The organism is Moorena sp. SIO3E8, from assembly GCF_010692445.1.
GTDB classification, from domain to species: domain Bacteria; phylum Cyanobacteriota; class Cyanobacteriia; order Cyanobacteriales; family Coleofasciculaceae; genus Moorena; species Moorena bouillonii.
The window spans coordinates 1-44,600 of sequence record NZ_JAAHHM010000055.1 but is presented as its reverse complement, the minus strand read 5'-3'; the positions used below and the strand labels follow the sequence as shown (position 1 = coordinate 44,600).

Here is a 44,600-nt window from a genome sequence, read left to right as displayed (position 1 = left end):
TTTCTGGGCATAGTTACAGGGTCTTTGTCTTAATTGACTTATACCATAGCGCTAGTAAAATGTCTATGTCCGATTTGTACGGTTAAATACTGTATTATCCCTATTTTTAGGGTTCTGATTGCTAGGCTAATCACCCACCCTAGGACTCACTATTATTTTTTCAAGACCAAATACCTTATGTACTGCTATGGCAGAATCACCGTTCTCTGTTGGTATTGGAGACTTTTGAGATTAAGATTGCCTCTGAAGCCGTTCTGCTGAATGGATAAAATCGTTCCAGGCTAAGAATTAAGAGGAGCATCAAAACCTGTACTGGCCAAGGTGCCATAGCAAAACCAAATATTAGACAGACAATGCTACTGCCTACTCCCAATAGGCGAGGGATTTCGTGAGAGACTCTCAACGATATGAAGATGCTCCCTAGGGCAGTTACGAGAAGAATTAGAAAAAGTGGAAGCATATTAATCACCTGTTATAAAAGAAATTCTAGACTCTAAATTCCAGACCTCTAAAAATTATAGAGAGGGCTCCCCTCCATCCAATGATGGTGAAAGCCCCCTTTAGATTTAATTTAGCATCTACCTATACATTTTGTGTGTAAGCTAGATTACAAAACCTAATAAGTTAAAAAATCGTTGCATAACTTCATGCTAAGTTTTGAAAGTTAATAGTATTGGGCAAAGTGTTGGGCAAAGTGTTGGACAAAAAGTTGACTAGCCACTGCTTGAGGTGATATGTAGCGCGGCAGTCATCTTCATTGTAGCGCTGGATAATTTCGAGAATAGAGTGATTGCCTGTTTTTAACCACTGGTCATACAAACACACACATTCGGAGCCAGTCATATCCGGATCGCGCCACTCAAACCCCAACCATCTAGCCAGATTTTTCAGAGAATAACTCTCCACTGGCATGGTCACAGTATCAATAACTATTTGATGAACATCCACGAAACGATCTAGCAGGGGTCTAACTATCTGTCGTGGAGTTTGGTAAAGGGTTGCTAAGCGCTTGACCGTATCAACTTCATACTTTGAAAAATGGAAGATTGGGGCATCTGGATAACGCTCAACTAAGTCTAGAAATTGTAGCCAGATGAATCCTTCTTGCCAAGAATGTTCTGCGAATAGGTTATGGAAGGTCTCAGTTTCAGTGCGTCGATCAATCACCAACACCCCTAGCAAATACTCCAGGGGCAAATCAGGCTGTGCTTCAATATCAAAATAAAGCTCAACAGATGCTGTTGGTAAAGAGTTTTGATTCGGGAGGTCTGCCGAGATTTTGGCATTACCATTCCCTCGCTCTAGTTGTTGGTATTCAAGTATACTAAAGTAGTGTTTGGGATAGAGCAGCACCCGGTTTTGTACCTGAGATTGGGCTTGCTGCACCAGCTGGAAAGCTACTAAGCTACCAAAGCTTGGCTCTAATTCACTAATTGTGGACGTGGCTAAGGATTCGATTGTGGTTACTCCCAAAGCCTTCAAATCCCGATAGCGGCTGGGTGTTACTCCAGGCAATAGGGAAATGTGCTCTACAGATTTAGCGATCGCATAACAACTGTGATACCAACAGCAAAGACTACACCGCTGACGGGAAATGAACACCTCTGGTTCTTGTCGCTGCAATAGAGTCTCAATACATTCCGATAGCAGTTGTTCCATCAGTGGTACCCATCGTTCTATTACCACGGTGTAGGACTTTTGGTTACGCAAAATTAATGAGGCAGTGGTCGGCCACTGTCCTTGTACTGCTGCTAACAGCTGAGCACGAAAAGCAGTAAGGATTTTATACTCTGGCTTGGGCCGTTTGCTGAGCTTAATGGTGGTGGGAACATAGATCCAATCACCAAAATTAGAACGTCCCGGCTGTTTTACCAGCAAATCAGGAAAACATAGCAATGTCACCCCGTCACCAGTTGGCATCAACAGTACCCCTCCAGAAATGTACTCTGTCCCTTGTTGCATTAGTTTCAAGGTGGCCTGTGCAGCAGCGTGCCAATCTGTTCTGGGGTAGCGGGGTGAGTGGTGGGGCACAGTAGCCAGAATCTGTTGTTTATGGTCTCGGCTTTTCTGTTGCAGTTTCAGCCGAAAATCTGAGGGTGGGTCTTGCTCTGTGGGATCTCCATAAATCTCCAAAAACGCCCTACGCCGACAGCGTTTGTAATCTAAAAGTAATGCGTCCGTCAGCAGCATAATTATAGTTTCAGCTAACCCGTCATGGCTGGTAACACTCGCCGCTCCGGTAAGATGTCACCAGCCATGCAGGATGAATCAATCCGGTCAACCCGGATTGATTGATCAATCCAGGGTTTATCCCGCTTTTATTAATTTATGTAAATTTACCGAAACATTGACTGAGCAACCAGGGATTACTTAACAATTATTTACATAAAGGCTTGATTTAATTTTACCGAATCCCACCGCCCAAAAGTCTAGTAATCACGGGCTTTGGCTTTCTAATCAAGGGGAATCAAAGCAAGACTGGCAACGGAATCGACTCTGGCAAAAAAAACTAATTATGACACCGCGCTGGTAAAATCTTTATAAAAGATTAAATCTTTAAGAGATCACTGTAAGAGTCTATCAAAAACAGGAGAACACAAATTGACTTACTCAATCTTGCTTGCTGCTGCATCTGCCGTTCCCAACACCCTGGAATGGAGTCCGACAGTCGGAATCATCATGATTATCTGCAATGTCCTAGCGATTGCCATCGGAAAAGCTACTATGCAGAATCCTAGCGAAGGCCCCGCGTTGCCTATGCCTGAGTTCTTCGGTGGCATGGGTTTTCCCGCATTACTAGCAACCACTAGCCTCGGTCACATCATAGGACTAGGCACTATCTTAGGATTGGCTAACATGGGGATTATCTAGAGCTTAGGAGCTCTAGGGTATAGGGCGAACTGGGATAGTGATGATGGTTAGGTTGATCCAGGGCTGATAATTCACAGCAGATTCTCACCCAGTCACTCGGTCATGCAGTAATCCTAGACACGATTACCCTATACCCGATCTTCTAACAGGTATCCCTGCTTGGCCAATAGTGCTGTACCATAAGCAGCCGCTGTGTGAAGAGATTTCAACATCGGTACCATGAGCTGACGCTCTCGAATCCTTGTCCAGGTAGGATTTTTGGCACCACCACCAGCTGTATAGACACAGGTTTTGGGACTTGCTCCGAGCTGTTGTAACAAACGATACCCCCTAGCTTCAATTCGGGCTATGCTTTCAAGGATTCCTTGGAGAAATTCCACGGAATTATCGGGTTTCGGTTCCAATCTTGGGGGGAGATCCGGGTCATTAATGGGAAAGCGATCGCCTGGTCTAAGTAAGGGATAATAATCCAGGGGACTTTCTTGCTCGGGGTCGATTTGAGAGCTGAGACTTTCTAATTCTCTGTCACTGAAAAAGTGTCGTAGTACTGCTCCACCGGTGTTGGATGCGCCACCGGTAAGCCATAAATTTCCCAATCGATGACTGTAAATGCCAAATTTGGCCTCTTCTACACGAGTGGTACTCAATAGTTTAAGTACCAAGGTAGACCCAAGGGAGGTTACCGCTTCACCTGGTTGTTTGGCACCACTAGCGATAAATGCGGCAATACTATCGGTGGTACCTGTACAAACTAGACAATCTGGTGATAATCCCAAGCAGTGAGCTACCTCAGGGGTTACAACTCCAACTGGTGTACCGGGAGCCAAGACTTTGGGTAGCATGGGTGACACCGGTAGCTGTTTCATCCAGTCAGGATAGCACAAGTTTTCAGGATTATAACCGAGCTTTAAAGCATTGTGATAATCACTTATGCCTAGTTTTCCATGCAATAGAAAGGCTAACCAGTCCGCTTGATGGAGAAAGTATAAGGGATTAGTTTCAGCACAGATGTTGCTGATCAGATCTGTACAGTCATACCACCAGAGAAGTTTGGCAAGGCTGGAGGTAGCACTTAAAACGACATGGTTGGGAGGAGCAATGGTTCTAAGTTGTTCCATCACAGCTACTCCTCGTGGATCGTTGTAAAGGATGGGTGCATCTACTGGTTGACCGATGCGATCGCATAACAAAACTGTTGCGGAGGTGCCATTAATTGCGATCGCATTAATTTCACCCTTGATTGACTGGGGAATTTGCTCAATCAGGGAAAATAATACCTTCTGCCACTGTGTTGCGGTATCAATGGTGATGGCTTGGAGTGGAAACGGATATTGAGTCTCGGCAAAGATAGTACCAACAGAGTCTATCACTACTGCCCGTGCGCCAGAGGTTCCGAAATCGATGCCTAGATAGACAGTCATTAGAATTTAGAATTTAGAATTTAGAATTTAGAATTTAGGATTTAGGATTTATAATTTATAATTTAGGATTTATAATTTGACTTCATTCTACATTCTTCATTCTACATTCTTCATTCTTAATTTTTTTATTCTACATTCTGCATTCCACCCTTAGCCTACTGCAAAACCTGTATATTGTCTTACTTGAGGATGGCGGAAACCAAGTACAATATCGTTTGCGGGAATACCTGCTTCCAGTAAATCGGTAGCAATCCCCTCTTCCGTATCATCGTATTGAATCCAAATTGTGTCACCAATTAAATCTAGGTGAATTGGTGTAGCGTGTAGGTAATAGTCATCATTCCAACCGATGTCTAATACTAAATAGTGTCCTCGCTGATCATCGAAAAGCACTTTAGAGTCATAGCTGTCAGGTAGGGAAGCACGATACTCAGCGTGTTCCATTAATACTTTTTTGATGATGTCTTGGTAGTTTAATCTGGTATCCATTGAATCAGCGTTTCACTATCGTGATCAAAAACAATTAATTTGATAATTTGGTTCTTTAGCAATACCTTTCCCAATTCTATGGTAAACACGTTTTTAAAGGTTAGTCTAGAAACGGCAAGATAAAGACGGCGCTCTACACCCATTTCATCCATTACTTGACGATACAGGATATACTGCCCTAAAGCCTGCTCTAAATCTTTTACATCAGACTTTCCTACAAAACTCTTAACTTCAACAACAATTTTTTGTACTCCTTTTTCAGCACTAATTAGACGTTCCGCACCAAGATCAGCAGATAAGCGTTTGTTGCCTATCTGTAGGGGAAATGGATCATGGGTAATTGTCCAGCCATCCTTTTGTAAGGCACGCTTAACCGTATTGTGGTAGATGTCTCGCCTTGCCATGTCAATCTCTTCCCTCTAGCATCATCCTCAACTAGGATGGAAACTCAAATAGCGATCGCATCAAAAAAGCCATTCCTGAAACATGCCCTATAACTGACCCACTTAACACTAAGCACTAAGCACTAAGCACTCAGCAGTCCTTCCTGTCGGGGGTACTCCTGGAGAACCTCCTTCAAATACTTCCCCGTATAGGACTTAGGATTTTCTGCTACCTCCTCCGGTGTTCCTGAGGCAATTACTTCTCCCCCTTTATCCCCACCTTCTGGTCCTAAGTCTATTACCCAATCAGCACAGCGAATCACATCTAAATTGTGTTCAATCACCAAAACAGAATTTCCTTTATCTACCAACCGCTGCAATACATTTAATAAGTGATGAACATCATAAAATGACAATCCTGTTGTCGGTTCATCGATTAAATACAATGTCTTTCCCGTTGCCCGACGTGACAATTCTGTTGCCAACTTCACCCGTTGTGCTTCTCCACCAGATAATGTTGGTGCTGGTTGCCCTAAGTGGATATATCCTAACCCTACATCTACTAAAGTTTGTAACCGAGATGCTGCTCTTGGAATATTCTTAAATACCTCCAATGCTTCTGCCACTGGCATATTTAAAATATCAGCAATGGAATATCCTTTATACTTCACTTGCAACGTTTCTCGATTATATCGCGCTCCCTTACAAACGTCACATTGTACATAGACATCGGGCAAAAAATTCATCTCAATGATATTCACACCCTGTCCCGAACAAGCTTCGCAACGTCCTCCTTTTACATTAAACGAAAATTGCCCTGGCTTGTAACCTCTGGCTTTAGCTTCAATAGTTTTAGAAAATACCTCTCGAATTGCATCAAACACTCCTGTATACGTAGCAGGATTAGACCGGGGAGTGCGACCAATGGGAGATTGATCGATTACGATTGCTTTATTAATAGCATTGAGTCCCTCAACTTGATCCAATTCTTTGGGAAAGGGGACTTTACGAGTCATATGATGTTGTAATGCCGGGTAAAGTAATTCATTGACTAAGGTAGATTTACCAGATCCAGAGACACCTGTAATGGTGACTAACTCACCTAGTGGTATCTCTACCTCTATGTGTTTGAGATTGTTACGATGAGCATTTTTAATCACAAAAGAACGACCATTACCCTCTCGACGTTTACTAGGGGTTTCAATTACTTGCCGTTTTGATAAATACGCTCCCGTCAGGGAATTATCACTTTTAATTACAGTTTCTAAATCCCCTTGAGCAACAATTTTCCCCCCATGAATTCCAGCTTTCGGACCAATATCGACAATATGATCGGCAGTACGAATGGTTTCTTCATCATGTTCTACAACAATCAAGGTATTGCCCAAATCCCGCAATTTGATTAGGGTAGTCAGTAACCGTCCATTATCTCTTTGGTGCAATCCAATACTTGGTTCATCTAATACATACAGAACTCCAGTTAAGCCTGCTCCAATCTGAGTCGCTAGGCGAATCCGCTGAGCTTCTCCACCGGAAAGGGTCATGGCTGGACGATCAAGGGTAAGATAATCTAATCCTACATCAATCAGAAATTGTAATCGGGCTTTAATTTCTTTGAGGGCAAGGTCACCAATTTGAGCTTGGCGGGGGGAAAGTTGTAAGTTATCAATCCGTTGACGACATTGGCGAATTGAGACACTAGTTAAATCATCAATATGATATTGTCCTAACCGCACGGAGAGTGCTTCTGGTTTAAGCCGTTTACCATGACACTCTGGGCAAGGTTGATAAATTAAATACTGCTCTAGTTTGTGTTTTGAGGCTTCCGAATTAGTGTCTTTATACTGTTTTTCTAGAATCGGGATAATGCCAGGATAGCGCTTGTAGTACCCTTTTTCTTTGCCATAAGCAGAATCATTTTGAATGTAGATTTTTTCGTCGGTGCCGTAGAGCAGAATGTCTTGTTGTTCAGAGGTTAGCTGATTCCAGGGAGTTTTGATTTCAAAACCATAGGCTTCTCCTACGCTATAGAGTAGGGAAATGTAGTAGGTGTTGTCTTTTTCTGACCACGGGGCAATAGCACTATATAAGGGTTGAGTAGGGTCAGGTACTACTAGTTCTGGAGAAAAGGTTTGTAAATTACCGATACCGTGACAAACTGGACAAGCACCATAGGGGGAATTAAAGGAAAATAATCGGGGAGATAATTCTTCCATTACTGCCCCATGTTCTGGGCAAGCAAAGTTTTCTGAAAATACGATTTCTTGAGGAATGTCTTGGTCAGATGAACTGCCATTTTTTGGAGGAGTACGTCTATAATTATGATCAGATTTGACTTCTGCTGACTGTGCTGATGTATTATCTAAAACTTGGATAACTGCAATTCCAGTAGAACGTTTTAGGCAAGTAGCAAGGGAATCGGTAATCCGTTCTTGAATACTAGGCTTTTTGATGAGACGGTCAACCACCACTTCAATGTTGTGGGTATAATTTTTATCCAGTTCGATGGTATCGGAGAGGTCAAAGGTTTCACCATCGACTCTGACCCGCACAAATCCTTCGGTGGCTAAGCTGGATAATAGTTTCTTGTGAGTGCCCTTTTTGCCTCGGATAACCGGAGCCAGGATATGGAAGCGAGTCCGGTCAGGGAGTTCCATAATGCGATCGCACATCTGGTCGATGGTCTGGGGCGCAATATTGCGATCGCATTTGGGACAATAGGGTTCACCAGCCCGTCCAAACAGTAATCGCAGGTAATCGTAAATCTCCGTAACTGTACCAACAGTGGAACGGGGGTTATGGGATGTAGATTTCTGGTCAATGGAGATAGCGGGGCTTAAGCCTTCGATGGCATCCACATCCGGTTTATCCAGTTGTCCGAGGAATTGACGAGCATAGGCACTAAGGGATTCTACATAACGGCGTTGTCCTTCCGCAAAGATAGTGTCGAATGCCAGGGAGGATTTGCCGGAACCGGAAACACCAGTAAAGACAATAATGCGATCGCGTGGCAGTTCCAGATCAATATTTTTCAGGTTATGCTGTCTAGCCCCCCGAATCCGAATGGTGTTTTGAGCAGAGTTAGGGGTGTGGTCCCGGGTGTGGTTGAGGTTAGAGGATTTTGGCATGACCGACAGCGGCTTTAAACTCCTTAACAATAGTAGCGCTATCCGTTCCCATAGTAATGTTTTACCTAAGCATTCAGCTGTTTGCCGGACACCCTCTAGCTTTCAGCTTGAGCGATCCCAGACTTCAATTATATAGTTTTTGTATAGTTTTCAGTAAGCTCGAGCACACTCCAAAGCCCACTTCCGAGCTCCTGAGCCCCCCTGCCGATTCAATCTATAAATTATAGAGAATAGATACAGCGTTTTTCATAACTATGAGCTACACAGGTTTTTTGCCCTGTTCCGAAGTCCCTGTTCCCTGTTCCGAAGTCCCTGCTCCCTGCTCCGAAGTCCCTGCTCCCTAAAATCTATAACGAAAGTACCTCACCCAATTCAAAACCGCTGTATTATAGTCAGGGTAAGCGCAAGAAAAAATTGCCCATAATGTGCATTGGCTGGATCTCGGTTGCTCGTGGCTCGAAACCCCTATAATCTCGTCGAACTGTACTCGCAATAGAGTTACTTTGTTGAGAATGACGTGGGTTTTTTCTCAATAAGCTACGGCTTATTGATTCTTGCGCTTACCCTGGTATTATAGTTACTTAAACCGACATGAACTGACCATTACGTCTAACTCAAATGATATTACTATGGAATCGAAAATTCTGGAATTTTTTGCGCAGTGAAAAGCTTGATAAAGTACTGGTTATTATTTTGATAATCATTACTATTAACACTATCACTATATCATGGCTGGAACCAGATATCTCAAAAGCAGATGCTTTCTGGTGGAGCATCGTCACCCTCACAACTGTTGGCTATGGTGATATCACCCCTGTCACAGTTGGTGGTCGCGTTATTGCTATTCTCGATATGTTTGTGGGGATTGGATTCTTAGCCATCTTCACCGCTAGCCTCGCTGGTATTTTTGTCGATCAAAAACTCAAAAATGATCTAGGTATGGGATCTTATAATTTTAACAATCACTTGATTATTTGCGAATGGAATTCTAGAGCAAGATTTATCATCAATGAGTTGCGAAGGTTTCCTAAAACTCAAGATGAGAAAATTATTTTAATTGCTAATATAGACCGGAAGCCTATCGAAGACAATAATTTGTTTTTTCTTAAAGGTAATGTAAGTGATGAAACCTTGATTCGAGCCAACTTGATCCAGGCTAGAACTGTTATAATTTTAGGGGATGACAGTATAGATGACACAGCTCGCGACGCAAAAGTTATACTATCTACCCTGACAGTAGAAAGTATTAATCCCAAGGCTTACACAGTTGTGGAGCTGGTAGATGAAACTCATGTTAAATCCTGTCAGCGGGCTAAGGTTGACGAAATAATCGTTAGTAGTGAGTTAAGTAGTATGCTCATTTCCCAAGCTGCTCTTAACCATGGAATTACCAAAGTTGTCTCGGAAATATTAAGTACTCAAACTGGGAACAAGCTTTATAAAATTGCGATTCCTGACTCTCGGGTTGGTAGTTCCTTTATGGAAGTATTTACGTATATGAAGCAAGCCTATCAAAGTATTGTCTTAGCGGTACAAAAAGGAATTGAAGGAGACGTTATCTCCAATCCACCGACAGATTATAAACTTGAGAATGGTGACTATTTAATTGTCGTTTCTCAACACGAACCACGACTGCTAAAGAAATCTTAAACGAGAAATCTTAAACGTAAGTGTGACCTGTGACCTGTGACCTGTGATGTGTTAATTAACAATTTTAAATTTTAAATTTTAAATTTTAAATTGACGAATACCCTTCCAGGATAAGTAGTCAACCGCAACTAATATCACGTCGTCATTCCAGGCTGATAGAGGCTGGAAATTATCAGTAAATTATCAGCAAATTTTCAGCCTCTGTTCAGCAACAACTAAACCAAGAAACCAATAATTCTAGTCAAGCTACTAACCTAGGATTATCCACTTGATGGGGTGCCAGCAAAATCAGTTTTGAACACTTAGTTTTGAACACTTAGTTTTGAACACTTAGCTGATTAACTCTACGGATAATGATGTAGCTACATAGATAGTTGAGCAACACACTCATTGACAAATCTACCATATTGATATCTTTGATCAGGATCACCATGAAGCATTCAATTATTAAATCACTCAAAATCATCACCATGGTTACGGTAACCTCTACACTAGCCATGGCATCTAGCGCAACAGCAGGTACCCTCAAGGTGACAATTGAAAGCCTGGCACCGGACAACGGCACGTTATTGACTCCAGTCTGGGTAGGTTTTCATAATGGTCTTTTTGATATTTATGATCGGGGTGAGGCAGCTTCACCAGGACTGGAGCGCATTGCTGAGGATGGCAATGCAGCAGTGCTTAGTCAAGAGTTTTTTGCTAGTGGTGCGGGTTCAGTTGATGGGGTAATTCCTGGTCCAAATGGTCCAGTTGCTTCTGGGGATATTGCCCAAGCCACATTTACTGTAGATTCTACTAGCCGTTACTTCAGCTACGCGGCCATGATTCTCCCCAGTAATGATGCTTTCATTGCTAATGGCAACCCCTTGGCTATTGAGATTTTTGATGAAGATGGTAATTTCACTGGAGCTGACTTTACCGTTCTCGGTTCTCAAGTTCTGGATGCAGGTACTGAAGTTAACGACGAGCAGGAGACGACTACTGCTTTCTTCGGTCAAACTATTCCTGATACCGGTACACCAGAAAACGGAGTTGTTACCCTGCATCCAGGTTTTATCCCAGGTGGACCAATTTTATCAACTGAGACATTTGCTCAAGGTGACTTCACAGTGGATGGCTACCAGATAGCACGTATCAAAGTCGAGAAAGTGCCAGAATCGTCTACTACTGGAGCATTACTTGCTATCGGTGGGTTGTTATGGCTGGGTAGCCGCTGGCGTCAGAGTCTTAACAGATGTGCGTAAATCCCTTTGGCAATTGATCATTGACAATTTTCAATTTTCCCTTCTTGATTAACAACACTAGATAAGTACTCAACATAAGTAGTCAACAGTCAACATAAGTAGTCAACTAGACTCAAGATAAACGCGATCGCGCTATTTGTCAGGTTTGACTTGGCATAGTGCGTTCGCGAAGCGGAGGCCGAAGGCCACGCTACGCGAACGGCTTTGCCGAATCGCTTTTTTTAGACCAGTCTAGCGAAACTCAACACTGTCACGGCATCAATATTTCCCGCTTTTGACGACACCCGACACCCGACTCCCGACTCCCGACTCCCGACACCCGACTCCCGACTCCCGACACCCGACTCCCGACTCCCGACTCCCGACTCCCTACCCCTTGACCAACCGCAAAGTTCAAGAGATAATTTTCTTGTAATTATTTAACAAATCTTAAAATACTAACCTTGCAGTACGAGCCAAGAACCATATCTGACTACTACCGCCAGCGTTCTCGGCTAGTCTGGGGACGCAGGATGGCTTTGGTAGGGGCATTGATTACCTTTAGCATCAGGCTAGGGTGGGATTTCGTCACTGGTAGCCTTGCCCAAAATCAACCTCAACGAGCCTGGGAATTTCGTGAAAAGCTGACTCAACTTGGTCCAACCTTCATTAAATTGGGACAAATCCTTTCCTGTCGTCCTGATATTGTTCCTCCTATTTATTTAGAGGAACTCACTAAATTACAAGACCAATTACCTCCTTTCTCTAATCACATTGCCTATCAGTTAATTGAAGAAGAATTAGGCGATAACTATAACAACATCTATGGCTCACTGAGCGACAAACCCGTAGCTGCTGCTTCCCTAGGACAAGTGTACAAAGGGACACTCAAAACTGGTGAAATCGTAGCAGTAAAAGTGCAACGCCCTGGTCTGGTGGAGTGTATTTCCCTAGATATCTATATCTTGCGGAAAATAGCAGCATGGGCGCAAGAATCAATCTCCTTTGTTCACAGCGACCTAGTAGCACTTATCGACGAACTAGCTATTCGCTTGTTTGAAGAAATGGACTATACCCAGGAAGGTCGCAATGCGGAACGATTTGCCCAACTTTACGGTGACATTAACAATATCGCTGTACCACGTATATATTGGCAATACTCGGGGCGGCGGGTGTTAACCATGGAGTGGATCACTGGGACTAAATTGACGGAACTAGAAACCATTAAAGCCCAGGGATTAGACCCGAATACCCTGATTGATGTAGGATTTCAGTGTTGCTTGCGGCAACTTTTAGAAGAAGGTTACTTCCATGCTGACCCTCACCCTGGCAATTTATTGGCTACCCCTGATGGGAAATTGGCTTATCTTGACTTTGGCATGATGAGTTCAGTAGAACCGTCTTATCGGTATCGCTTACTGGAATCGGTTGTCCATATTGTTATTGGTGATTTTGAAGGTCTAGCACAAGACTATGTGAAGCTGGACTTTTTGCCACCGGAGACAGATGTGACCTCGCTGATTCCTGAACTAACTGATATTTTTGGCGGGGTGATGGAAGCTACTGTGTCAACATTCGGCTTTAATCGTATTATTCGGAAGCTATCCCCCTTGCTTTATAAATATCCATTTAAATTACCCACTTACTACCTCCTGATTTTCCGCAGTGCCGCTACTTTAGAAGGGATAGCGATTAAGCTCAATCCCAATTTTCAGCCCTTCAATGAAACTTATCCCTATGTTGCCCAACGGCTGTTGACGGATTCATCCCCCCAATTAAGGACTTGTTTACAGGAAATTGTGTATCAAGATGGTGGAATTCAATGGCATGTTTTGGAGGAGTTATTAGGTCAGGTGCGCACAAGTAGGAAGTTTGATATTAGTGCGCTCCTACACCAGGGGTTAGAATTTCTCTACTCCGAGCAAGGGAGTATATTGCGTAATGCTCTGGTTGAAGAGATGGTTACCAGTTTAGAGAATCTCTCATACAGGACTCTTGGGCAGATAACTGCATCGGTGGGCTTGGCGGTTAATGTAACTGGAAAATTAGAGTCTCCTAACCTGGAGCGGATGCAAAAGATTGGGGCTATGATTATTGAATCCTCTAGGTTTGACCTAGAATCGGTACCGAAGATGCTGGAACTTTTGTTAAAGCAGGAAACTCAACGCCTAGGTCAACAAATTGCTTCCGAAATTGCCAAGCGGATGTTTCGGTAACAGAAAAGTTATAGCCCTGCGCCCAGGGAATAGGGAACAGGGAATAGGGAACAGGGAATGATGCGCGCTTGTGACATAGCGCTGCATCGCTTCGTCACTTGAATTTATCAACACCATTGCTTGCATTGCTATATCTGATTGTTAACGGATGCCGTAACAGATGTCAAGGATGGGGAGATTGATTGAGATTGGTCAGTATTCAGATATGAAGTGAATGCTGATAGCTGAATACTGATACCTGAATGATTACCTTTGCGATTGGCCTACGGCCACGCTACGCGAACGCATCTTAATTCTCAATTCTTAATTCTTAATTCTCAATTCTTAATTCTTAATTCTCAATTCTTAATTCTCAATTCTTAATTCTTAATTCTTAATTCTTAATTCTTAATTCTTAATTCTTAATTCTTAATTCTTAATTCTTAATTCTTAATTCTTAATTCTTAATTCTTAATTCTTAATTCTTAATTCTTAATTCTTAATTCTTAATTCTTAATTCTTAATTCTTAATTCTCAATTCTCAATTCTTAATTCTCAATTCTCAATTCTTAATGCTCAATTCTTAATTCTTAATTCTCAATTCCCTAAAACCTAATACGGTAACCTAACGGTAAATGTAGTACCCTCTCCCAACTGACTCTTGACAGAAATCTCACCACCATGAGCTTCCAAACACTGTTTAACAATAGCTAGCCCTAAGCCACTACCAGGAATTGTGCCAACATTGCTAGCACGATGGAAAGGCTCAAACAGTTGCGGTTGCTCTTCTGGGGGAATGCCCATCCCCTGGTCTTGAATGCGAAACATAACACATTCTGTTTGAGCAATCAGTTCAAACTGAACTGTTCCCCCTGTGGGTGAGTACTTAATAGCGTTAGTGAGCAAATTGCTAAAAATGTGTCGCAGCAATCGTTCATCCCATAGGGCTTCCTTCAATTCCCCTTGACTGGTAAAAACTAGCTGATGGTTCTTGTTGGTACTGATTTGTAACTCTTCTACTAATTGGTGACAAAACCGTTTCAAATCCAACCGAGTAGGTTGACACAGGAGTTTGCCGGAATCAGCTTTACTGATTAATGAAACCTCATCCAATAACTCGGCCATGTTTTTGATGGCCGAGCGAATTAGCCGCAAATGAACCAGTTTTTTCTCTTTAGGTAATTGTTCCTCTTTGTCTTGGAGCAATCCAGAACAAAGGAGAATTGTATTTAAGGGATTACGAAAGTCGTGAGAGAGCATGGAAACAAATTCGGCTTTGCGCTGATTGACTTCTTTGGCTCTAACCAACTCAGCGGTTTGTTCCTGAACCTGACTTTCTAGGGCTTGATTTTCTTGTCGTAATGCAACTGCTGCCTGCTTACGTTCAATAGCATAGCGCAAGGAACGAACCAGCATTTTTCCCTTGACTTGCCGCTTGACTAGATAATCTTGTGCTCCTTGACGAACTGCCTCAATGGCTAATTCATCATCATTGGTATTGGTTAGCACTACAATCGGTAAACTAGGCGCTTGCTTGATCAAGGGTCCGAGGGATGCTAGTCCGTGGCTGTCCGGTAGAGTCAGATCTAACAAGATCACATCGTAGGGACTTGAGATGGCTCTAGCCTGAGCAATTTCCTGGAGTCCATCTCGCAACCGCTTGACATGAACTAGACTAAACTGCCTGAACTGAGCTTCTTTCAAAAACTCTTGTAACAATCTGGCTTCTGCCAGGTTGTCCTCAATTAACAAGATTTTTACTGAGCCTTCAGGCATTACCTTTGAGTATTTCTTCTTTGGGCTTATTGGTCTGGATTTCTCCTTTGATAGAGAATCCTCATTGGTTTCCTGATTTTGTGTTAGTCAACCCTGATGTCTAATCCTTAGTGTCTCATAGTTTATGGCTAATCCCTAATCCCTAATCCCTTTATTGTGATGGCAGGGTGACAGTCGAGAGCCAAAAGTCTTCAATTCCTTTGACGATTTTGAATAATTCGCTAAGATTGCGGGATTTGGTGATATAGCAATTCACATGCAAGTCGTAACTCTGGAAAATGTCATCCTGATTTCTTGAGGTAGTTAATACCACCACAGGAATCCGTTTGAGATTAGGGTCAGCCTTAATCTCTGCGAGCACCTCTCGACCATCCTTTTTTGGCAAGTTTAAATCTAGCACGATCAGGTCTGGACGGACGGCATCAGCATACTCTCCTTCTTGGTGTAAGTAAGCCATAGCGTCCATGCCATTTCTGACCGTTACTACCTGGTGGGGTACCGAGCTATTTTTTAACGCTTCTTGGATTAAGCGAATATCGGCTTTATTGTCTTCAACCAAAAATATGATTTTGTGTCTTTCGTCCGTTTCTACGCTCACGCTCGCGTCCCCTTACTGGAATTGTAAAATAGAAGGTGGCACCGTGACCTAGTTCTGACTCTACCCAAATTTTGCCCCGGTGGCACTCCAGAATCTTTTTACAGATAGCCAAACCCATACCTGTGCCAGGATACTCATCCCGGGTGTGCAGACGTTGGAAGATCACGAAAATGCGATCGCTAAACTGCGGTTCAATCCCAATGCCATTATCCTGCACTGAAAATAGCCATGCATCCTCCAGTCGTTTTGCCCCCACATGGATTTCCGGCGGCTGTTCACTGCGGAACTTGATCGCATTACCAATTAAATTCTGGAACAGTTGCATCAACTGAGTGCTATCAGCCATGACTGTTGGGAAGGGGTCATGGGTAATCACTGCCCCAGTTTCACGGATGCGTCCCCGCAAATTCGCCAGAGCATGGTCTAAGGCCGTCTCCACTTCCGTCAGTTTAAACTCAATGCCCTGCAAATCGACTTTCGAGTAAGCCAACACATCATCAATCAGGGTTTGCATGAGGCTGACTCCCTCAACCGCAAAGGTAATAAACTCGCTGGCATCTTCGTCAAGCTTATCATTATAGCGCATTTCTAAAAGCTGCACATAATTGGCCACTTGATTGAGGGGTTCTTGTAGGTCATGGGATGCCACATAAGCAAACTTTTTCAGTTCAGCATTGGAACGTTCTAGATCCTGAGCCAATTGAGCCAATTCATCAGCTTGACGCAGGACAATATTAATCAGTGCTTTCCTCAGTTCCAGTGCTGTCTTAATTTCCACCTGTTTCCAGGGTAAAGAGGTTAAGCGAACGGTTTCTTTCCACAGTTCAAAGGATTTACGGGGCGACAGTTGCAAAGTCCCCTCTGTGTGGGTTGTTTCAAAGGCTTTATTGGGGTCACCCCCCCAATTAACAGTTTGAATCACCTCTGGTCGGAACCACAGCACATAGTTTCTCTTGGAAATTGGGATGGCTAGCAAGCCACTACCAATATCTTTAAACCGTTGTGCATCAGGATAAAGGCGAGGCAGGGAATCAGTATAGAAAACCTCTTCATTAACATTCTGTTTCAGCCATTGCACCAAAAACTTCAGGTCTTCTTCACTAGGGGTTTCACCAATAACCGTAAAATTATCCCCAAAACAAATTGCTGCACCTTGAGCATTAGTCAAGTCCAGTAAATTAGGGTCATGCTTAACTAAGCCATCAATAAAGTTTTCTTCTTGGGACATATACTCAATCAATATTGATTGAGTATAGGACAACTTCATCTGATAGTCATAGTCTTCCGTCTCTTCTCGGGCTGAAATTTCTGAGAATATCACTCGTCCTAAAAATTCGCAAGCTTTGCGCAACTCATAGGATACATACTTAGGGGTTTGATGATGACAAGCAATAAGTCCCCAGAGTTTTTTATCTTTAATTAGTGAAATCGTCAAAGACGCCCCAACTCCCATATTGTGGAGGTACTTGATATGACAGGGAGAAGCACTTCTGAGAATCGATAATGTTAAATCAAGGGGGCGATTTGTGATGGGATTATCGGTAGGAAAAATTTCAACAGGTTGGGAATTTGCATCTGGAATTAAGCGGATCCAATTGGAACAGAATAATCGTCTGGCTGGTTTAGGAATATCCGATTCTGGATAGTGTAAGCCTAGGTAAGATTCCAGACTGTCTAGTTTTTCTTCCGCAATAACGGCTCCATGGTCATCATCTTCAAATTTATATAGCATCACCCGGTCAAACCCAGTGACCTTTCGCACCTCTTTGACGATGATTTGACAAAAATCCCGAAGATTTGAAGTTTGTTGGAGCTGGTTAATGGAGGCTCTTGCTAGATGATAAAAGCTTAAAAATGGGATAGTCTCCCGGGAAACTGCTGGTTCTAATTCCAGAATCAGACATCCATCTGAGTTACGATGAAATACACCATCAAATACTGCATAATCATCGCCCTTTTTCCTCGCCCAAATTTTAGTAGGATTGATCAGGTCTAGATTTTCCTCAGATAACCCAGCTTTAATTCTCTCCACTTGGAATGGGTCAAGTACATCTTCTAGGGTTTTTTCTAGCATGGCTTCGGCAGGGATTCCCAAAACCCTAGAGGTATTGTTGCTAACTTGTAAGATTTTCAGCTCAGGCTCTTCCAGTACCAAGAGTCCCCCATGAGGCTGTATTTGACCAATCACATGAATCGGTTCATGATCCAATTTGGTTTGTTGTGCTGGTAAATCTATTCCTACCATAATTCTCCGACCTTAATCCAGGATTATCAACAGTTATACGACCTCTGTAAGGAAGTCTCTTTGATTACCAATATCATTCCAAATACTATTTCTAATACTATTTAGTTTTTCCCTTGTGAATCTTTAACGGAACTTACCTATGACTACCTAGTATTTCCTAGTATATCCCAGTAAGTCAAGGATTAGGTCTAGAGTAATTTTTAAAAAAACATTAAATTTTTTGGTACTGCCTTTAGATCTTCTGCTGTTTATGGGATTCCTGTTGCCATCAAGGGGAATGTTAGGCTTGCTTCTAAAAAAATATTAATAATAATACGTAAAAACTCAATACTTAATAATTTAACTTAACAAAAAACGTGTAAGCTATCAGCTATCAGCTATCAGCTATCAGCCAATGGCTTTGGCCAAAGGCCACGCTACGCAAATGGCCACACTACTTGAGGAGCAAACGTTTTGAATAAAAGAGGTAAGGATTTGTTTAATCTCTTTTACGTCAGAGGCTAGAAGCCTGTGCCACAAAGCTGTCAGCCGTCAGCTAATCAACAGTCGGTAGTAAACAAGCTTACGGGCTAGTACGGCTGGTTGAAAATTCCTGCTCCTTTTACTAATCTGACCCCGTGCAGTTAAAGCCCCTGATAGCTGATAGCTGTTCGCGTAGCGTGCGCGTAGCGCATAAGCTGATAGCTTACCTACAGCCGCAGATGCAATGTGTCGCAAAGCTGATCAAAATAGGATTGAAAGTCTTTTGTCGTTGATACCTCAGAGGGGAAGATTGCTTGATGGATTGCTTCTCCAACTGCTTTGGCTAACCGTGGTGGTACAGCATTACCAACTTGTCTGTATCGTGATGTTTTAGAACCTTTGAATACAAAATGATCAGGAAAGGATTGGAGTCTAGCTGATTCCCGTACCGTCAGCCGTCTTACCCCTTCAATTGTTCCTGATCTCGGCTTTCCCCCATTCATTAAATGACGATGATACACCAGTAAAACACCTTCAGGGTCAATAATGTGGGTTCGGTAACCTCCCATAGTAGCGGTAATGGTAGGACTTGGTGCATCGAAATTGATGGGTTTTCCCCCACCCTTGACTAGGGTTCCTGTCCAAGGGGTAGGACGAATAACGGGTTTATTGGCATAGGAAACGTTAGTGCTATTCGGCTCATAGTCTGGAACATCAGTTAAGGCTGAACCTGATGAAATATAGGAATTAGATGTCCCTAAACCATGGGTTTTCAGGGGAAACGTAAAATCGGTTTTTGTGGCTAAACCGACCAAAAATAGACGTTCACGATACTGGGGAATTCCATAGGATGCTGCTTCTAAAAGGTCTACATAAACTGAATAATCCAGGGCTTTAAACTGCTGAATAATCCATTGATAATAGTGAAAATTTTTAGAGCTTTGCAACCCACGCATAGTTTCCATTAAAAATGCCTTGGGTCGAATCTCCCTAACTGCTCGGATAAATTCTGGAACTAAATCTTTATTTTTGGCTTCGGATAACTGTTTACTTGGGTGTTTGTTTCGGACAGAAAAAGGTTGACAAGGCGGTGACCCTACTACAAGGTCAATCCCTTGAAATTGAGTAAAGTCTATAGCTCGAATATCCGAGTGAATAACATTAGCGCTAGGAAAGTTTTCTCGATAAGTGGAAACAGCAGATTTATCAATTTCTATTGCTGTGGTGATCTGCCACCCAGCCATATGGAAACCCAGAGAAAGGCCACCTGCCCCTGCAAATATATCGATGGCGTTTTTGGAATCATTCATGAGTTAGTGATCAGTTTTTCGCTATCAGCTATCAGCTCGGTAGAGTAGGTTGAGGGAGCAGGGAGTAGGGAGTAGGGAGTAGGGGTAAGAAAATTTACTGTACCTCATAACTATGATCAGGGCTATATTTAGACTAATTGTAGTTTAAGGGTATCAGCTGATTTTGTTATGCCAAATTGGTACATATACCAAAGGGAACAGGGAACAGGGAACAGGGAACAGGGAACAGGGAGTAGGGAGTAGGGAGTAGCGATGCAGCGCGGTCTTGGGGGTTTCCCCCACTCGCTATTGCATCAAGACGGGAGTAGGGAAAAGAGAACAAAAATTCTCACAATTCATTTAGGATTGGTATATTTGATTATTTAAGGTTAGTAAGATTTAAGGTTTAAGGTTTAAGGTTTAAGGTTGCAGGTTTAAGGTTTAAGGTTTAAGGTTTAAGGTTGCAGGTTGAACGCGCACGCGTGTCTAAAGGCCAAGGTTTAAGGTATAAGGTTGTTCGCGTGGGTGCATCTCATATTTGTAAAAAAGTGCGGTAGGCTGCGTTAGGGGCGAGCTCACCAAAAAAAATGGCGTTGCTGAATCAAGGAATGAATGCATGATCATCTGGTTGTGGTCAAGCCCCCTAAATCCCCCAACTTTGGGGGACTTTGAAAGTCTTTTTCCCCCCAAAATTGGGGGGCTAGGGGGGCAAAACCATACCCAGAATCAGCAACGCCAAAAAAATAGCCGTAGAAATACTATCCACGGCTATTTAAATGACTTATGTCACTGAGTTCCCAAACCGAAACTGATGTGATCTTATTTGATTGACCTTGGTCTTTCGGCCACCCTACGGGACCAGACCGGAGCCAAGGCTCTGGGGGGAAGCCCCCCCAGAAATTTAGCGATGCAGCGCGGTCTTGGGGGTTTCCCCCACTCGCTATTGCATCAAGACAAGGTGTTATGGCAACAGCCAATACTTCATCATGGTTGTCCTCACTTCCCCTGGAGTTTCAGTAGGTTCCAAAGGGCTCCAGTCGGCAATCTCCCCATAGCCTAGGGAATAAAACCTTTGCATACTATGGATTACGGCTTGACGAGGACCTTTTAGAGTGTGCTCAACAGGTTGTTTCTTGAGGTTTTGGTTAGAGTATTTTGACATAAGTCAGAACTTAAACTCATTGTGGTTTGGCAATTATTATTATAATGATTATAATTTAATTTGTCAAGGGTTTTTATAATTTTTTATTGGGAGGGGTTAGAGATAGTAAAAAAAAATGATTGGAGCAGGTAAACTATGTAATAATGATTGAAGTTATAGCGTTTATAGGACTCATGAGGTACACAGAATTGTTTTACTATTGGCTGTTCCCTGTTCCGAAGTTCCCTATTCCCTGCTCCCTGCTCCCTGCTCCCTGCTCCCTGCTCCCTGTTCCCTATTCCCTGTTCCCTGTTCCCATCAATCTTATATTTACATCTCAAATGAAAATGCTATAGTTATGCTAAATCAGCAAGACTATGACAGATTTTAGCCAGGGTAAGAAAACTAAAAAACTAACTATTGCCGCTTCTTCACAAGGTATTGAAACAGCTAAAAAAGCTTTGGATAAGCTAGGGTTTGAGTTAAAAAGTAACTTCCCTAAGTCACAAGGGATAAGTCGCTATACAGTTACCAAGTTTTTTAAATCAGAGCCAATTCAGCTTGATTTATTTAAACGGATATGTGAGGGATTGACCCTAGACTGGAAAGAAATTGCGGGAATAGCAGAAGAACAAGCATCAGAACAGCTAAACAAAAATGATGGCAGTAGCTCAGAGCTGGTGAAGGGTGTGGAGCCAAGTCAATCCCTGAGCCAAAAAGAGACTGTAATCGAGAGACACAGTGAAACAATCAAAGCTGTTCTTGTATTAGAAGGAGATATAAATTCAGTTCAACCTTCAAAACTGATTGAATCTATTTTACAAGAATCTTCAGGATACACGATCAACATTATTAATATTAAACCAAGCAGCTTAATCCTACAGGGGTCTCAAGAAGCTATCGAACGGCTTGAAGCTCGGATAAAATCAGAAGACCTAAAAGAATTAAGCGGTTTTCCTATTAAAGAGATTCAAATTTTGAACGAAAGGTCAGATGATGAAGACAATAGCAAGCTTGATCATAAATGGTGTCTAGTGCAAGAGATTGCCAGCAGTGGAGCTGTGGGTCGAGACTTGAGGGGTGCGGACCTCAGTGATACGGACCTCAGTAATACGAAGCTCAGTGGTGCTAATCTGATTCGTGCCGACCTGAGTGGTGCCGACTTGAGTGGTGCGGACTTGATTCGTCCTAAGCTGAGTGATGCGGACCTCAGTGGTGCTAACTTGATTCGTGCTAACCTGATTGCTGCCAATCTTAGTGGTGCTAACCTCAGTGGTGCAAACTTGATCGGTGCTAACCTCAGTGGTGCAAACTTGATTGGTGCTAACCTCAGTGGTGCAAACTTGATTGGTGCCAACCTGATTGGTGCCAACCTGATTGGTGCCAACCTTAGGGGTGCTGAGCTCAGTGCTACCAACCTTAGTGATTCCAATCTCAGTGGTGTTAACCTTAGTGGTGCCTTCCTGAATCCGATGAGGGTGTCTGGTGCCAACCTCAGTGGTACTAACCTCAGTGGTGCTAACCTCAGTGGTGCTAACCTTAATGGTGCCGACCTCAGTGGTGCCAACCTCAGTGGTGCTGAATTGAAAAATGCCCGATTCACATATATTGTAGGAATTGATGAATCCCTCAAGCTTGAGCTAATTCAAAGAGGAGCAATTTTTTATAATTTTGCAGGTGAACCATCAGAAATTAGTTCTTGAAACATTACCATTTCTGTGTATTAAAAAAAAGCGATCGCATAATCTACATAACTGGTAATTCGACGGATAATTTATCTGTATTAAAAAAGAGCGATCGCATAATATAGACATCCGTGGAGGAATTGTGATCATTTTTGCTGCCTACTCCCTACTCCCTGCTCCTTTTGCTATACTGCTCATACTAACCGTTATTGCTAAATTTTGCTTCTCACCCAACTCCGAAAAGCTTTCACCAATTCTAAATAGTCCATGGTTTCAGCTTGTTCTAAAAATTGGGCAATTTCAGAAAGTGGTAAATTCGTAAAGTATATACTCTGATTTACAACAACGTATTCTTGATTTTGTAGCTGCTTAATGGTGAAATATTTACCATCATAAATCCAGACTTCAGGTACACCTAGATTTGAATAGATATCAAAGCGGTCATCTGAAGGTCTGGTAATATCAATTTCAACAACTAAATCTGGCCCTGGGTCTTCTGGGCCAAGCCTTTTTTTCCCTTTAACACCATCTATGTTGTTAATGTAGAAACATTCATCAGGTTCGGCTCCACTAATTTCTGGACGTTTAAAGGTAGTTGAACCTAAAGGATAAATCCTAATTTTCAATTCTTCAGCTAGGGTTTCAACAAAGCGACCCATCACTTTTTTATAAAGTTCATGTTCAGGGGAAGGAGCCATAATTTCTAGGTTGCCACGATTGTAGGTAAGGCGTAAGCCGCGATGGTTTTCCAATTCATTAAGTAATGTTTCATAGGTTTGCCAACTGATACCAGAGAGTTGGATTCGTTCTGCTGGTGGGGTTATGGGAGTGATGGTCATAGGGAGAGTGCTTTGGAATTATAGTTATTTTAGCAGTACAATTTAAGTAGAAGGAGACTAGTTATGAATCAAACAATGACACTAATCAGGAGTAACGATTATGAAAGATTACAAGAACAACGATGTAGTCAACTCTTATGAAATGCTGAAACGAGAGGAAGGGTATACTGACAACCGTAATACAGAAGAAGTGTTGTTTGCAGACCTGACTGGAATAGAAGACCCTGACCGGATTTTTGAGGGTGTGGTTGACCGTGACACTGGGATGGGACGCACCTTGGAGAAGTTGAGAACTAGCAAACTATCCGGCGGCAATGTCACCGGTGGCGATATTTATGATAATTGGTATCAGGCTGCAGTGGTGGGTGAAGAAGCAGTTGGAGGAGAAACGCCCACTCCTGACCAAAATGTAACTGAAGACTTGCTGGAGTCCATGGGAATTTCTTCAGTTGATGGTGAAGCTGTCCAAACTCGGGACAAGTTAGAGGTTCGCGATCACCTCCGCTGGGAGTTGAACCCTGAATCTTCTGAAGATTACTCCCAACACTTGAAATAAGGTGTTGTTGGCAAGGGATGGCTTAACGGATGTGAGGGATAGGGAGAGGGATTGATGGTTTTTTTGGAATCTATTAGTTTGGGAATTGATTAGTTTGGGAATATCGGGACTTAACCAATAAAAAACCTCTAAAAGAGGGGATATTTGCTGGCAACTTTAGTTTTCCCCTCTAGTTAAATCCCGATAAATCAGACAACTACCACAAATTAAACAAGGAAACAATGATTATTTATAAAAATAAATATGTAATTTTATTACGGATTAGGTGGTAGTTATATACTACACATGAAGTATATAAATGGGTTGATAAATTGGACAAATTCACGTAAAGTCTTGAAAGTAATCTCAATCATAGAATAGTGAAAAAAAATTTACTGAGAAGCTTTCAATCTTTTTTGATGACAGTTATCCTAGTTAAAGCCTAGGCAATTCCCGGTAATTCCTGGAAATTGCCAGCTAGGATGCAGACTTAGTTTTCTACGTTGGTTTGGTTATGACACCCAAGAGTGAACTCCAGCTCTTGGCTCTGTCGCTAATCATTAAGGTGAAGGCGAAATGTGTGATTAGCCCAACAAGCCATTCCAACTTTGTCGTTCGCGTAGCGGGACGAAGTCCGGAACACTTTACCGAATTGAGACGCACTAATCATGCAGAATTACGTATTTGTCATTGACGCAAATAAACAACCATTGAATCCCATTCACCCAAGGAAAGCTCGCCGACTATTAGATAAAGGTAAAGCTGCCGTTTTTAGAATGTATCCATTTACAATCATCTTGAAAACGGCGATTAGCAATCCAACTATCTCGCCAGGTCAGATCAAGATAGATCCCGGCAGCAAGGTAACTGGATTTGCTTTAGTTCAAAACAACCAAGTCATTTGGGGAATGGAGTTAGAACACAGAGGAGGGTTTATAAAGAAAAAATTAGAGTCTAGAAAGGCGGTAAGACGTGGCCGACGTAATCGTCACACCCGTTACAGAAAGCCACGATTTCTTAATCGCAAACGTTCAGAGGGTTGGCTTCCACCCAGCTTAGAACACAGGGTTTCGACGATTGAAACGTGGGTAAAGCGATTAACCAAGTTTTGCCCGATTAATGAAATTTGGGTTGAAAGAGTTAAGTTTGACACTCAAAAAATGCAGAAACCTGAAATCAGTGGTGTTGAGTACCAGCAAGGAGAGCTAGCTGGTTATGAAGTTAGAGAGTACTTGCTAGAGAAATGGAGAAGGGAATGCACTTACTGCGGCAAACAATCCGTTCCACTGCAAATCGAACACATTCAACCAAAGTCATTGGGCGGAAGTAATCGAGTCAGTAATCTTTGCTTAGCTTGCGAAAAATGCAATCAACGGAAAGGAAACAAGCCCATAGAGGAATTCCTAAAAAATAAGCCAAGTTTACTCCAAAAAATCAAAACTAAAGCCAAGCAACCATTATTGGATGCAGCAGCGGTAAATACAACTCGTAACAAGTTAGTTAAAGTACTCCAGAATATCTTGCTTGTAGTTACTGGAACAGGAGCGCAGACCAAGTATAACCGGATTAAACTAGGTCTTCCTAAGCAACACTGGATTGATGCTGCTTGTGTTGGGGATATTGAGACCTTGGTCTTGAAAACCTATCAGCCACTGTTGGTTACTTGCAAGGGACAGGGAGGGAGACAGAAAGCAGCACTTAACAAATACGGTTACCCGATCAGACACAACCCATTGAAACCAATCAAAGGCTGGGTCACTGGGGACATAGCCAAGCATCAAAAACTAGGAATAGGCAAAGTCACCCCTAGAAGCAAAGGAAGCTTTGGATTTACCCCGTTAGGAACCAAGGGCTACAAAAGTTGCAAGCGTCAAGATATATCGGCAATACACCGAAAAGATGGATACACTTATCGCTTTTGCTAGTATAGCACTACCCATTAAGATTAGGACATTACTAAACTCCGAAACTTAATCATAGCTTACTTCTGACTTCTGACTTCTGACTTCTCACTTGCGCGTAGCGCTATATCTGCCGAAATTTACCAGGGAATACTTGTCCTGGAAGTTACTGCAACAACCGCCCTACCCTCAGGAGTTAAGGAAACTTCGCACAATCCTGCCAAATTCAAAAATCTGAGCTTTAATCAAAAATGGAAGCTCCAAGAGGAAAATCTAGGCACGCCATGGGTAGGGTAATTAAAACAGCCATAGGGTTATTACTGGGATTATCTCTCATCCTAGGAATAATAAGCTGTGATAGCGCTAAACTAACGTCAGGGTTTCAACCCTTACCAGCAGTTGCTCCCCTACCGATGCCTCAAATCCCAGAGTGGATTGAGCAAATTAGTCCCATCGGCATGGCTGAGCCCCTTTCCCAAATTCGGATTCGCTTCAAAGACCCCCTGATTCCCGTTGAACGCTTGGGAAGTCCGAATCAGCGGGAAATCTTACAGAAATTTGAAATCATACCCCCTATCCCTGGGAAATTTCGTTTCTTAACCCCACGGATGGTAGGATTCCAAGCTGACCAAGCTCTGCCTCTAGCCGCTCGTGTCCAAGTTACCATCAAAGCTGGATTAGCTGACCTCAACAATCATAGTCTAGAACAAGACTTAGCCTGGACATTCAATACTGCCCCGATCCAGTTAACCAATTTGCCAGCAACTCAGAGGAATCCAGAAGCGGAACCAGAACCAATTGCTCTGGAGCCTAAGTTAGAGTTTACCTCCAATACTCAATTGGATCTGGCTTCAGTAAAGGAGCATTTGACCATGACACCGAAAGGTCAGACTCAGAGTGTCAAGCTAGATGTCGCTCTTAAAGAACAAGAGGATGTTTCCTCAGAGTATAGGCAACCCGCTCAGGAATTTAACCCCTCCTTGCGGCAATGGATTTATACGATCACCCCTAAGCAACCCCTCACTAAAGCTACCGATTACAACTTAGCCTTTGCCCCTGGTGTGGGTCCCGCTCGCGGCAATATCCCTACCGAAACCGCTTTCGTTAGTCAAGTCAAAACCTTTGACCCCTTGACCTATAAGAAAATCACCTTTTACGGACAGCCAGAGGCGGGAGGCGCTTATGGACGGTTTGTGAAAGGGGCAGCTCAGTTGGAATTTAATAATCCTTTGCTGGCCTCTTCCGCCATGGAGAATATTACGGTTGAGCCTGCTCCCAAGGAAGCTCCCAAATTGGTGCAAGCTTATGATGGCAATCGATTCGTTAACCTTAATCCTTGGGCATTAGAACCAGAAATTACCTATACCGTTACTCTGGGTGCTAATCTCACTGACCAATTTGGGCAAACCTTGGGTGAACCTGTAACCTTTAAATACCAAACAGGGGATTTAGCAGGGGATATCTGGGCTCCCTCGGATTTGCATATCTTTCCGTCTACCCTAAAACGCAATTCCGAGTCCCTACAGTTGAATATTTCTACGGTCAATTTACCGCAACCAGAGTATAAAGCGGCTTATCGCATCGTTCAACCTACTGACTTGGTCTATAAAGATTCTGCTTATCCGAGTGGCAAGGGCAATGATTTATTACCGAACCCAAGTCAATGGGAGCGTTTCCGGGTAGCGGGAAAGAAAAATAAAACCACTAATATCGCGGTTTCCCTGAGGAAACGACTAGGAGGTCCAACGGGAATGTTGGCCTATGGGGTGCAAGGGAAAGCCAATCGCTATCAGGATGGGAATGGAAACGAAAAGTGGTGGGAACCAACCTTTTATGGCATGGTGCAGCTGACCAATTTGGGAGTGTTTGCGCAATGGTTTCCTGATTCCGGTTTAGTGCAAGTGAATCATCTGTCCGATGGTTCACCAGCAGCAGCAACGGTAGAGATATATAAGTCTGAGCTGAATGCTTCCTATCGAGGCACACCAAAACCCTGTGCGATCGCAAAAACTGACAGAACTGGCACCATCGCCCTAAACAGCCAGGCTCTACGGCAATGTATGAATGGGGCAACGCGCTTCACTAAAGGCCCGAAATTACTGGTAATAGCTAAAGAAGGCAAAGACTGGGCATTTACTCGAACCAATGAATATAGTGGGTATTATGGCTACGGGATTTATTCAGACTGGGACAATGGCAAACCCAAATCCCGAGGGACTATTTTCTCAGACAGACAGCTTTACCAACCAGGAGAAAAGGCTTGGTTCACCGCAGCAGCGTATTATCTCGAAAAAGATAACCTCACCCAAGACAAAAATGCATCTTATCAGGTCACGCTGGTAGAACCCAATGGTAAAAAGACAGACTTAGGCACTAAGAAAACCAATGAATTTGGTACCTTCTCCCTAGAATTACCCCTGAAAGAGAATCAACCCCTAGGTTTCTATACCGTTCAGGCCAGGGGAAGCAATGGGAAAGAAATTTCAGGTGGTTTCCGAGTAGCTGAGTTTAATCCTCCTAATTTTAAAGTTGACCTTACCCTTGCTCAAAAATTTGCTAACATGGGCGAGAAGGTGGACGCTAATGTCCAAGGAAATTATTGGTTTGGTTCAAATGTAGATGGGGGTAAGGTTGCCTATTATGTCACTCGCACCCCCGTCTACTTTACTCCAGAAGGATGGGAAGAGTTTTCCTTTGGTCAGCAGTGGTTTTGGCCACAGGAAAGACCGCAAGTTACCAGTGATGTCCTGCAAACTAATCAAACTTTAAGTGAGTCTGGGGAAAGTAGTCTAACTATTCCGGTGACGAAAGACCTGCCCTATCCCATGACTTACCGGGTAGATTCCCAAGTTACCGATGTCTCGAATCTGTCGGTATCCGATTCTAAAACATTTACAGCTTTACCTAGCGATAAACTAATTGGATTAAAAGGGGATTGGGTGGCGGATGCCGGAAAACCATTCCCTGTAGACGTGATTGTTACTGACCCCACTGGTAAAGTGGTCAAAGGACAATCAGTACGCCTGGAACTGCAAGAGATGAAATACAGCAGTGTCACCCAGGTCTTGGCAGGGAGTCAGCGAGAAAAGAATCAGGTGGAATACAAAACCGTGAAAGAGGTAACTGTCCGTTCCGGTAGTAGTCCGAAATCCATTAAGCTCACTCCTCCCTCATCCGGTTCTTATCGAATTCGCGCTAATTTTGCTAAGGCTAAAAATCACTTAGCAGCAACAGACTTACAAATTTGGGCAACCGGTGGAAACTCAGTGTACTGGGGGTCTCGCTATGATAACTCTCGCCTGGATATCAAACTAGACAAGGATAGCTATAAACCGGGGGAAACAGCTACAGCCTTGATTCAATCTCCCTATGCCCAAGGGGAATTGTATTTCGCAGTAGTTCGGAACAATACCCTCTATCGCAAAGTAGTCAAAATTAAAGGGGGTGCCCCAGAGATTAAGTTCAAAGTCACTCCGGAGATGGTACCTAATGCAGCAGTAGAAGCAGTAGTAGTGCGCCAAGGCAAACCCCTATCCCAAGTTGAGCCAGGGAGTGTAGAAAATCTGGTGCGGATTGGTTTTGCTCCCTTTAATACCAGCTTGGATGATAACTATCTCAAGGTAACAGAGACATTGCAGTCTAAGTCCATTGAACCTGGTGCTAAGCAAACCGTGGAATTAGCATTGCAAGATTCTAAGGGTAAACCAGTAAAGGGACAGTTTACCGTGATGGTTGTCAATGAAGCTATCTTGCAACTGAGTGGCTACCAAATACCGGATTTAGTAGAGACCGTGTATGCTCAGCAAGATATTTCCACTCGCTTCAGCGATAACCGTCCTAAGGTGGTGCTAGAAAGCCTAGCGACGCGAATGATGGAAAAAGGCTGGGGCTATGGTGGAGGAAAGTCTTCTGGCGCAGCTAGTACTCGGATTCGCACGGAATTCAAACCCTTAGCCTACTACAATGGTTCACTGGTAACAGATGCCAATGGTAAAGCAAGGGTAACCTTTAAACTACCAGATAACTTAACCACTTGGCGGGTGATGGCAGTAGCAACGGATGGAAACCTACACTTTGGGAATGGCCAGGCTACCTTTATCACCACCAAGCGGCTGATGGCTAATCCAGTATTACCTCAATTTGCTCGTCCAGGCGATCGCTTTAAAGCTGGTATATCGCTAATTAATAATACTGGGCAAACGGGAGATTTACAGATTAATGGACAACTGACCGGTGCCGTTCAGTTTGATGATGGTAAAGGGCCTACGCTGAATCAAAAAACCTCAGCCAAGACCGGAACCAGTGGTTATCGTTTTCCGATGGTAGCCAATAACTTGGATAAAGCTAAAGTCAAGTTTACGACTAAGCTCAATGGTAATCAGGATGGGTTTGAAGTACCTTTAGCTGTTAAACCGGTTGACATTACTGAGCAAGTGGTGGAATCGGGAGTAACCAGGACTCAAGTAAAAATCCCAGTGAATATAGCTAGTAACGTGGTACCTGACAGCGGAGGGTTAGAGATTTCCCTGGCTAGCACTCTGATTCCTGAGATTACTGCTCCGGCTAAGCAAGTCTTGGATAACGAAGACTTACCCTTCTTAGAACCGGTAGCAAGTAAATTAGCGATCGCATCCAATTTGGAAATACTCGGCAAACAATATGGTCAGACCTTTGCTGAGTTTAACCCTAGCCAACAAGGCACTGAGGCTATCAAACAGTTACAGAAACTCCAGCGACCAGATGGTGGCTTTGCCAGATGGCCCGGACAAAAATCCTCAGACCCCTTCGTCTCTCCCTATGCTGCTACTGCTCTAGCTCGGGCGAAAGCAGCAGGATTATCAGTAGATGCTGGGATGGTGAGCCGTCTCCAGAACTACTTGCAGAAAATATTGGCAAATCCTGGTCAGTATGATTATTGCAAGAGCGTAGTGTGTAAGAGTAAGGTGCGATTAGAAGCACTGATGGGGTTAGCAGAACTCGGTCAGACCCGCAGTGACTTCCTAGGATACCTTTATGAACAGAGCAGTAACTTCGACCGGGTCACTCAGATTAAATTAGCGCGTTACTTATTACAGTTTCCTCAGTGGCGGAGCCAAGCCCAAACTCTAGTCAATCAGTTTCAGGAAAGCATCTATCAAACTGGGCGTTCAGCTCGGATAAACTTACCACAAAGCTGGCGTTGGCTGGATTCTTCTACTACTGCACAAGCTCAAGCCTTGCGTTTATTTATTGCCCAAAACAGCTCAGCCGAGGTTCGCAGTAAACTATTACAAGGGTTATTAGAGTTACGGCGAGACGGCACTTGGCAAACTAGCTACGATAATGCCCAAGCCTTGAGTGCCTTAGTAGACTATAGTCGATTACAGCCTACACCCCCCAGCTTTGGAGCAACGGTACAACTAGCCGGGAAAAAACTTGGCTCAGCCCAATTCCAGGGGTATCAGAAACCTAGTCAATCGATTCAGGTTACTATGGATAAGTTACCCCGAGGTCGCCATGACCTAATTGTCAAAAAATCTGGTGCAGGGACTCTACACTACTTAACCAGCTATCGTTATCGCTTACAAGGCAATCAAGCTGGTCGGTTTAATGGATTACGAGTAAACAAGACCATACGTCCGGCTAATCAAGAAAAGGTGTTGCGAAAGATTGGACTGTATGCTCTCAAAGAGCCATTAACAGTACCAGCGGGACAAGTGTTTGATATTGGTGTTGAGGTGATTAGCGATCATCCAGTGGATCATGTGGTGATCGAAGATCTCTTACCAGCTGGGTTGGAAGCAGTTGATACTAGTTTCCAAACTGCTACCCCTTACTTCCAAGCTCAACAGGATAGCTGGCAAATCGATTATCAGAAAATTCATCGCGATCGCATTGTCGCTTATGCCGATCGATTGGAAGCTGGTGTCTATAATTTACATTATCTGGTGCGGTCAGTGACACCAGGAACCTATTTATGGCCCCCTGCTCAAGCACACCTCAACTATGCCCCAGAAGAATTTGGTAGGTCGGCTTCCTCTACGTTAGTGATTAGTGATTAGTTATGATTCAATTGTCCATTGTTAATTATTAATTGTTAATTACTAATTACTAATTACCATTATGCCTTTGCCTGAAATTGACAAATTAATACTTATTGAATACCCTTTTAAAGTTGATGGTGCTAAATCCATATCCGAATCAAAAACCGAATCCTCATAAAAAAACGAATGTCCGCCCCTTGGAGGTCAAGCTAATGTTAGAGTTCAATAAATCTTCAGCTATCGACATCGATAAAGAAAATTCGACAAAAACTCATAATCATGAAACCATTGAAACCGTTGTCAAAACCGAAAATAACGAAACTAACAAAATAGGCTTAACTGAGCCAAAATTTTGGTCGAAGCCACTGATTGGACATATCGCCATAACGTCTGTATTGGTTTTACTGATTACTGTAGGAGTCATCTTTCTGTATTCCTTAGGTAACTATCAAACTCAAAAGTGGTTGTTACCTCCAACAGAAACAGTTGCGTATACTGAAACCATCCCTGATGCTGCTCCCCTTGAACAAGAAAGAATTGGTGACCAAATCCAAGAAATCCAAGCGCGAGACCAAAGGCATTTTAAAATGATGACATTCTTCTACAACAATTACTATATGTCTAAGTTAATGACCTATGGTACAGCAATTGTAGCAGGAATTTGTTTACTCTTTATTATTCGTTCAGGTTGGAATAGTACTCACCCTTATGTGATTAATATCTTCGTAGTGGTTTCAGCATCAGCTATTCTGTTTGGAAATATTCCGGGATTATTCCGGTATGAGGACAGTATTGTCAATAACAAACAGTTATACCTGAACTATGCATCTCTACAGAATGAGGTAACTAGCTACTTGGTGACAGGCCAAGATATCGATGGGAATCCTAGAGAAATGAAATACTTTATTAATCACATTGATAAGGAATTAAGTCGATTAAATCGACTGCCAATTGGGTTTGAGAGAACTCCACTATTAAATTATCCCACTTTATATAGCAGCTCTCAATTGGATCAGGGACTTTAGTCCTGGGTTATAGGGAGTCGGGAGTCGGGAGTCGGGAGTCGGGAGTCGGGAGTCGGGAGTCGGGAGTCGGGATACAGAAAGGTAGCGCTATAAGACCATCGAACCTTGGCCAATAGGCCACGCTACGCCAACAACCGACGAACCTTGGCCTATTGGCCACGCTACGCGAACAACCTTCAACCGGTTAACCTTCAACCGGTTAACCTACCCTTCGGGAACGCCAAAGGCGAACAACATAACAACTGACGTTACCACTCATCTTTAAGCCTCTTTCGGCTTTAACCCCATCACCTCTGCCACAGCAGCAGTTGTGGGCTCAATCCCTTCTGTCAATGGGTTTTTGCTGTGCGCGATTGCAGTATCTGGATCTTTAAGACCATTACCTGTCAGTACACAAACCACGGTTGCTCCTGTGGGTACCTCGTCTTTTACTTTCAACAAACCAGCGACTGATGTAGCGCTAGCTGGTTCACAAAAAATTCCTTCTTGGGATGCCAATAACCGATAGGCATCTAAAATTTCTTGATCGGTAACGCTATTAAATGCCCCTTTACTAGCTTCTTGGGCTGCGATCGCTTTTTCCCAGCTAGCCGGGTTGCCCACCCGAATTGCCGTTGCAATGGTTTCGGGATGCTCTAGGACTTTGCCAGCGACAATCGGAGATGCTCCAGATGCTTGAAATCCCATCATTTGGGGTAAGCGATCGCATTTCCCCTGCTGATGGTACTCGCAAAATCCCATCCAGTAGGCACAAATATTGCCAGCATTGCCCACTGGTATGCACAGCCAATCAGGAGCATCACCTAAGTTGTCCACTATCTCAAACGCAGCTGTCTTTTGACCTTCTAAGCGATAAGGATTGAGGGAATTGACCAAGGTCACCGGATACTTTGATGCCATTTCCTGGACAATTTTCAAGCAGTCATCAAAATTTCCCTTAATCGCTATTACTGTTGCTCCATATACCAACGCTTGGGCTAATTTCCCCAGAGCCACATAACCATCAGGAACAATCACAAATGCCCGCATTCCCCCCCGACGAGCGTAGGCTGCTGCTGATGCCGAGGTATTTCCGGTACTAGCACAGATTACCGCCTGGTCTCCTGCTTCCTTAGCTTTTGAAATCGCCATGGTCATTCCCCGGTCTTTAAAACTACCGGTAGGATTGAGACCGTCATATTTCACCAGTACCTTTACTCCTCTGCCAATAATTTTGGCAATAGTGGGCACAGGAATTAGGGGAGTGTTACCTTCGAGTAAGGTTACCACTGGTGTGGAGTCAGTGACTGGCAAATAAGGACGGTAAGCCTCAACTAAGCCAGGCCAGTTGAGTGAAGTAGAAACAGACAGACTTAAAGCCACGTTTGGTTAGGGAAGTATTCAGGGTGAAGTATCAAGTGTGAAGTGTGAAGTATGAAGCATGAAGTATGAAGCATGAAGGTTATGATTTGTCAACCCTCCCATTGATTATTGTTGCTTACTCAGCAACTGGTATATTTTGCTACTTCATCCAATACGCCTTCATCCTTTACACTTCATCTTTGTCTATCTTATCTTGACTGATTCTGAATCACAGGCTTTCTGGGTTTTTCTGACCGATGGCGTTTGTCTGTGTTAAGCCGCAGTTTGGGACGTTCCACCATTCGTTCTTCGATATCGTCACTAATGGGGGGTTGAGTTTTGTCATAGAACAACTGCAATGCTGCCGCTGCGATCGCATGAGCATCATATTCTTCTTCCAACTCCCGTACAACTGGCAAGAAAGAAGCCATCCGTTCCCCTGATAAAGCTTCCCGTAACTCTGCCTGCAGTCTTTCTAAGCGCCGGGCCTCAATTTGTGAGCGGGTCGGAATCCGGGTAACTTCCAACCGTTGCCGCACCTTGCGCTCAATCTGGTAGAGTTTACGGCGTTCAAAAGGTTGAATCAGGGTAATTGCTGTTCCTGTCTTACCAGCACGACCGGTACGACCAATGCGGTGAATATAGCTTTCTACTTGATCCGGCAGGTCAAAATTGATCACATGGGTCAGATGATCCACATCTAGACCACGGGCAGCAATATCGGTTGCTACTACCCAACGCACTTGATTTTTCCGGAACCGATACAATAACCGCTCCCGCTGACTCTGACTCAAATCACCGTGGTACTCATCCACACTGTGACCAGCCGCTTGTAATTGGTTGGTTAGTTCAGCAGCAGCTTTTCGTGTTCGCACAAAAATGATTGAAGCTTCTGGGTCTTCCAGTTCCAGAATCGGATGGAGAGCCCTGATTTTTGAGCAGCCACGGGGTACCATGTAAACTCGCTGTTCAATGCGCGCTGGTGCTGCTTTCGATTGCTGAACTTTAACGGTGACGGGGGATTTCAGGAACTTGCTGACTAGGTCCTGAATTGGCCGGGGCATAGTTGCTGAGAAGCAAGTAGTCTGACGCTCTTCGGGAGTCTGTTGCAGGATTTTCTTAACATCATCGATAAAGCCCATGCTTAACATTTCATCAGCTTCATCGAGTACCACCCAGCTCAGGTTTTCCAGCTTCAGGTCTCCCCGGTCTAGCAAGTCAATCACCCGTCCGGGAGTTCCTACCACAATCTGAGCGCCTTTGTACAGCATCCGAATTTGCCGCTCAATGGACTGACCACCGCAGACGGTTAGTATATGCAATCGACGGTCCTCACTGAAGTCCCGAATCGCTTGGTTAACTTGCTGCGCTAACTCTCGGGTTGGGGTTAGAATTAAGGCTTGTACGGTTCGCTTGTCCAAGTCAATGCGATCTAGCATTGGTAGGGAAAACGCTGCTGTTTTGCCAGTACCGGTTTGAGACATACCGAGTACATCATGGCCATTGAGCAGTTCAGGAATAGCTTGGGCTTGGATAGTAGTAGGTGTAGTGAAGCCGATTTTTTCGAGTTGGCTTACACAAGCTTCAGACAATCCCAGGCTTTGGAAAGAAACGGTCATAAGTTATTTTTCGATTTTTCGTTGGTTAGTTGTGGTTTTTTTCTGGTAAGTCAGAAAGTTAGTAGTTGAACGTGTGAGGAAACACTGTCATGGCTATAAAGACAGTGAGCCTTCAGGTTTTACTCACCATGGTTTTTGCCTTGACAAACCTATGATGAGATTAGATGAGTAGAAAGCGGTTTAGTTTCCACCCATTTGGTTAGGTGCGCTTTCCGTTGGCGAATTAAATTCGCCACGGGTCGCACCTGTTGATAGGCATCAACTCCTAAGTTGCACCTTGTCCCATAGGCAGTCGCGCTTTGGCTTAAACCCCCTCAGGTCGGGGCTGCATCGCGCTTCACCATCAGCTGGGGTCTGTTGCGACCTATTTAGTGTGTCTAAAAGCTTGAGATTAGGTTCATCCCACTAGAACACGTCTTACAGACGCAATGGTTAATGCCCTAGACACAGTTGTCAGGTTGAGGGTGGCTCCTTAGCTAGGTATTGCCCGTTGGATTGGGGTGGGTTAAATCATCCCAAATTTGACCCTCAAAGCTGAATTGATGCACCGCTCAGCTAGTTTTTACCCCCTAAGCAGGTCTTTTAAGTGTGCCGTTTACGCTGCCGTTTAGTGTGCGCTTTAGTGTGCCATTACTATGGGCGACAGACACCTGCTTTTGATAAGGCTAGAGGCCTTGTGAAAAGCTCCATAATCTAAAAGACCAAGGATTATGTCTGGTTCAGGATTGACCAGATTACTTCCCCTAGTGGTGGAGTTTTTAATTCCAGCCCCTAGTTAAAGCCTGTGGCTTGTTTACGGAGGTAGTACTACAGAACCATACAAGTCGTAGACATCAGAATCAGTAATTTCTACTGTTACTATGGTTCCTAAAGAGGCATCACCTTGAACGTAGACCAATCCATCCACCTCAGGGGCAAATCTGGCACTGCGACCAATAAATTCACCCGTTAAGGGATTTTCTTGTTCTATGAGAACATCAACTATCTTGCCCAGACAGTTTTGATTTTTTTTCAAGGAAATCGGTTGTTGAACTGCCATCAGGGCATCCCGTCTGGCATCCATCACCCCTTGGGGCAACTGATTAGGCAATTTGTATGCTGCTGTTCCCTCCTCCGCAGAAAAGGTAAACACTCCAACATGGTCAAATTCATGATGCTGGACAAATTCCAGCAAGTGTTCAAAGTGCTGCTCTGTCTCGCCGGGAAACCCGACAATAAAGGTGGTTCGCAACACTGCATCAGGAAGTGCAGTTTTTAGTTGCGTGATTATAGCGTCATTTACTCGTCCCTGCCAAGGACGGTTCATGGAGCGGAGGATTTCTGGATGGGAGTGCTGTAGAGGCAAATCGAGATAAGGAAGAACATTATGAGTTTCGTGAATGGCTTTAATCACGGATGGGGTTAAACCCGTGGGATAGGCGTAGTGGATCCGAATCCAGGGGATGTCTACTTCACCTAATGCTCTCAGCAGTTCTGCTAGTTTGGGTTTGCCGTATATGTCTAAACCATAGTTGGTGGTAATTTGGGAAATTAAAATCAGCTCTTGAACCCCTTGAGATGCCAACTGCTCAGCTTCCGCAACAATAGATTCTATGGTACGCGATCGCTGCTTTCCCCGGAGGTGCGGAATGATACAGAATGAACAGCGGTAATCACAGCCTTCTGCCACCCGCAGGTAAGCCACCCCTTCAGAAGTTGTTCGGTAGCGTGGCGTTGTTTCGTCAGCAATGTAGGTTGGTTCAGTAGAAACCTCTTGAACGCGATCGCCTGTTTCTACTCTTTGGATTACATCTACTATTTTATGGTAGTCCCCGGTGCCCACCACTGCCACTGCCTCTGGCAACTCTTCCAATAATTGGCTTTGGAAGTGTTGAGCCATACAGCCGGTGATCACAATTTTTTGATCAGCTTCCGCCAGTTCTACCAGCGTGCGGACTGATTCTCGCCGCGCTTCTTCTATAAAACTACAGGTATTTACAATAACATAGTCAGCTAATTCGTCATTGGCATCAACCTGGTATCCTGCCTGAACCAGCAGACCCAGCATATGTTCGGTATCAATGCGATTTTTCTCGCAGCCCAAGTGAGATATTGCTACAGTTGGCTTTTTGCCCATTCATTAATCATCTTATTATATTTACTACCGCTTAGTCACATCACCTACTGCCCTTTAGCAGAACCTTACACCATTGATTAAGCTTGGTGTGATTGAGCTTGGTGTGATTGAGCTTGGTGTGATTGAGCTTAGTGTGTAAGTGATGTGCTCAACTTCTATATCTGCTCTCCTAATCTACTAGTACTGATGTTCCATGTTGATTTCACTATGAAAACCTATACACTCATTCTAAATTAAATTTTATTAAAATATTCAAAAAAATATGAGGAAATCTAAAAATATCCCTCACAGAAAATCATGGGTTTCTTGATGCAGTCGGTCTTGGGGGTTTCCCCCATGACCGCGCTGCATCCCTCACGTAGTGTCTCCAAAGGAGAATCGCGGAGATCATGACTCCAACTGACCCGGGTTGGTCACCTCGGTCTATGGGGGAGCGGGGGGCTGAGCTCCTACAGGGATTAAATTGAGTAGTGCTGATCTCGGCTGTTCACGAATTCCGGTCAGAAAGCTGAAAGTTGACAGGACAAAGGTACAATCTACTGGTACTATATATAATCCTACTTTACCCTTGAGCCAAAATCAGTAGGCATCAAAAACAGATGTAGTCGTTTTAGGGCTAACCTCTGTTAACCTACCACCAATCTCTTGGTGCGCGTTGGGTGTGGGCGTTGAACCTCGGGCCTTGTCAGCCATGCAAAGCGCGAGTGGGGGAAACCCCCTATTCCCTTGCTGCATCGCTGTCCCACCGCTAGAAATGGTCTTCAGGAATTAAGGTGCTTGCTTTGGGGATAGCACTGACCGATACAATTGGTTTGAGCGACTGGTTTTAGCAACCGGTCGAACTAAATCCCAGGTTTAATCAAAAAGGTAAGCACCATAGCTTTACCATTAATGCCAGTGGTAGACCGATGCCAGAAAGCGATGCAGCGCGGTCTTGGGGGTTTCCCCCATGAGCGACTGCATCAAGACAAGGCATCCGACCCTACTCTCAATTCCCAAGTTTTCTACAGGGGGCGCTGAGGCGCTCTATCTGTAGCTTTTCCTCCCCGCTCCCTGATGAGATGGGGCTTCCAAACATCCCAGGATTGTGAACTTAGAGCAAATTTTCCAGACACCGAATCCGATCATAGGAGTTGTGCATTTGCTGCCACTCCCTACTTCCCCGCGCTGGGGGGGTAGCCTGCAAGCTGTCATTGACCGAGCCGAGCAAGAGGTCACCGCCTTAGGCTCTGGTGGAGTGGATGGGGTGATTGTTGAGAATTTTTTCGACGCCCCATTTACCAAAAACCAGGTCGATCCAGCAGTAGTAAGTACCATGACGATCATAGTCGAGCGACTTATGAACCTGGTTCCTATACCAATAGGGATCAATATTTTGCGCAATGATGCTCATAGTGCTTTGGCAATTGCTACTTGTGTAGGGGCTAAATTTATCCGCGTTAATGTTCTGACTGGGATTATGGCAACAGACCAGGGGTTAATTGAGGGACAGGCTCATACACTCTTGCGCTACCGTCGGGCACTGGGTAGTGATGTTAAGATTCTTGCTGATGTTCTAGTCAAACATGGACAACCTTTGGAGTCACCGAATATCACCATAGCTGTACAAGAAACCATAGAGCGGGGGTTAGCTGATGGTGTGATTCTCTCTGGCTGGGGAACCGGTACTCCTACTAATCCCCAAGACCTGGTGTTAGCATCGGCGGCGGCTAAGGGCAAACCAGTGTTTATTGGCAGTGGGGCTAATTGGGAAAATATCTCCACCCTGATGCAATATGCTGATGGGGTAATTGTCTCTAGTTCCCTCAAGCGTCGTGGACAAATTGATCAACCTATTGATCCGATTCGGGTCAGTCAATTTGTCGAAGCAGTACGCAGTAGTGTGTCTGCTAAACAAGAAGAAAAACCAATTGTTTGAAAGTTGGTCAGTTGAAGGTTGAAGGTTGGCCGGTTGTTCGCGTAGCGTGGCCAATAGGCCAAGGTTATCAGGTTGTTCGCGTAGCGTGGCCTATTGGCCAAGGTTGAAGGTTGACTTTCAACAGTATGTCACCTTGGTTTCTGTCTATTGGTTGTTTGACTTGATAACGTAATAGTTAGAACTTTCAAGCAACCCCTATTCCTCATTAATCTAGATTATGAGTGTGAGTCGTCGGCGTTCTGCCCCCTGGATTTATCGTTGGTCCCGTCAGCTGATTGCTGCGATCGCTGTCGTGGGTGCCCTGTTAACTGCTTATCTGACTGTGGTTAAACTGACAGGTGGTACTGCAGTTTGCAGCGCGGGTGCAGCTAATGCTTCCAGCTGTAATGATGTTCTTTCCAGCCCTTATGCTAGTATATTTGGTCTGCCACTAACCTTGTTTGGTTTCTTGGCATACACCAGTATGGCTACATTTGCCTTGGCTCCCTTGTTAGTAAAGGGAGACCCAAAGAAAGGACTTCGCTCAAAACTAGAAAATTGGACTTGGTTACTGCTGTTGGCAGGTGCAGCAGCTATGACAGTGTTCAGTAGCTACTTGATGTACTTGCTGGCATTTGAGATCCAAGCACTCTGTATATACTGCATCACTTCAGCATTATTTGCCATTAGCCTGCTAGTCCTAACCCTTGTGGGTCGCAGTTGGGAAGATATTGGTCAAATTTTCTTTATCGGTCTGATCGTGGGCATGATCACCTTGGTAGGTACCTTAGGCGTTTATGCTAATGTTGGGGAATCCGTGGCTACATCAGCAGACAATGGTGGTCCAATTCCCACAGCCTCTGGTGCGCCAAACGCAGCGATTGGTGGCTGGAAAGTTAACACAACCTCTGGTCAATCGGAAATTGATCTGGCGCGTCATTTGACTGAGGTTGGTGCTAAGAAATACGGAGCTTACTGGTGTCCCCACTGCTATGAGCAGAAGCAACTGTTTGGAAAACAGGCATTCTCTCAAATAAATTATATAGAGTGTGCTCGTGATGGCAAAAATGCTCAGACAGAAGCTTGTATCGCTGCTGGAATTAAATCCTATCCTACTTGGCAAATTAATGGCGAATTGCTCCCTGGTGTCCAAACTCTAGAAGAATTGGCTAATGTCACTGACTATAAAGGCTCAAGGGACTTTAAGTACTATTTGCCAGGACGATCCTAATTGGGAAGTGTGGGAAGTGTGGGAAGTGTGGGGAGATGGGGAGATCGGGAGATGGGGAGATCGGGAGATGGGGAGATGGGGAGATGGGGAGATTTTTATTAAGGGTAATTATCGGTTCTCATATTAATAAGGTAAACAAGATTTTTTCCCTGTTCCCGATTCCCGATTCCCGATTCCCGATTCCCGATTCCCGATTCCCGATTCCCAATTCCCGATTCCCTTGGATAATTCACAAAATCTCAATGTCGTAGTCATTGGTGGTGGAGCCGCTGGTTTTTTTGGGGCAATTACCTGTGCAACTACTCATCCCCATACCAATGTCACTCTGCTAGAAGCCTCACGCCATCCATTATCGAAGGTGCGCATCTCTGGTGGTGGACGGTGTAATGTTACTCATTCTTGTTTTGATCCAGCCCAATTGGTCCAAGCTTACCCGAGGGGAAGCAAAGCATTGCGAGGGGCTTACACCCGCTTTCAACCGAAGGATACCATTGCTTGGTTTGGGGCTCACGGTGTTGAGCTGAAAACTGAAGCGGATGGCAGGATGTTTCCCATTACAGATAGTTCGGAAACTATTGTTGATTGTCTCTTACAAGTGGCTAAGAGGGCAGGGGTGAAGATTCGCACCAGTAATCCGGTTAAGTGGATCTCTCGGCAATCTTCCCAACACCCGACTCCTGACACCCCACACCAGACCCCAGGAGGATTTGAAATTGGGTTGAGGAATGGTGAGACTATAAAATGCGATCGCGTTTTGATTGCTACTGGTAGCAATCCCCTAGGCTACCGTTGGGCAAAAGCCTTAGGTCATACCATCGAAACCCCCGTTCCCTCTCTATTCACCTTTAATATCCCAGACTCCCGTTTACAGGATTTAGCTGGGGTGAGTGTTAAACAGGTCTGCCTCAAATTACCCGATGCTGGTAAAACCTTGAAAGAACAAACGGGACCATTGCTAATTACCCACTGGGGTTTAAGTGGTCCAGCAGTACTCAAGCTTTCTGCTTGGGGGGCGAGAGTGTTGCATGAACACCATTATCAAATGCCCTTGTTGGTGAATTGGCTTCCTGATTACAATCCAGACCGATTGCGTAAATTACTCCTGGATGTTAAATCCCAGTTACCTCGACGCTTCATTACTACTAGTTGTCCCATTCCTATCCCAAAGCGCCTTTGGGTGAGCTTAGTCACTAGTGTGGGAGTAGGAGCACAAAACCGTTGGGCTGAGTTATCGAAAAAAACCGTACATCAGTTAGTTCAAGAACTGACTCAAGGACGCTATTTGATTCAAGGTAAAGGGGTTTTTAAGGAAGAGTTTGTTACTTGTGGTGGTGTTAGTCTCAAAGAGGTGAATTTTAAGACTATGGAAAGCCGCCAATGTCCAGGTCTTTACTTTGCTGGGGAAATTCTCGATATTGATGGAATTACCGGGGGATTTAATTTTCAGAGTGCTTGGACAACGGGTTGGTTGGGAGGTCAAGGGATTGGTAATAGTTAGTAACGAAAAGTTTGTACAACAGTTAATTGATTTGCGGTATCAGCAAATCTAGAAAGCGTAAAAAAAACACCACTAATGTTTCGTAATGTGACAGTTAACCTTAATCAGCGTTCTGCCAAATTCTGAACTTCTGTATTTCTATGTTATTATTACCATGGATAAATATAACATAGCAGTCAAAATATATCCATTCCTTCTCCCATAACTCAACAACTGAGGTGGTTGTTGGTGCGATCGCTAATTATTTTGACTATACTGAATAGATTACCTTGGATCGAAGAATGGCTGACTTTGAGACGGAGTTGGCGATGCTAGAAGCCCAAGAGACAAGATAAGTGAGTCTTGGAATAATATGAATTTATCTGGTCAGCAGCGAAAACAACTACAAGAAGCTTTAATTAAGGCTTTTCCTGATAAATCATCCCTAGAGCAAATGCTATCGTTTGAATTAAATAAAAATTTAAACGCAATTTCTGGAGGAGCTAATTTAAAAGAGGTTGTTTTTGAATTAATAAAAATAGCAGAAGCTGAGAATTGGATCAAAGACTTAATTTATGGTGCACGAGAGCTGGGGGGGCGACGATATGGCTTGAAACAATTGATACGTCAGGAGTGTAACGATCTGTGATAGAAAAAGATAGGTCTTTTATTGTCAATAAGACCTATCTGTTGCAAATGTTACCCTTATTCTATCAAAAGCCTCTAAAAATTCAACTAAAGTATCGTAATTTTATTTTATTAAATAGTTTAGTGATGCTTGTACAATCAATCAAAAGAGAAAGCAATTGAAAAGTTAGCAAATGCTTTACCTCTTGGAATAAAGTTTGAAAGTAGAAGAAAAAGAATCCAGCGTTTTTTGTCTTGATCAACTCTAAGATTTGAAACTATTTGGTTTCCTCTAATCGCTAGTTTACTAGAAACATACTTTGAAACAGATGAACTAGTTTATATAGCAATTGACCGTACGAATTGGGGGAAAATAAATCTTTTAGTAACTCGCCTGATTTGGGATAAAAGCGATGCAGCGCGGTCTTGGGGGTTCCCCCCATGAGCGACTGCATCAAGACAGAGCATTGCCAATATACTTGACTTTGATGCCAAAATTAGGCAGCAGTAATAGTAAAGAGCAGAGCAGTCATCTATCAACAATAATTCCCCTTTTTAAAGATTATAAAATTTGCCGATTGGGAGATAGAGACTTTTGTTCTGTTAAGCTAGCGAAATGGTTGTCAGGAAAGTCTGTATACTTTTGTTTACGTCTCAAAAAAAATGAGTTTATTGAAGTCAAAAATAAAATTTGGATTGAGTTATCAGAGCTTGGGTTAGTGCCAGGAACGTCAGTCTTTCTTCAAGGAGTAAAAATAACTAAAACCAAGGGATTTAGCCCTTTTAACGTTGCCTGTAAATGGAAGCGTAGTATTTCCGGATTTATCTCCAAAGAAGGATGGTTTATTATGACAAATTTAAATTCCTTAGACTTGGCGATTGCTGCTTATAAGAAACGATTTGGCATTGAAGAAGCGATGCAGCGCGGTCTTGGGGAGGCAGCGCGGTCTTGGGGGTCTCCCCCATGAGCGACTGCCGTGGTTTCCCCCACTCGCTATTGCATCAAGACAATGTTTAGAGATTTTAAAAGCGATGCAGCGCGGTCTTGGGGAGGCAGCGCGGTCTTGGGGGTCTCCCCCATGAGCGACTGCCGTGGTTTCCCCCACTCGCTATTGCATCAAGAACAGGAGGCGATAACGCGCGAAGACACTAATGTCTATGGTGATCGGTTGATTTCGCTAATTTTATTGATATCAATAGCCTAGACTTCGGCTACTATTCAAGGACAGCAAATTAAAGCGATGCAGCGCGGTCTTGGGGAGGCAGCGCGGTCTTGGGGGTTCCCCCCATGAGCGACTGCCGTGGTTTCCCCCACTCGCTATTGCATCAAGACACGAAAAGGAATTCAAAAATATATCGGTAGAGTAAAAGAAGATGGCCGTTCACAACGACGACACAGTAGTTTTTCTATAG

At 43.8% G+C, this 44,600-nt stretch carries 36 protein-coding genes and 1 pseudogene; 19 read left to right on the top strand and 18 right to left on the bottom strand.

Annotated features, from left to right (window positions below):
- Positions 1–196: 196 nt before the first annotated feature.
- On the bottom strand, positions 197–403 hold the full coding sequence (locus tag F6K46_RS21865) for a hypothetical protein (protein WP_293061012.1): 207 nt from the start codon (positions 401–403) through the stop codon (positions 197–199).
- 242 nt (positions 404–645) lie between these two features.
- Entirely contained in the window at positions 646–2,190 is a 1,545-nt protein-coding gene (locus tag F6K46_RS21860) for a TM0106 family RecB-like putative nuclease (protein ID WP_293061010.1), read from the bottom strand.
- A 411-nt stretch (positions 2,191–2,601) separates the two neighbouring features.
- Here F6K46_RS21860 and psaK point away from each other — a divergent pair, with 411 nt between their 5' ends.
- Positions 2,602–2,871 carry a photosystem I reaction center subunit PsaK gene (gene psaK / locus F6K46_RS21855; RefSeq protein WP_293036778.1) on the top strand — a complete coding sequence of 90 codons (270 nt, stop codon included), beginning with the start codon at positions 2,602–2,604 and terminating at the stop codon, positions 2,869–2,871.
- Positions 2,872–2,999: 128 nt separating this feature from the next.
- On the opposite strand, the gene F6K46_RS21850 is transcribed toward psaK, so the two are convergent.
- The 4 genes from F6K46_RS21850 to uvrA form a co-directional block, all read right to left on the bottom strand.
- The gene (locus F6K46_RS21850; RefSeq protein WP_293061008.1) at positions 3,000–4,292 is read right to left on the bottom strand and encodes an FGGY-family carbohydrate kinase; all 1,293 of its coding nucleotides are present in this window, start codon (positions 4,290–4,292) and stop codon (positions 3,000–3,002) included.
- 150 nt (positions 4,293–4,442) lie between these two features.
- Entirely contained in the window at positions 4,443–4,781 is a 339-nt protein-coding gene (locus F6K46_RS21845) for a XisI protein (RefSeq protein WP_293061006.1), read from the bottom strand.
- Positions 4,766–5,185: an element excision factor XisH family protein gene (locus tag F6K46_RS21840; RefSeq protein ID WP_293061004.1), complete on the bottom strand. Its 420-nt coding sequence runs from the start codon at positions 5,183–5,185 to the stop codon at positions 4,766–4,768. Before F6K46_RS21840 ends, F6K46_RS21845 begins: the two co-directional genes overlap by 16 nt.
- 122 nt (positions 5,186–5,307) lie before the next feature.
- Positions 5,308–8,292 carry an excinuclease ABC subunit UvrA gene (gene uvrA, locus F6K46_RS21835; RefSeq protein ID WP_293061002.1) on the bottom strand — a complete coding sequence of 995 codons (2,985 nt, stop codon included), beginning with the start codon at positions 8,290–8,292 and terminating at the stop codon, positions 5,308–5,310.
- A 618-nt stretch (positions 8,293–8,910) separates the two neighbouring features.
- Between uvrA and F6K46_RS21830 the strand changes: the two genes are divergently transcribed.
- Positions 8,911–9,942 (top strand): TrkA family potassium uptake protein, encoded by a 1,032-nt coding sequence (locus F6K46_RS21830; protein WP_293061000.1) that lies wholly within the window; start codon positions 8,911–8,913, stop codon positions 9,940–9,942.
- A 316-nt stretch (positions 9,943–10,258) separates the two neighbouring features.
- Here the strand turns inward: F6K46_RS21830 and F6K46_RS21825 are convergent, their stop codons facing one another.
- Positions 10,259–10,441, bottom strand: a complete 183-nt coding sequence (locus F6K46_RS21825) for a hypothetical protein (RefSeq protein ID WP_293117343.1) — start codon at positions 10,439–10,441, stop codon at positions 10,259–10,261.
- On the opposite strand from F6K46_RS21825, the gene F6K46_RS21820 reads away from it, so the two are divergent.
- The 3 genes from F6K46_RS21820 to F6K46_RS21810 all read left to right on the top strand — a co-directional run bounded on the left by F6K46_RS21820 (position 10,440) and on the right by F6K46_RS21810 (position 13,381).
- Positions 10,440–11,186 (top strand): spondin domain-containing protein, encoded by a 747-nt coding sequence (locus F6K46_RS21820; RefSeq protein WP_293117340.1) that lies wholly within the window; start codon positions 10,440–10,442, stop codon positions 11,184–11,186. The two genes, F6K46_RS21825 and F6K46_RS21820, sit on opposite strands and share 2 nt — an antisense overlap.
- A gap of 274 nt (positions 11,187–11,460) precedes the next feature.
- Entirely contained in the window at positions 11,461–11,601 is a 141-nt protein-coding gene (locus F6K46_RS21815; RefSeq protein ID WP_293060996.1) for a hypothetical protein, read from the top strand.
- Between the two features lie 28 nt (positions 11,602–11,629).
- A complete protein-coding gene (locus F6K46_RS21810) occupies positions 11,630–13,381 on the top strand; it encodes an AarF/ABC1/UbiB kinase family protein (protein WP_075899873.1) in 1,752 nt (583 codons plus the stop codon).
- 591 nt (positions 13,382–13,972) lie between these two features.
- On the opposite strand, the gene F6K46_RS21805 is transcribed toward F6K46_RS21810, so the two are convergent.
- The 7 genes from F6K46_RS21805 to F6K46_RS21775 form a co-directional block, all read right to left on the bottom strand.
- Positions 13,973–15,136, bottom strand: a complete 1,164-nt coding sequence (locus F6K46_RS21805) for a hybrid sensor histidine kinase/response regulator (protein ID WP_293060993.1) — start codon at positions 15,134–15,136, stop codon at positions 13,973–13,975.
- Between the two features lie 151 nt (positions 15,137–15,287).
- Positions 15,288–15,695 (bottom strand): response regulator, encoded by a 408-nt coding sequence (locus tag F6K46_RS21800; RefSeq protein WP_229424392.1) that lies wholly within the window; start codon positions 15,693–15,695, stop codon positions 15,288–15,290.
- Positions 15,688–17,979 (bottom strand): ATP-binding protein, encoded by a 2,292-nt coding sequence (locus F6K46_RS21795; protein WP_293060989.1) that lies wholly within the window; start codon positions 17,977–17,979, stop codon positions 15,688–15,690. Before F6K46_RS21795 ends, F6K46_RS21800 begins: the two co-directional genes overlap by 8 nt.
- A 531-nt stretch (positions 17,980–18,510) precedes the next feature.
- Positions 18,511–18,696, bottom strand: coding sequence for a hypothetical protein (locus tag F6K46_RS21790; protein ID WP_293060987.1), 186 nt, complete (start codon positions 18,694–18,696; stop codon positions 18,511–18,513).
- The gene (locus F6K46_RS21785) at positions 18,669–19,751 is read right to left on the bottom strand and encodes a DNA cytosine methyltransferase (RefSeq protein WP_293060985.1); all 1,083 of its coding nucleotides are present in this window, start codon (positions 19,749–19,751) and stop codon (positions 18,669–18,671) included. The genes F6K46_RS21790 and F6K46_RS21785 overlap by 28 nt, the downstream gene beginning before the upstream one ends.
- A 166-nt stretch (positions 19,752–19,917) precedes the next feature.
- A complete protein-coding gene (locus F6K46_RS21780; protein ID WP_293060983.1) occupies positions 19,918–20,073 on the bottom strand; it encodes a hypothetical protein in 156 nt (51 codons plus the stop codon).
- Between the two features lie 618 nt (positions 20,074–20,691).
- Positions 20,692–20,892: a hypothetical protein gene (locus F6K46_RS21775; RefSeq protein WP_293031374.1), complete on the bottom strand. Its 201-nt coding sequence runs from the start codon at positions 20,890–20,892 to the stop codon at positions 20,692–20,694.
- Positions 20,893–21,065: 173 nt separating this feature from the next.
- Here F6K46_RS21775 and F6K46_RS21770 point away from each other — a divergent pair, with 173 nt between their 5' ends.
- On the top strand, positions 21,066–21,227 hold the full coding sequence (locus tag F6K46_RS21770; protein ID WP_293060981.1) for a hypothetical protein: 162 nt from the start codon (positions 21,066–21,068) through the stop codon (positions 21,225–21,227).
- A gap of 21 nt (positions 21,228–21,248) precedes the next feature.
- Positions 21,249–22,574 (top strand): pentapeptide repeat-containing protein, encoded by a 1,326-nt coding sequence (locus F6K46_RS21765; protein WP_293060979.1) that lies wholly within the window; start codon positions 21,249–21,251, stop codon positions 22,572–22,574.
- 194 nt (positions 22,575–22,768) lie between these two features.
- On the opposite strand, the gene F6K46_RS21760 is transcribed toward F6K46_RS21765, so the two are convergent.
- Complete coding sequence (locus F6K46_RS21760) at positions 22,769–23,395, bottom strand: Uma2 family endonuclease (RefSeq protein WP_293060977.1); 627 nt, start codon at positions 23,393–23,395, stop codon at positions 22,769–22,771.
- A gap of 100 nt (positions 23,396–23,495) precedes the next feature.
- Here F6K46_RS21760 and F6K46_RS21755 point away from each other — a divergent pair, with 100 nt between their 5' ends.
- From F6K46_RS21755 to F6K46_RS21735, 5 genes are all read left to right on the top strand, one after another.
- A complete protein-coding gene (locus tag F6K46_RS21755; protein ID WP_293060975.1) occupies positions 23,496–23,951 on the top strand; it encodes a DUF6335 family protein in 456 nt (151 codons plus the stop codon).
- Between the two features lie 647 nt (positions 23,952–24,598).
- Complete coding sequence (gene iscB, locus F6K46_RS21750; RefSeq protein ID WP_293060973.1) at positions 24,599–25,855, top strand: RNA-guided endonuclease IscB; 1,257 nt, start codon at positions 24,599–24,601, stop codon at positions 25,853–25,855.
- A gap of 227 nt (positions 25,856–26,082) precedes the next feature.
- Positions 26,083–31,872: an alpha-2-macroglobulin gene (locus F6K46_RS21745; RefSeq protein ID WP_366510742.1), complete on the top strand. Its 5,790-nt coding sequence runs from the start codon at positions 26,083–26,085 to the stop codon at positions 31,870–31,872.
- A 194-nt stretch (positions 31,873–32,066) separates the two neighbouring features.
- Entirely contained in the window at positions 32,067–32,879 is an 813-nt protein-coding gene (locus F6K46_RS21740) for a hypothetical protein (RefSeq protein WP_293060969.1), read from the top strand.
- 105 nt (positions 32,880–32,984) lie between these two features.
- Positions 32,985–33,125, top strand: coding sequence for a hypothetical protein (locus F6K46_RS21735; protein ID WP_293060967.1), 141 nt, complete (start codon positions 32,985–32,987; stop codon positions 33,123–33,125).
- A 15-nt stretch (positions 33,126–33,140) separates the two neighbouring features.
- Here the strand turns inward: F6K46_RS21735 and thrC are convergent, their stop codons facing one another.
- The 3 genes from thrC to rimO form a co-directional block, all read right to left on the bottom strand.
- Positions 33,141–34,241, bottom strand: a complete 1,101-nt coding sequence (thrC, locus tag F6K46_RS21730) for a threonine synthase (protein WP_293060965.1) — start codon at positions 34,239–34,241, stop codon at positions 33,141–33,143.
- A gap of 188 nt (positions 34,242–34,429) precedes the next feature.
- On the bottom strand, positions 34,430–35,839 hold the full coding sequence (locus F6K46_RS21725) for a DEAD/DEAH box helicase (RefSeq protein WP_293046746.1): 1,410 nt from the start codon (positions 35,837–35,839) through the stop codon (positions 34,430–34,432).
- 793 nt (positions 35,840–36,632) lie between these two features.
- Positions 36,633–37,955 carry a 30S ribosomal protein S12 methylthiotransferase RimO gene (gene rimO, locus F6K46_RS21720; protein WP_075900003.1) on the bottom strand — a complete coding sequence of 441 codons (1,323 nt, stop codon included), beginning with the start codon at positions 37,953–37,955 and terminating at the stop codon, positions 36,633–36,635.
- 1,087 nt (positions 37,956–39,042) lie between these two features.
- Here rimO and btpA point away from each other — a divergent pair.
- From btpA to F6K46_RS21685, 7 genes and pseudogenes are all read left to right on the top strand, one after another.
- Positions 39,043–39,873 (top strand): photosystem I biogenesis protein BtpA, encoded by an 831-nt coding sequence (gene btpA, locus F6K46_RS21715; protein ID WP_293060962.1) that lies wholly within the window; start codon positions 39,043–39,045, stop codon positions 39,871–39,873.
- Between the two features lie 217 nt (positions 39,874–40,090).
- Positions 40,091–41,083 carry a vitamin K epoxide reductase family protein gene (locus F6K46_RS21710; protein WP_075900001.1) on the top strand — a complete coding sequence of 331 codons (993 nt, stop codon included), beginning with the start codon at positions 40,091–40,093 and terminating at the stop codon, positions 41,081–41,083.
- 35 nt (positions 41,084–41,118) lie between these two features.
- A complete protein-coding gene (locus tag F6K46_RS21705; protein WP_293060959.1) occupies positions 41,119–41,334 on the top strand; it encodes a hypothetical protein in 216 nt (71 codons plus the stop codon).
- Positions 41,304–42,581: an NAD(P)/FAD-dependent oxidoreductase gene (locus tag F6K46_RS21700; protein ID WP_293060957.1), complete on the top strand. Its 1,278-nt coding sequence runs from the start codon at positions 41,304–41,306 to the stop codon at positions 42,579–42,581. The genes F6K46_RS21705 and F6K46_RS21700 overlap by 31 nt, the downstream gene beginning before the upstream one ends.
- A 352-nt stretch (positions 42,582–42,933) precedes the next feature.
- Entirely contained in the window at positions 42,934–43,209 is a 276-nt protein-coding gene (locus F6K46_RS21695; protein WP_293060955.1) for an effector-associated domain EAD1-containing protein, read from the top strand.
- Positions 43,210–43,600: 391 nt separating this feature from the next.
- Positions 43,601–44,155, top strand: coding sequence for a hypothetical protein (locus F6K46_RS21690; protein ID WP_293117337.1), 555 nt, complete (start codon positions 43,601–43,603; stop codon positions 44,153–44,155).
- 174 nt (positions 44,156–44,329) lie between these two features.
- A pseudogene (locus F6K46_RS21685) lies at positions 44,330–44,600 on the top strand (hypothetical protein); the annotation flags it as partial.

Excerpts from the sequence above, each read along its gene's own strand:
- F6K46_RS21755 (WP_293060975.1), top strand. The coding sequence starts at position 23,496 with ATGAAAGATTACAAGAACAACGATGTAGTCAACTCTTATGAAATGCTG.
- F6K46_RS21690 (WP_293117337.1), top strand. The coding sequence starts at position 43,601 with ATGCAGCGCGGTCTTGGGGGTTCCCCCCATGAGCGACTGCATCAAGAC.
- F6K46_RS21745 (WP_366510742.1), top strand. The coding sequence starts at position 26,083 with ATGGAAGCTCCAAGAGGAAAATCTAGGCACGCCATGGGTAGGGTAATT.
- F6K46_RS21775 (WP_293031374.1), bottom strand. The coding sequence starts at position 20,892 with ATGTCAAAATACTCTAACCAAAACCTCAAGAAACAACCTGTTGAGCAC.
- uvrA (WP_293061002.1), bottom strand. The coding sequence starts at position 8,292 with ATGCCAAAATCCTCTAACCTCAACCACACCCGGGACCACACCCCTAAC.
- F6K46_RS21850 (WP_293061008.1), bottom strand. The coding sequence starts at position 4,292 with ATGACTGTCTATCTAGGCATCGATTTCGGAACCTCTGGCGCACGGGCA.
- rimO (WP_075900003.1), bottom strand. The coding sequence starts at position 37,955 with ATGGGCAAAAAGCCAACTGTAGCAATATCTCACTTGGGCTGCGAGAAA.
- F6K46_RS21825 (WP_293117343.1), bottom strand. The coding sequence starts at position 10,441 with ATGGCTAGTGTAGAGGTTACCGTAACCATGGTGATGATTTTGAGTGAT.
- F6K46_RS21785 (WP_293060985.1), bottom strand. The coding sequence starts at position 19,751 with ATGAATGATTCCAAAAACGCCATCGATATATTTGCAGGGGCAGGTGGC.
- F6K46_RS21770 (WP_293060981.1), top strand. The coding sequence starts at position 21,066 with ATGAGGTACACAGAATTGTTTTACTATTGGCTGTTCCCTGTTCCGAAG.
- F6K46_RS21740 (WP_293060969.1), top strand. The coding sequence starts at position 32,067 with ATGTTAGAGTTCAATAAATCTTCAGCTATCGACATCGATAAAGAAAAT.
- iscB (WP_293060973.1), top strand. The coding sequence starts at position 24,599 with ATGCAGAATTACGTATTTGTCATTGACGCAAATAAACAACCATTGAAT.
- F6K46_RS21765 (WP_293060979.1), top strand. The coding sequence starts at position 21,249 with ATGACAGATTTTAGCCAGGGTAAGAAAACTAAAAAACTAACTATTGCC.
- F6K46_RS21795 (WP_293060989.1), bottom strand. The coding sequence starts at position 17,979 with ATGGTAGGAATAGATTTACCAGCACAACAAACCAAATTGGATCATGAA.
- F6K46_RS21845 (WP_293061006.1), bottom strand. The coding sequence starts at position 4,781 with ATGGATACCAGATTAAACTACCAAGACATCATCAAAAAAGTATTAATG.
- F6K46_RS21760 (WP_293060977.1), bottom strand. The coding sequence starts at position 23,395 with ATGACCATCACTCCCATAACCCCACCAGCAGAACGAATCCAACTCTCT.
- F6K46_RS21840 (WP_293061004.1), bottom strand. The coding sequence starts at position 5,185 with ATGGCAAGGCGAGACATCTACCACAATACGGTTAAGCGTGCCTTACAA.
- F6K46_RS21830 (WP_293061000.1), top strand. The coding sequence starts at position 8,911 with ATGATATTACTATGGAATCGAAAATTCTGGAATTTTTTGCGCAGTGAA.
- F6K46_RS21710 (WP_075900001.1), top strand. The coding sequence starts at position 40,091 with ATGAGTGTGAGTCGTCGGCGTTCTGCCCCCTGGATTTATCGTTGGTCC.
- F6K46_RS21725 (WP_293046746.1), bottom strand. The coding sequence starts at position 35,839 with ATGACCGTTTCTTTCCAAAGCCTGGGATTGTCTGAAGCTTGTGTAAGC.
- F6K46_RS21695 (WP_293060955.1), top strand. The coding sequence starts at position 42,934 with ATGAATTTATCTGGTCAGCAGCGAAAACAACTACAAGAAGCTTTAATT.
- F6K46_RS21805 (WP_293060993.1), bottom strand. The coding sequence starts at position 15,136 with ATGCCTGAAGGCTCAGTAAAAATCTTGTTAATTGAGGACAACCTGGCA.
- F6K46_RS21860 (WP_293061010.1), bottom strand. The coding sequence starts at position 2,190 with ATGCTGCTGACGGACGCATTACTTTTAGATTACAAACGCTGTCGGCGT.
- F6K46_RS21820 (WP_293117340.1), top strand. The coding sequence starts at position 10,440 with ATGGCATCTAGCGCAACAGCAGGTACCCTCAAGGTGACAATTGAAAGC.
- F6K46_RS21705 (WP_293060959.1), top strand. The coding sequence starts at position 41,119 with ATGGGGAGATCGGGAGATGGGGAGATCGGGAGATGGGGAGATGGGGAG.